The sequence below is a fragment of the Janthinobacterium sp. EB271-G4-3-2 genome, from assembly GCF_020858035.1.
GTDB lineage: Bacteria > Pseudomonadota > Gammaproteobacteria > Burkholderiales > Burkholderiaceae_D > Janthinobacterium > Janthinobacterium aestuarii.
Genome location: NZ_JACYMG010000009.1, coordinates 1 through 57,671 on the forward strand (window position 1 = coordinate 1; position 57,671 = coordinate 57,671).

Annotated in this window: 48 protein-coding genes, 2 tRNA genes and 1 pseudogene (1 of these 51 running past the window's edge); 14 read left to right on the plus strand and 37 right to left on the minus strand. The window is 62.3% G+C overall.

All coding sequences use genetic code 11. From position 1 onward, the window contains the following. A partial coding sequence (locus IGS55_RS18550; protein ID WP_230518730.1) for a carbohydrate porin occupies window positions 1-258 on the plus strand: 258 nt, incomplete at its 5' end. Between the two features lie 109 nt (window positions 259-367). Here IGS55_RS18550 and IGS55_RS18555 read toward each other — a convergent pair. The 11 genes from IGS55_RS18555 to xsc (IGS55_RS18610) all read right to left on the minus strand — a co-directional run bounded on the left by IGS55_RS18555 (window position 368) and on the right by xsc (IGS55_RS18610) (window position 15,166). After that, on the minus strand, window positions 368-2,722 hold the full coding sequence (locus IGS55_RS18555) for a chitinase C-terminal domain-containing protein (protein ID WP_329958172.1): 2,355 nt from the start codon (window positions 2,720-2,722) through the stop codon (window positions 368-370). A gap of 103 nt (window positions 2,723-2,825) precedes the next feature. Continuing rightward, window positions 2,826-4,271: a glycoside hydrolase family 19 protein gene (locus IGS55_RS18565; RefSeq protein ID WP_230519536.1), complete on the minus strand. Its 1,446-nt coding sequence runs from the start codon at window positions 4,269-4,271 to the stop codon at window positions 2,826-2,828. A gap of 300 nt (window positions 4,272-4,571) precedes the next feature. Beyond that, on the minus strand, window positions 4,572-5,186 hold the full coding sequence (sorB, locus tag IGS55_RS18570) for a SorB family sulfite dehydrogenase c-type cytochrome subunit (RefSeq protein ID WP_230519535.1): 615 nt from the start codon (window positions 5,184-5,186) through the stop codon (window positions 4,572-4,574). Between the two features lie 10 nt (window positions 5,187-5,196). Next, on the minus strand, window positions 5,197-6,423 hold the full coding sequence (sorA, locus tag IGS55_RS18575) for a SorA family sulfite dehydrogenase catalytic subunit (protein ID WP_230519534.1): 1,227 nt from the start codon (window positions 6,421-6,423) through the stop codon (window positions 5,197-5,199). After that, window positions 6,416-7,843, minus strand: a complete 1,428-nt coding sequence (locus IGS55_RS18580; RefSeq protein ID WP_139090989.1) for an amino acid permease — start codon at window positions 7,841-7,843, stop codon at window positions 6,416-6,418. The genes sorA and IGS55_RS18580 overlap by 8 nt, the downstream gene beginning before the upstream one ends. Window positions 7,844-8,259: 416 nt before the next feature. After that, window positions 8,260-9,054, minus strand: a complete 795-nt coding sequence (locus tag IGS55_RS18585) for an ABC transporter permease subunit (protein ID WP_051959683.1) — start codon at window positions 9,052-9,054, stop codon at window positions 8,260-8,262. Between the two features lie 79 nt (window positions 9,055-9,133). Next, window positions 9,134-9,949, minus strand: a complete 816-nt coding sequence (locus IGS55_RS18590; RefSeq protein WP_230519537.1) for a taurine ABC transporter ATP-binding protein — start codon at window positions 9,947-9,949, stop codon at window positions 9,134-9,136. Window positions 9,950-10,033: 84 nt separating this feature from the next. Continuing rightward, window positions 10,034-11,083, minus strand: a complete 1,050-nt coding sequence (tauA, locus tag IGS55_RS18595; protein WP_230519533.1) for a taurine ABC transporter substrate-binding protein — start codon at window positions 11,081-11,083, stop codon at window positions 10,034-10,036. A 114-nt stretch (window positions 11,084-11,197) separates the two neighbouring features. Then, complete coding sequence (locus tag IGS55_RS18600; protein ID WP_230519532.1) at window positions 11,198-12,637, minus strand: NAD(P)/FAD-dependent oxidoreductase; 1,440 nt, start codon at window positions 12,635-12,637, stop codon at window positions 11,198-11,200. Window positions 12,638-12,662: 25 nt separating this feature from the next. Further along, window positions 12,663-13,079 carry a nuclear transport factor 2 family protein gene (locus tag IGS55_RS18605; RefSeq protein WP_230519531.1) on the minus strand — a complete coding sequence of 139 codons (417 nt, stop codon included), beginning with the start codon at window positions 13,077-13,079 and terminating at the stop codon, window positions 12,663-12,665. Between the two features lie 281 nt (window positions 13,080-13,360). After that, entirely contained in the window at window positions 13,361-15,166 is a 1,806-nt protein-coding gene (gene xsc / locus IGS55_RS18610; RefSeq protein WP_442908186.1) for a sulfoacetaldehyde acetyltransferase, read from the minus strand. 213 nt (window positions 15,167-15,379) lie between these two features. Between xsc (IGS55_RS18610) and IGS55_RS18615 the strand changes: the two genes are divergently transcribed. Genes IGS55_RS18615 through IGS55_RS18625 form a run of 3 tightly spaced genes read left to right on the plus strand, consistent with a single transcriptional unit; the run spans window position 15,380 to window position 18,957 of the window. After that, window positions 15,380-16,216, plus strand: coding sequence for an IclR family transcriptional regulator (locus IGS55_RS18615; protein WP_374106902.1), 837 nt, complete (start codon window positions 15,380-15,382; stop codon window positions 16,214-16,216). 39 nt (window positions 16,217-16,255) lie between these two features. After that, complete coding sequence (locus IGS55_RS18620; protein WP_230519545.1) at window positions 16,256-17,230, plus strand: AAA family ATPase; 975 nt, start codon at window positions 16,256-16,258, stop codon at window positions 17,228-17,230. Then, the gene (locus IGS55_RS18625) at window positions 17,227-18,957 is read left to right on the plus strand and encodes a cobaltochelatase CobT-related protein (protein ID WP_230519546.1); all 1,731 of its coding nucleotides are present in this window, start codon (window positions 17,227-17,229) and stop codon (window positions 18,955-18,957) included. Before IGS55_RS18620 ends, IGS55_RS18625 begins: the two co-directional genes overlap by 4 nt. A 4-nt stretch (window positions 18,958-18,961) precedes the next feature. On the opposite strand, the gene IGS55_RS18630 is transcribed toward IGS55_RS18625, so the two are convergent. The 10 genes and pseudogenes from IGS55_RS18630 to IGS55_RS18675 form a co-directional block, all read right to left on the minus strand. Beyond that, on the minus strand, window positions 18,962-20,104 hold the full coding sequence (locus IGS55_RS18630) for an AAA family ATPase (protein WP_442908179.1): 1,143 nt from the start codon (window positions 20,102-20,104) through the stop codon (window positions 18,962-18,964). After that, window positions 20,101-20,988, minus strand: a complete 888-nt coding sequence (locus IGS55_RS18635) for an RNA ligase family protein (protein ID WP_230519547.1) — start codon at window positions 20,986-20,988, stop codon at window positions 20,101-20,103. Before IGS55_RS18635 ends, IGS55_RS18630 begins: the two co-directional genes overlap by 4 nt. 292 nt (window positions 20,989-21,280) lie before the next feature. After that, window positions 21,281-22,050: pseudogene (locus IGS55_RS18640) on the minus strand (TSUP family transporter). Beyond that, the gene (gene pta, locus IGS55_RS18645; RefSeq protein WP_230519548.1) at window positions 22,040-23,041 is read right to left on the minus strand and encodes a phosphate acetyltransferase; all 1,002 of its coding nucleotides are present in this window, start codon (window positions 23,039-23,041) and stop codon (window positions 22,040-22,042) included. The pseudogene IGS55_RS18640 and the gene pta overlap by 11 nt, the downstream one beginning before the upstream one ends. A 249-nt stretch (window positions 23,042-23,290) precedes the next feature. After that, entirely contained in the window at window positions 23,291-25,105 is a 1,815-nt protein-coding gene (gene xsc, locus IGS55_RS18650; RefSeq protein ID WP_230537254.1) for a sulfoacetaldehyde acetyltransferase, read from the minus strand. Between the two features lie 226 nt (window positions 25,106-25,331). Next, complete coding sequence (locus IGS55_RS18655) at window positions 25,332-26,342, minus strand: porin (RefSeq protein ID WP_230517728.1); 1,011 nt, start codon at window positions 26,340-26,342, stop codon at window positions 25,332-25,334. Window positions 26,343-26,412: 70 nt separating this feature from the next. After that, complete coding sequence (locus IGS55_RS18660) at window positions 26,413-27,228, minus strand: thiazole synthase (RefSeq protein WP_230517727.1); 816 nt, start codon at window positions 27,226-27,228, stop codon at window positions 26,413-26,415. Then, window positions 27,225-28,529: a D-amino acid dehydrogenase gene (locus tag IGS55_RS18665; RefSeq protein ID WP_230517726.1), complete on the minus strand. Its 1,305-nt coding sequence runs from the start codon at window positions 28,527-28,529 to the stop codon at window positions 27,225-27,227. Before IGS55_RS18665 ends, IGS55_RS18660 begins: the two co-directional genes overlap by 4 nt. Window positions 28,530-28,545: 16 nt before the next feature. Beyond that, on the minus strand, window positions 28,546-29,610 hold the full coding sequence (locus IGS55_RS18670; RefSeq protein ID WP_230517725.1) for a YeiH family protein: 1,065 nt from the start codon (window positions 29,608-29,610) through the stop codon (window positions 28,546-28,548). A 204-nt stretch (window positions 29,611-29,814) separates the two neighbouring features. Then, window positions 29,815-30,684, minus strand: coding sequence for an NAD(P)-dependent oxidoreductase (locus IGS55_RS18675; RefSeq protein ID WP_230517724.1), 870 nt, complete (start codon window positions 30,682-30,684; stop codon window positions 29,815-29,817). A gap of 258 nt (window positions 30,685-30,942) precedes the next feature. Here IGS55_RS18675 and IGS55_RS18680 point away from each other — a divergent pair, with 258 nt between their 5' ends. After that, window positions 30,943-31,596, plus strand: coding sequence for a PEP-CTERM sorting domain-containing protein (locus tag IGS55_RS18680; RefSeq protein WP_230517723.1), 654 nt, complete (start codon window positions 30,943-30,945; stop codon window positions 31,594-31,596). Window positions 31,597-31,644: 48 nt separating this feature from the next. On the opposite strand, the gene hisC is transcribed toward IGS55_RS18680, so the two are convergent. Continuing rightward, a complete protein-coding gene (gene hisC, locus IGS55_RS18685) occupies window positions 31,645-32,703 on the minus strand; it encodes a histidinol-phosphate transaminase (RefSeq protein ID WP_230517722.1) in 1,059 nt (352 codons plus the stop codon). A gap of 195 nt (window positions 32,704-32,898) precedes the next feature. On the opposite strand from hisC, the gene IGS55_RS18690 reads away from it, so the two are divergent. Further along, window positions 32,899-33,075 (plus strand): hypothetical protein, encoded by a 177-nt coding sequence (locus IGS55_RS18690; protein WP_230517721.1) that lies wholly within the window; start codon window positions 32,899-32,901, stop codon window positions 33,073-33,075. A gap of 168 nt (window positions 33,076-33,243) precedes the next feature. Here the strand turns inward: IGS55_RS18690 and IGS55_RS18695 are convergent. From IGS55_RS18695 to IGS55_RS18715, 5 genes are all read right to left on the minus strand, one after another. Then, a tRNA-Ser gene (locus tag IGS55_RS18695) sits at window positions 33,244-33,333 on the minus strand. A gap of 268 nt (window positions 33,334-33,601) precedes the next feature. Beyond that, window positions 33,602-33,691, minus strand: a tRNA-Ser gene (locus IGS55_RS18700). A 77-nt stretch (window positions 33,692-33,768) separates the two neighbouring features. After that, window positions 33,769-35,058, minus strand: coding sequence for a serine--tRNA ligase (gene serS, locus IGS55_RS18705; protein WP_230517720.1), 1,290 nt, complete (start codon window positions 35,056-35,058; stop codon window positions 33,769-33,771). 135 nt (window positions 35,059-35,193) lie between these two features. After that, the gene (locus IGS55_RS18710) at window positions 35,194-35,397 is read right to left on the minus strand and encodes a hypothetical protein (RefSeq protein WP_128139947.1); all 204 of its coding nucleotides are present in this window, start codon (window positions 35,395-35,397) and stop codon (window positions 35,194-35,196) included. A 149-nt stretch (window positions 35,398-35,546) separates the two neighbouring features. Beyond that, on the minus strand, window positions 35,547-36,968 hold the full coding sequence (locus tag IGS55_RS18715) for an aminotransferase-like domain-containing protein (protein WP_230517719.1): 1,422 nt from the start codon (window positions 36,966-36,968) through the stop codon (window positions 35,547-35,549). Between the two features lie 180 nt (window positions 36,969-37,148). On the opposite strand from IGS55_RS18715, the gene IGS55_RS18720 reads away from it, so the two are divergent. Then, window positions 37,149-37,439 carry a DUF2917 domain-containing protein gene (locus tag IGS55_RS18720; RefSeq protein ID WP_230517718.1) on the plus strand — a complete coding sequence of 97 codons (291 nt, stop codon included), beginning with the start codon at window positions 37,149-37,151 and terminating at the stop codon, window positions 37,437-37,439. Then, window positions 37,436-38,173 carry an NAD-dependent epimerase/dehydratase family protein gene (locus tag IGS55_RS18725; protein WP_230517717.1) on the plus strand — a complete coding sequence of 246 codons (738 nt, stop codon included), beginning with the start codon at window positions 37,436-37,438 and terminating at the stop codon, window positions 38,171-38,173. Before IGS55_RS18720 ends, IGS55_RS18725 begins: the two co-directional genes overlap by 4 nt. Window positions 38,174-38,175: 2 nt before the next feature. Here the strand turns inward: IGS55_RS18725 and IGS55_RS18730 are convergent, their stop codons facing one another. The 3 genes from IGS55_RS18730 to IGS55_RS18740 all read right to left on the minus strand — a co-directional run bounded on the left by IGS55_RS18730 (window position 38,176) and on the right by IGS55_RS18740 (window position 42,593). After that, window positions 38,176-39,483, minus strand: coding sequence for a replication-associated recombination protein A (locus IGS55_RS18730; protein WP_230517716.1), 1,308 nt, complete (start codon window positions 39,481-39,483; stop codon window positions 38,176-38,178). A gap of 73 nt (window positions 39,484-39,556) precedes the next feature. Continuing rightward, the gene (gene lolA / locus IGS55_RS18735) at window positions 39,557-40,225 is read right to left on the minus strand and encodes an outer membrane lipoprotein chaperone LolA (protein ID WP_268991955.1); all 669 of its coding nucleotides are present in this window, start codon (window positions 40,223-40,225) and stop codon (window positions 39,557-39,559) included. 7 nt (window positions 40,226-40,232) lie between these two features. Beyond that, entirely contained in the window at window positions 40,233-42,593 is a 2,361-nt protein-coding gene (locus IGS55_RS18740) for a DNA translocase FtsK (protein ID WP_230517715.1), read from the minus strand. A 215-nt stretch (window positions 42,594-42,808) separates the two neighbouring features. On the opposite strand from IGS55_RS18740, the gene trxB reads away from it, so the two are divergent. The 3 genes from trxB to IGS55_RS18755 all read left to right on the plus strand — a co-directional run bounded on the left by trxB (window position 42,809) and on the right by IGS55_RS18755 (window position 45,209). After that, complete coding sequence (trxB, locus tag IGS55_RS18745) at window positions 42,809-43,762, plus strand: thioredoxin-disulfide reductase (protein WP_034758671.1); 954 nt, start codon at window positions 42,809-42,811, stop codon at window positions 43,760-43,762. 7 nt (window positions 43,763-43,769) lie between these two features. After that, complete coding sequence (locus IGS55_RS18750) at window positions 43,770-44,444, plus strand: Smr/MutS family protein (protein WP_230517714.1); 675 nt, start codon at window positions 43,770-43,772, stop codon at window positions 44,442-44,444. 135 nt (window positions 44,445-44,579) lie between these two features. Then, on the plus strand, window positions 44,580-45,209 hold the full coding sequence (locus tag IGS55_RS18755; RefSeq protein WP_034758680.1) for a trimeric intracellular cation channel family protein: 630 nt from the start codon (window positions 44,580-44,582) through the stop codon (window positions 45,207-45,209). A 144-nt stretch (window positions 45,210-45,353) separates the two neighbouring features. Here IGS55_RS18755 and IGS55_RS18760 read toward each other — a convergent pair whose 3' ends face one another. Both IGS55_RS18760 and IGS55_RS18765 read right to left on the minus strand, forming a co-directional pair. Next, a complete protein-coding gene (locus IGS55_RS18760; protein ID WP_034758685.1) occupies window positions 45,354-45,692 on the minus strand; it encodes a P-II family nitrogen regulator in 339 nt (112 codons plus the stop codon). 41 nt (window positions 45,693-45,733) lie between these two features. Further along, window positions 45,734-47,350 carry an NAD+ synthase gene (locus IGS55_RS18765; RefSeq protein WP_230517713.1) on the minus strand — a complete coding sequence of 539 codons (1,617 nt, stop codon included), beginning with the start codon at window positions 47,348-47,350 and terminating at the stop codon, window positions 45,734-45,736. A gap of 91 nt (window positions 47,351-47,441) precedes the next feature. On the opposite strand from IGS55_RS18765, the gene IGS55_RS18770 reads away from it, so the two are divergent. Next, the gene (locus IGS55_RS18770; protein ID WP_230517737.1) at window positions 47,442-48,575 is read left to right on the plus strand and encodes a GNAT family N-acetyltransferase; all 1,134 of its coding nucleotides are present in this window, start codon (window positions 47,442-47,444) and stop codon (window positions 48,573-48,575) included. 52 nt (window positions 48,576-48,627) lie between these two features. Here IGS55_RS18770 and ppa read toward each other — a convergent pair whose 3' ends face one another. Continuing rightward, window positions 48,628-49,170, minus strand: a complete 543-nt coding sequence (ppa, locus tag IGS55_RS18775; protein WP_034758697.1) for an inorganic diphosphatase — start codon at window positions 49,168-49,170, stop codon at window positions 48,628-48,630. Window positions 49,171-49,781: 611 nt separating this feature from the next. Here ppa and IGS55_RS18780 point away from each other — a divergent pair. Next, window positions 49,782-52,208, plus strand: coding sequence for a membrane-bound PQQ-dependent dehydrogenase, glucose/quinate/shikimate family (locus tag IGS55_RS18780; RefSeq protein ID WP_230517712.1), 2,427 nt, complete (start codon window positions 49,782-49,784; stop codon window positions 52,206-52,208). Window positions 52,209-52,296: 88 nt separating this feature from the next. On the opposite strand, the gene IGS55_RS18785 is transcribed toward IGS55_RS18780, so the two are convergent. Genes IGS55_RS18785 through hemC form a run of 4 tightly spaced genes read right to left on the minus strand, consistent with a single transcriptional unit; the run spans window position 52,297 to window position 56,422 of the window. Further along, window positions 52,297-53,493, minus strand: coding sequence for a heme biosynthesis protein HemY (locus IGS55_RS18785; protein WP_268991954.1), 1,197 nt, complete (start codon window positions 53,491-53,493; stop codon window positions 52,297-52,299). A gap of 4 nt (window positions 53,494-53,497) precedes the next feature. Further along, window positions 53,498-54,646: a uroporphyrinogen-III C-methyltransferase gene (locus IGS55_RS18790; RefSeq protein ID WP_230517711.1), complete on the minus strand. Its 1,149-nt coding sequence runs from the start codon at window positions 54,644-54,646 to the stop codon at window positions 53,498-53,500. Further along, entirely contained in the window at window positions 54,643-55,425 is a 783-nt protein-coding gene (locus IGS55_RS18795; protein WP_230517710.1) for a uroporphyrinogen-III synthase, read from the minus strand. The genes IGS55_RS18790 and IGS55_RS18795 overlap by 4 nt, the downstream gene beginning before the upstream one ends. After that, on the minus strand, window positions 55,418-56,422 hold the full coding sequence (gene hemC / locus IGS55_RS18800) for a hydroxymethylbilane synthase (RefSeq protein WP_268991953.1): 1,005 nt from the start codon (window positions 56,420-56,422) through the stop codon (window positions 55,418-55,420). The genes IGS55_RS18795 and hemC overlap by 8 nt, the downstream gene beginning before the upstream one ends. A 243-nt stretch (window positions 56,423-56,665) precedes the next feature. Between hemC and ppc the strand changes: the two genes are divergently transcribed. After that, window positions 56,666-57,671 carry the beginning of a phosphoenolpyruvate carboxylase gene (gene ppc / locus IGS55_RS18805; protein ID WP_230517709.1) on the plus strand. It continues 1,844 nt past the right edge of the window, so only the first 1,006 of its 2,850 coding nucleotides appear in the window; it begins with the start codon at window positions 56,666-56,668; the stop codon falls past the right edge of the window.

Here is a 57,671-nt window from a genome sequence, read left to right on the forward strand (position 1 = left end):
GTGGGCGAACTGGGCACGGACCGCGTGACGCAATCGGGCGGCCAGCCGGCCAAGCGCCTGACCAAGCTGACCATCGCGCCGACGATCTCGGCCGGCCCTGGCCTGTGGTCGCGTCCTGAACTGCGCGCTTTCGTGACCTACGGCAAATGGAACGATGCGGCCACCGCCTCGGTCAATGCGTCGAACAACGGCGGCCCGATCTACAACAACAATACCAGCGGCACGTCGTATGGCTTCCAGGTAGAGACGTGGTTTTAAGCTGAAACAACCCAGAAGCAAAGGCTGGGGTCAGACCCGACGGGTCTGACCCCGAAAAAAGGGCGGAACCTCGGTTCCGCCCTTTTCTGTTTAGCCTGCCGGATTCAACTTACGGCAATGCCACCGGCAGTTCCGGGTACTCCTGCGTCAACGCATACTTGGTGCCGCCCACGGTAACCGTGTAATTGGCCGGCCCCGAGATCGGCAAGCGGTAGTTCAGGGTCAGCGCCACGGAGCCGCCCGGCGCCAGCGATTGCCAGGCGGGAATCGCAAAGCGGGCCCGGTTGTAGTTCTTCGTGAAGCCGCCAATATTGTTCGGCCCCGTGTAGCCGGCATTGATCACCGTCAAGCCGAAGCCGGACTGGTCGCTCATGTCCGATGGCGCCGACACGGGATAGTCGAATTCCACCACGGTGCCGCCCGGCAAGGTCGACGCCGTGTTGTTCTTCACCGTCATCACCGGGTTGATGGGGAAGTTGCTGTCGCCCAGCTTCCAGCCGCCCAAGGTGATGCTGACGTTGGCCGCCGTGCCCGGCATGGCGATTTCGGCGCGCTTGTTGCCATACGCGCCAGCCGTGCGGAAGGCCTGGTACAGCACGTCCGTCAAGGTGGTGCCCATGAAGTACTCGCCCTTGCCGCCATTGCGCGTGGCATCCCAGGCATAGTCGCCCGCCATTTCCCAGATCATCACGCCGCCGATATTGTTGTTGACGATGTACTGGGCCTTGGCCGCGATCGACTGCGTGGTTTCCGTGGAAATGAACACTTTCTTGGTCGCATTCCACAGCCACGGCGCCACCATGGTGCTGCTGTAATGCGGCACATAGGTGCCCACCAGCGCCTTGTCCGTGACTTTATAGGCATCGAGGTAGCTCGGCACGATACCGTTCTGCAAGTTCAGCGCATGCCAGATGGGATTGCCGCCGCCCGGCGTGGGTTTGCCCTGGGAATCGAGATCGAACCACACGTTGTCGATGCCCGTTGCGCCCGTGCCGCACGTCTTGGTGCCGGCGCAGGTGACCGTGGAACTGATCAGCGGCGTCGTGCCCCACAGGCCGTTGGTGCCGCCAGTCACATCCTTCCAGCCCCGCGTGTAGAACGGCACCCCGATATTGATGCGTCCCGCCTGCATGGCGCCCCGGTAGTAGCGGTAAGCCCAGTCCGTGTTCAGATAGCCGATGTTCTGGAACTGATAGGCATTGCCGGCCCGCAGTTCACCATCGTTGCCGTCGTCAAACAGCGCCGCGTTCGGTCCCACGTACTGGTTCCACGCGCCGTGCAAGTCGTAGCTCATCAGGCTGGCGTAATCGAGATATTTCAATCCCGACATATTTTCCTCGCCCCGCAAGACCCAGCCCGAAGCGGAGCCGGCGATGGTCAGCAGATAGTATTTATTGTCCTGCACGGCCGCTTCGTCGAGCTTCTGGCGCAGCACTTTCAGCAGCAGGTTGTAGCTCGTCATCAAGCCGGCCAGGCGCGGCTTCGAGACGGCGAAGTCGTTCGGATTGCCCGCTTCATTGTTGGTGGTCGGATGCTCGTAATCGACGTCGACGCCATCGAAGAAGTTGTACTGGCGCACGAAGGCCACCATGGAATCGGCCAGGGTGTTGATGCCGGCCGTGTTGATGCTGCCGTCCGCGTTCGTCGTGGCCGTGTAGAAGCCGCCGCTGCCGGCCCAGCCACCCACGGAAATCATCAGTTTCACGCCTGGATACTTCTTCTTGTATTGCGACAGCAAGTTGAAGTGGCCCTTGTACGGCAAAGACGGGTCCATGGCCGCGGCCGGCACGTTCGGCCACGTCAGGCCCGTATCGGGATTGGCGGCGCCGCTGCCGATGGCGATTTTCGATGTTGCCGGATCGACGGTGGCGAACGCATAGTTCAAGTGGGTGATCTTGTCCCACGGCAGGTTATTCACCAGATACGTTGGGCTGCCATCGACGCCCGTGCGCCAGCTGGCAAAGTAGCCGACGATGCGCCGGTTCAAGCCATTGCCCAGCACTTCGCGGCCATTCGCGTCGTACACCTTGCAATACGGCACATTCGGCACGGCCGAAATCAGGCCGTCCGGACGGCAAGCCGTGGGCGTCGGCGTTGGCGTTGGCGTTGGCGTTGGCGTTGGCGTCGGTGTCGGTGTCGGTGTCGGCGTCGGTGTCGGCGTCGGTGTCGGGGTTGGTGTCGGCGTTGGTGTCGGCGTTGGCGTCGTATCCATCACGGCCCAGGGGCCCCACTGGTCGGTGGCGCTGGGGACATTGCCCTGCGTCCACCACTTGGCCTTGTAGGTGACACCCTGGTAAAGCACGCACTGGCCGCCCGTGTAGACGGTGGCGGCATCCCAGACGGCGCACGCTTCAACGGCGGCGAGCAAGGTGTTCGGGGTGGCGGTCGTACCGTCCTGGCCCCCGCCTCCGCAAGCGACGAGCACGCCGCTGAGCAGGGCCATCAATAATGCATTCGATTTCATGTTGTATTGGTCTCCGTTATGGTTTTACATCGAGAGCTGTTGCAGGCCCCTCGAGGGGCTCTTGTCAACTGTTATCCCTGGCTGGCTAGTCCGGCCTTTACTGCTACTGCAACTTCACATTCCAGTTGGCTTCCACGCATTTCACGTAGTTCCCCGCCAGCAGGGCGCTGTACGGGGTTTGATAGCTGACCAGCTGGCATTGGTTCTCGCCACCGGCGCTCCAGTTCTTTTCCCAATAGATGTTGTAGGAAGCGGAACTGGCCGGGGTGAAGCGCTGCATGTTGGCGCAAGACAATTGTTCTCCGGAATAATCCCAGCCCATGTCGGCGGCAAACTGCTTGTAGTAATCAATGCGGTTTTGCGCGGCCTGCTTTTCCGTGCCCTGCCCGCATTCGGCGTTGATGATCATGATGGTGGTGGCAAAGTTATTGCCCGCGCCAGCCGTCGTATCGGCCGCGTTCGGCACCCACGTGCCGTCAAGCACGTGCAGCATCGACGGTTTCGGCGGTTGCGGATAGACAAAGAAGAACGTGGCCGACGCCAGGTTCAGCCACGTCGAAGCCACCAGGTCCGGGTTCTTCAGCAGCACGGACTGGTCGCCGTCATGCATGGCTTGCGAGAAGGGACCGTAGTTGTAGTTGTACGACAGCTGCTTGGCGCCGCGGCCGAAATATTTCTTGAAGCTGCCGTCGGCATTCTTGCCGCAGGTCCACACCTTGTTGAAGACGGGGTCGGCGCACTCGACGTTGTAGCCGCAGCCGGCGCCCGTCTCGTCGCAGCCCAGCTCGCGCAAATACTTCAAGCCCTGGCGCCATTGCGGCAGCGGGCTGCTGGCGTTATGGTCGCCCGTTTCCTGCACGAAGTGGGCGAACATGGTGGCAAGGCTGTGGCGGCAGATGGCGTCCGCATTGCGCCCGTCGCTGTAGTCGTCGCACACGGCGGGGAACTTGGCCACGGCTTGCAGGAAGCGCTGATACGTATAGCTGGCGTCGCGCGCGGCAAAATAGTAATCCCACTTCGCCGCCGGCAGCAGGCGCTCGACCCGCTTGACGTTGAGCGGATTGCTGGCCAGGCCCGGCTGCACGGCCTCGACTGCCGTATTGCCCAGGGTGCGGATCGACGCCTTGACCTTGCGGAAGAAATCGTTGTTCGTCAGCGCCGCCTCGTTCGCCTCGGCCTGGGCCTTGGTGGGCACGCCTGGCGTGGGCGTGGGCGTGGGTGTTGGGGTCGGTGTCGGAGTGGGCGTCGGGGTGGGCGTCGGGGTGGGAGTGCTGCTATCGAGGCTCCACGGTCCCCACTGGTCGTTGTTCGGCGCCGTGCCCTGCACCCACCATTTGGCCCGATACACCTTGCCGTCGTAGACGGCGCACTGGCCCGCCGTGTAGACGGCGCTGGCGCTCCAGGCCGCGCAGCTGTCGCTGGCGGCCGTGGCGGCCAGCATGGTCGATGGGGGTTCGGTGGTGGAATTGCCGCCGCAAGCGAGCAGCGCGCTGCCCAGCAGGCCAGCCATCAAAGGCGAGGCCAGCCGGCTAATTTGCCGTGTCTTCACAATGTCTCCTGAACGTTATACGAAAACTATCGAAGTAGCTTTTTTATGTTGTACGTAAAGAAAGCACAGCGAAGCGTCGGCTTTCTGCACAGAGAATGCGACGCCCTAAATTGGTAGTCAAGTGGTTTTATATAACGGTGTTTTTTACAGTACCAGTGCATGTGAGCGCTGCATTGGCAAGCGATGCGGCGGCGAATGGGACAGGTAAAAAAAAGCCCGCTGCGCAATGGCAGCGGGCAATACCGCGCAGGATGGGTGGCGGCAAGTGGTATTAAGGGTTGCCGCGCGTCCGGGCCGAACTTATCGGTTCAGCACGTACTTCGCCAGGGCCGCCGCGTCGGCTGCACTGAGCTGGCTGAACGGCGGCATGGGCACGGGCCCCCATTTGCCGGAACCGCCACTGCGGATGTTGGCCGCCACGGCGGCGGCTCCGTCCTTGCCCTTGTACCTGGCCGCCACTTCCGCAAAGCCGGGGCCGACCACTTTCTGGTCAAGCGCATGGCAAGCCATGCAGCCGTTCGCCGCCAGCAAGGTTTTGACATCCTTGCCGCTGGCGGCCGGGACAGCGACTGCCACGGGTTTGGCGATGGCCGCGCCCGTTGCTGCGGCGCCCCGCTCCACGCCATAGGTTTTCACCAGGTAATCGACCATGGCCGGCACGTCCGCGTCGTCAAACTGGGCGCCAAACGGCTTTTTCATCTTCTTGACGGTCGCTTCCCAGTAGGCGCGCGGCGAAGCGGGCGGCTGGCTCGATGCATACTGGGCCGCGTGGCACGTCATGCAATTGCGCTGCACCAGCTGGTAGCCGGGCAATTCGCTGGCTTTGTAGGTCGCCGTTTCCGGCGGCAAATGGATTTCCAGCGCGCACGCGCCGCCCGCCGCCGACAGTGCCAGCGCGGCAAACAAGATCTTCATATAGTTCTCCTCAGACTGCCTGGATGCGCGTGGTTTCCACCACGTTGCGCATATAACCCATGGGATTCCACAGGGCTTTCATGGGCTGGCTCTGGCCGATGCGGTTGACGGCGCGCACCATCAGCACGTGCTTGCCCTTGCGTGGCGCCTTCATGACCATCGTCCATTCGCGGAACGAAAAGCGTCCCAGGTCCTTGCCCAGCTTCGCCTCCTGCCAGGTCTGGCCGCCGTCCACCGACACGGCCACCTCGCCGATGCCCTGGCCGCCGTCAAAAGCGATGCCGCGCAGAGCCAGGTCGCGCCCCGCTTTCACTTGCGCGCCATCGTGCACGCTGGTAATGAAGGAGCGCACGTTGAGGCGGCTGATCGGCGTCGTCTTGCCCACGGGCGTGCCCGGTTCGATGAAGCCGGTGCCGTTGTCGGGGATGCGGTAGCCCGTGCTCATCCAGAAGCCGTCGAAGGGCTTGTCGAGCACCGTGATGTCGCTCAAGTGTTTGACCCAGTAAGTGCCGTAATAGCCGGGCACGATCAGGCGCAGCGGGTAGCCGTTAAGGAAAGGAATATCCTCGCCATTCATGGCCCAGGCCAGCATCACGTCGCCGGCCATGATGTGCTCGACGGACAAGGCTTTTTGAAAGTCGGGACCGTCGCCCACGGGTGGCGTTTCCAGGCCATTGAAGGCGACCTGCACGGCACTGGCCGCGATACCGGCCTTTTCCAGCACGGTTTTCAGGGGGATGCCCGTCCAGCGGGCATTGCCCATGGCGCCATTGCCCAGCTGCCCGCCATTGGCGCGCGGGGAAAAGAAACCACGGCTGTTGCCCGAACATTGGGTCACGGCCACCACATCGACGGGCTCGGCCAGCTGCTTCAGTTCGGCCAGCGACAGCTCGAGCGGCGTTTTGACAAGGCCGGCGATGCGCAGCCGGTAGCTGCCGCCGTCTATGCTGGCGGGCAAGCCGCTCCAGTGGTAGCGCACGAAGAACGCGTCATTGGGCGTGATCGCACCCTCGCTGAAGACGCTGAACGGCGTTTCCAGCTGGGGCGGGCGGCTGGTCAGCAGGATCAGCGGGCGCTTTTGCGGGAAAGCCACCAGTTCGCGCTCGCCATTTTCAAACGGCAAGGTGACGGAGGCGGACTCCGCCAGGCTCGGCCCCGCCACAGCGGCGGCGCCCAGGGCGGCCGTCGTGCGCAGGAAGCGGCGCCGGCCTGCGGGCAGCAAGGTCGTGTCAGACATGCTTGAGCTCCACTTTGGCTTCGTTGTCGCCGTTGCGGTCGTCGTTGACGAGCTTCTTGATGTAGTACATGACGCTCAGGATGACCACGCTCAACAGGCCGAACCAGAACGACACGCGCTGCTCCGTATCGGACGACACGCTCATGGCGCCGAGGATCACCAGCATGGCGAAGATGGTGAAATACGTCAGGTAGGGGAACAGCCACATGCGCACCTTGATGCGTTCCGGGCATTCGCGCTCGAGGCGGCGGCGCAAACGCAATTGAGATATCGCAATGAGCAGGTAGACGAACAGGATCAGGATGCCGTAGGAATTGACGATGAAGGGGAACACGAGGTCGGCCGACACATACGATACGGCAATGGCGAAATAGGCGAACAAGGTGCTGAACAAAATGGCGCGGATCGGCACGCCGTTCTTGCTCAGCTTGACCAGGCCCGTGGGCGCATCGCCGCGGCGCGTCAGCGCGAAGATCATGCGCGACGAGGCGTACAGACTGGAATTGAGGGCCGACAGCACGGCCGTCAAAATGATGGCGTTCATGATGTGGGCCGCGTACGGGATGTTCATGACGGTCAGGGCGCTGACGAAGGGGGTGGCGATGGCTGGCGAATCCCATGGCACGATGCAGACGACGACAAACATGGAACCGACATAGAACATCAGCACGCGTGTGATGACGGAATTGGTGGCACGGGCGATGGCCTTGGCCGGGTCCGACGTTTCGGCGGCGGCGATGGTGACGATCTCGGCACCCGAATAAAAGGCCGTGGCGGCGACGGCGCCACTGAGCACGGGGCCCCAGCCGTGGGGCATGAAGCCGCCGTTGCTGGTCAAAAAGCCCAGGGTCGGGATGCTGTTGGGCAAGCTACCCGTGATGAACAGGGCACCGACGAACAGGAAGACGATGATGGCGACCACCTTGATCGAGGCGAACCAGAATTCGAATTCGCCGAACGCCTTGACCGAGAACAGGTTGAGGATGGTCATCGAGACGAGCAGCACCAGGCTGATCGACCACGACGGCACGTCGGGCAGCCAGAAGTTGACGAGCTTGGCGCCGGCGATGGCTTCCAGCGCCACGACGACGACCCAGAAATACCAGTACATCCAGCCGCTCATGAAGCCGAGGAATTTCGAGACCTTCGGCTTGTCGTCGAAGGCCAGGCGCGCGTATTCATAAAAGGAGCCGACCACGGGCAAGGACGAAGCCAGTTCTCCCAGCATGCGCATGATCAGGACGACCAGGCCGCCCGTGAGCAGGAAGGATAGGATGGCGGCCGGGCCGGCGGCCTTGGCGATGACGCCGCTGCCGACAAAGAGGCCGGCGCCGATCACGCCGCCAATGGCGATCATGCTCATGTGGCGTTGCTTCAGCGAGTGCTGCAAGCCTGTATTGTTGTGGTTGTCGCTAATCATGTTTGTCTCCTGTTAAAACACCTGACAACGCCTACTGCGCGTCGCGATTTGCGGCCTCCGATGCTCACTGTGCATCCGCACAGCTCCGCTTCTCAGCCACAACTCACTGCCGCTCGCTACGGCGATTGTCATGTGTTGTCAATATCTGAAGCTCGGTGCGCCCTGGCCTGCTGCGGCATGTTTCTGCCGCGCGGCTTTGTTTTATTTAGGCAACACCGTCAAGCAGCATCGATACATCATCAAATCAGTCTGGTTGGCTGCATGCCATAAGTCAATCTGGAAATGCAGCGGCCCGGCGCGGTCGCCAAGGGGCAAGCGCGCTGGAGAGTAAGTACGGGGTATTGCTGAGTTATTGCTGCTTAGAAAATGGGAGCGGCGGCAACACTTGTGGCGTAAGCGCCACTCCCGGGAACGTCTTACACCTTGCCCTTCCATGGCACGAGGGTACGTTCGAGGTAACGCATCATCAAATCAAACAGGAACGCGAAGAAGCCGATCACGATAATGCCCATGATCACCACATCGCTGGCCAGGAACTCGGAAGCGCTGAGTACCATGTAGCCGAGGCCGCGCGTGGCCGCCACCATTTCGCCGGCCACCAGGGTGGTCCAGCCCACGCCGATGCCGATACGCATGCCGGTAAGGATTTCCGGAATCGCGGCCCGCAAAATCACGTGCACGATGACCTGGAAACGGGTAGCGCCCATCGAGTACGCCGCGTGGATTTGCTCCAGCGACACGGAGCTGACGCCGGCGCGGGCCGCGATGGCCATCGGCGCGAAGATGGCCAGGAAGATCAGGTAGACCTTCGAAAATTCGCCGATGCCGAACCAGATGATGACCAGTGGCAAGTAAGCGAGCGGCGGCAGCGGACGGTAGAACTCGATCAAGGGATCGAAGATGCCGCGTGCCACGCGGTTGACGCCCATCATCACGCCGATGGGAATGGCGAACAGGCAGGCCAGGCCAAAGGCGCCGAATACACGCACCAGACTGGCGACGGTGTGTTCCCACAAGGTGGCGCCGCCGAAACCGGTGGTCGCCGCCATGATGAATTTTTCATAGACGGCTTGCGGCGACGGCAGGAACAGCGGTTTGACCATGCCGCTGGCCGTCACGCCGAACCACAACAGCAATACAGCGATGACGGTGACGGTGGCGATGCGGCTGGAATTGCCCTGCCCCGGCGCGCCGAACGCTTCGCCTGGCATGGCGCAGCGGGGAGCGAACAGGCGGCCAAAGAAGCCGGCGCGCTTGGCGTTGGCGGGAGGAAATCCCACGGCGGATGGGCTATGCATGGGACACCTCCAGCTCTTTATTGACAGCGCGCTCGTCGCCATAAATGATGTTGAGCACCGTTTCGCGCATCTTGATGAAGTCCGGGCTCGATTTCACGGCGCGCGCATCACGGCATTCGAGGAAGCGCTTGTTGAAATCGAGTTCATACGTGTGCGTGATGCGGCCCGGACGGGGCGACATGACGATCAGCCGGTTCGCCAGGAACAGCGCCTCGTCGACGCTGTGGGTAATGAAGAAAAACATGGTGCTGGACTTGGCCCAGATATCGAGCAGCAATTCCTGGATGGTTTCGCGCGTCAGCGCATCGAGCGCGGCCATCGGTTCATCCATCAGCAGCATGGCGGGATTGCTGGTCAGGGCGCGGGCGATGCCCACCCGTTGCTGCATGCCGCCCGACAATTGATAAATCATATTGTCCTGAAAGTCCTTCAAGCCGACCAGCGCCAGGTTCTTCGCCGCCTGTTCGCGCCGCACGGCTTTCGCCACGCCTTGCAGCTTCAAGCCGAATTCCACGTTTTCCATCACGTTCAGCCACGGCAGCAAGGCATGTTTCTGGAACACGACGCCACGGTCGGCGCCCGGCCCTTCCACCTTGTTGCTGCCCAACATGATTTCGCCCTTGGATGGGGCGATAAAGCCCGCCATCAGGCTCAGCAAGGTGGTCTTGCCGCAGCCGGAGGCGCCGAGCGCGACGACGAAATCGCCGCTATTGATGGTGAGATTGATATTATTTAAGGCATGTACGCGTTCACCGGCCGTCTTGCCCGGATAAATCACGCTGACATCCTTGACGTAGAGATTTTCCATCATGTGCCCCGCATAGGTGTAGTCACTTCAGTTCAACGCATTCTGTTCAGTCAGCGCGCCCGCAGGCGCGCCATCGCACAACGTTTACTTCAGCAGGCCGGCGGCCTGTGCATACCTGGGTGTCACATACTTGGCGTAATCGGTAGCCAGGGTGTCGATCTTGCCTTCGCCCTTCAAAAATTGCGCCGTGGCCAGCAAGGCTTGCGCCACGCCGCCCTTGGCGCCGCCACCGAGCCAGGCCGGCGACGCCTGCTCCTGCAGCGATGGGTAGGCGTACAGGGCCACGGAAGCGGCCACGTCCTTGGCGGCCGCGCCCGAATGCTTGACGTTGGCCTTCACTTGCGGCGAATCGATGGTCCACGCCTTCGGATTGGCGCGGTAGTCGGCGTCGGCAGCGGCCATCACCTTGACGAACTTGGCCATGAAGTCGGCGTTCGCCTCGCCCCACGCGCGCTCGACGGCCATGCCGTCAAACGTGGCCTTGCCCTTCTTGCTCAGTTCGCCGGACGTGACGAGGACCTTGCCGTTTTGCTTGAGCTTGCTCAAGGCCGGGTCCCACACGAAGGCGGCATCGATGTCGCCCCGCTCCCAGGCGGCGGCGATCTGGTTCGGCTGCATGTTGAGCAGTTTCACTTCCGTCGGCTTGATGCCCCACGTTTCCAGCGCAAACATGGTGTGGAAGTGCGTGGTGGACACGAAAGGCACGGCGATCTTCTTGCCGCGCAAGTCCGTGGGCTTGGTGATGCCGGCGCCATTGCGGGCCACCATCGCTTCCGCTTCATTGATGTCGTCGATGATCCAGAACAGCTGCAAATCGACACCGCGGCTGACGGCCGCCGTCAAGGGGCTGGAACCGATGACGCCGATCTGCACGTCGCCGGACGCCATGCCCGTGGCTACCTTGGCGCCCGAGTCGAACTTGCGCCAGTTGATTTTATAGCCGGTGGTTTTTTCCACTTCGCCGCTGGCGATCGCCACGAGGAAGGGACCGTTGATTTCCTGGTAGGCAATCGTCACTTCCTTGCTTTGCGCGAAGGCGGTACCGCTGGAAGCCAGGGCGGCGCACAGTACCAGGGTGCCGAGGACGGCGCGGCGCATCGTTGAAAAACCTGTTTTGCTCGTATTAGTGTTCATGTCTCACTCCAAGTTATTGTTATGTGTGAACGTTCGGGCAATAACATCCTTGCGGATGGCGCCGCTGGCCGGTCTATGCCAGCTCATGCGACGACTTGAACTGCAGTGCTGCTTTTAGAAAACTTCATCTTTCAGGTGATACCAGCGGTACAGGAAGCGCTGGCCCAGGCGGCGGAACGGGGCGAACGCTTGCGACTCGACCAGTTCCATCATGTTTGGGTACGGCAATTTCGAATTGAAGATCGGCAAGCCCGTGTCGCTGGCCTTGCCCGCGATGCGCTCGGCCATGCGCCGGCCCGCCTGGGCCGAGTACATGACGCCGTTACCGCCGTAACCGAGCGAATAGAAGATCGATTGCTTCGGGTCCGGTTGCACGATGCGCGGCATCATGTCGTGGCTGACGTCGACCCAGCCCCACCATGAATAATCGATGGCGATACCGGTCAGCGCGGGGAACTTGCGGTGCAGATCGTTGATCAAAAACTGTTTGTATTTGTCGTCCGGCGCGTCGGCGCCCGTGATGGCGCTGCGGCTGCCGATCTGCACGCGGTTGTCCGGCATCAGGCGGTAGTAGTGGCGCAGAATGCGCGTATCGGTGATCACCTGGTGGGTGCGGAAGTTGCACGCCTCGATTTCCGCCGGGGTCAACGGACGCGTGACGAGCGAGTTCGACAGAATCGGCAGCAGGCGGTTCTTCACTTGCGGATGCAGATGGGGCGAGGTGTAGCCGCCCGTGGCCACGGCCACGGAACGGGCACGCACCACGCCGCCCGGCGTTTGCAGATAATGCACGCCGTTGCGCGTTTCCCAGCCCATCACGGGGCTGGACGGGTGTACCTTGGCGCCCAGCGCACGGGCCTTGCGCAGGTAGCCGAAGGCCAGCTTACCCGCGTGGATACCGATGCCTTCCGGCTCGTGCAGCGCGCCGGCCGCTTCCTTGTCGTCGACGAATTCGCGCTTGACGGTGTCGGCGTCGAGGATGCGCGCGTCGTACTTGAAGATCTCGCGCATGATCTTGGCTTCTTTTTCCAGCGCGGGCATGGCTTTCGCCTTGTGGGCGATATACAGATGGCCACCCGGCTGCGGCTCGCAGTCGATGTCGGCCGTGATCTTCTTGAACGTTTCCATCGCGTCGCACACTTCCGCGTGCAGTTTCAGGGCCGTGTCCATGCCGTAGCGGGCGATCCACTGCGAGCGTTTCAGGCGGCCCGTCGTGCATTGCGCCTGGCCGCCGTTGCGCGTGCTGCAACCCCAGCTGACCCGGTTCGCTTCCAGCACGGTCGCCTTGATGCCATGTTCCTGGGCCAGGAAGATGGCGCAGGAGAGACCGGTAAAACCCGAGCCGATGATGGCCACGTCGACGTCGATGTCATGCGTGATGGGACCGTCGTCGGCGGGCGGTTCGCCGGCCGTGCCGATCCAGTAGGTGGGCGCGTAGGCATTGCCGTGGCCGGGGCGCTGGGCCACCAGCGGATCGTAGGCGGGATCGTAGGACGTGCGGGCGGCGGTGCTGGTGCCCAATACGTCAGATGGGGTGTCGACAGGTTTGTTCATGATCATTCCTGGTGAACGTACTGGCTCAGGCTTTGGCAGCCGTGACGACGGGTGGGCGATCCTTGCGGAAGGCATTCTTCACGGCGATCTTGCCGTCGCGGAAAGTGAAGATGTCGACCATGCGCGCTTCGATGCGCGTGCCGTCCGCCTTGGTGCCGGCAAACGTCGATTCCGTTACGCCGCGCTCGCCGCTGACGAAATGCACGGGATTGAGCCAGGCGGCGTCGGGGAAAGTTTGCCAGGCCAGTTCGAAGCCGGCGCGCACGGCGTCGCGGCCGATAAAACTCTTGCCCAGCAAGTCAGGGCCGGCCACGGCATGGAATTCGCAATCGTCGGCCATGGCGGCCATCAGGGCCTCGATATCGTGGCGGTTCCAGGCATCGCCGAACGCTTGCAGGAAGTCGGTGGTGACGGCGTCGGTGTGCGGTACAGGGTGGTTCATGGTGGTCTCCGTAAATCGTTTTTGATACGCTACGTTCCGTTTTTTGTCTTTTATTGAATTTAAGCCTTAAGCATGGGCTTGTCAAATCAAATAATTCAATTACCGGGACGCTTCGTCTTCTTTAATGAAATTGTGATGTTTCCGTGACATTTTGTGAGAATTTGGTCACAACGCTTTGTCGGATTACGCCGGGCTTTGCCCGGCTAATCCGACCTACACAGTCGCGTAGGTTGGGTAGGTTGGATTAGCCCAACGGGCGTAATCCAACAACACCCGTTACATCAAACGTAATCTTTATATTTATCCAGATGCCGCACCGGCTTGCTCAGCGCATCGCGGCGGAACGGGTCGCCCAGCTCGCGCGTGCACATGATTTCGATGATGGTCGTCTTGCCTTCATTCATCTGCATGTCGATCGCCTTTTTCAAGGCCGGCCCCACGTCTTCCAGCTTGTCGACCGTGATGCCTTCGGCGCCCATGGCGCGCGCGATCTCGGCGAAACTCTGGTTGTCGAGCTCGCCGGCGACGAAGCGGCGGTTGTAGAAATCGACCTGGTTTTTCTTTTCCGCGCCCCACTGGCGGTTGTGGAACACCACGGCCGTCACGGGGATGTTGTGGCGCACGCAGGTCATCGTTTCCATCAGGCTCATGCCCCAGGCGCCGTCGCCCGCATACGACACGGCCGGACGGTGCGGTGCCGCCACCTTGGCGCCGATGATGGTCGGGAAGGCATAGCCGCAGTTGCCAAAGCTCATCGCCGCAAAGAAGCTGCGCGGCTTTTCAAAGCGCAAGTAACTGTTCGCCACCGAGTTGATGTTGCCGATGTCGGTCGACACCATCACGTCTTCCGGCATGGCTTTTTCCAGCTCGCGCAGCACCTGGCGCGGGTGCAGGTAGCTGCCCGGCTCTTTCTTTTGCTCTTCGATCATGTCCAGGCTGTACGCATCTTTTTCGTGCGTCCAGTTGGTCAGCTCCTCTTCCCAGGCCGCCTTCTCGGCTTGCACGGCGACATAGCGCGCGTCGCGCGTCGCGTCGCAGTCGAGCGTCTTGCCGTCCAGGCGTGCCAGGATGGCTTTGGCGGCCGCCTTGGCGTCGCCGCAGATGCCGACGGAGATTTTCTTGACCAGGCCCAGCATCTTGTTGTCCGCGTCGATCTGGATGATCTTCGCGTTCTTTGGCCAGTAATCCATGCCGTGCTGCGGCAAGGTGCCGAACGGGCCCAGGCGCGAGCCTAAAGCGACGACGACGTCGGCCTGGGCGATCAGTTTCATGGCCGCCTTGGAACCCTGGTAGCCGAGCGGGCCGCACCACAGCGGATGGCTGGCGGGGAAGGAGTCGTTGTGCAGGTAGCTGTTGACGACGGGCGCGCCCAGGCGCTCGGCCAGCGCCTTGCACTCTTCGATCGCTTCGCCCATGACGACGCCGCCGCCGGAGATAATCACGGGGAACTTGGCTTTCGCCAGCAATTCGGCCGCGTCATTGAGGCTTTGTTCGCCGCCGGCGCCGCGGTCCAGGCGGTTCGGCTTTGGAATCTCGGCCTTGATTTCGCCATAAAAATAGTCGCGCGGAATATTCAATTGTGTCGGCCCCATTTCCGACATGGCGCGGTCAAAGCAGCGGCCCGTGAATTCCGCCATGCGGGCCGGATTGGTCACGTGGCCCTGGTACTTCGTGAATTCCTCGAACATCGGCAGCTGGTTCGCTTCCTGGAAGCCGCCCAGGCCCATGCTCATGGTGCCCGTCTCCGGCGTGATGATCACGACGGGCGTATGCGCCCAATAGGCGGCGGCGATGGCGGTCACGCAATTGCTGATGCCGGGACCGTTCTGGCCGATGACGACGCCATGGCGGCCCGAGACGCGGGCATAGCCGTCGGCCATGTGGCCGGCGCCCTGCTCGTGCACGACGGGGATCAGGCGGATGCCGGCGGGGGCGAAGATATCCATCGGGTCCATGAAGGCCGAGCCCATGATGCCGAACATGTCGGTCACGCCATTGGCGGCCAGGGTTTCCACGAACGCTTCGGAAGGCGTCATCTTTTGCGGGCCTACCGGAACGGCAGCGGCGGCGGCTTTTTGGTCGGTCATGTCATTCATGGGTGTCTCCTGGTCTGTTGTAATGAATTGCAGTGTAGTGAACAACTTATTTATCAAAAATCGGTATATTTTGTTCCGAAATTTGATATACAATTCAATTTAAGCGTTCGGGAATCAAAAGTCAAACAGAATTTCGAGGAAACGGTACAATTTGAGTTCGAAAATGAAATAACACTCAGACAGACAACCGAGGCCACCATGGACATGATTTCATCCCCAAAACTTGAGCCGGAAAAACTGGAAGGCGACACGCCCACGATGCGTTTGTTTGCCTTGCTGGAAGTGATTGCCGAAAAAGACCAGTTGCTGTCGCTGCAAGCGCTGGTGGAAGAAACGGGGCTGCCGAAGCCCACCCTGCACCGCATGCTGCAACAGCTGGAAAGCGTGGGCGTGCTGCAGCGCGAAAGCGATGGCCGCCACTACAGCACGGGCGTGCGCCTGCGCCGCCTGGCGTCGAACCTCTTGATTAACAACACTTTCCATGGCGCCCGCCGCATGGTCTTGCGCCAGCTGGTCGAGGAAGTGGGCGAAAGCTGCAACCTGACGGCCTTCAGCGGCAGCGAAGTGGTGTACCTGGACCGGGTGGAAACGGCGGCCCCGCTGCGCTTCTACCTGCATCCCGGTTCGCGGGTGCCGGCCCACTGCTCGTCGAGCGGCAAGCTGTTCCTGGCGCAAATGACGCCCGTGCAGCGGCGCCGCCTGCTGGGCCACATGGAATTGACGCGCTTTACGGACAAGACGGAAACGGACCCCGTCAAGCTCGAACGCGAGCTGGAACTGGTGCGCCGCAACGGCTATGCGCTGGACGACGAGGAATTCCTGCCCGGCCTGCTGTGCGTGGCCGTGCTGGTGCCGAACCCGAACGGCCGCTCGAACCTGGCCGTGGCCATCCAGGCGCCCATCATCCGCTTGACGCACGACAAGGCTTTACATTTCTTGCCAGCATTGCAACGCGCCGCGCAAGCCCTGGCCGCCATCGAATCGGAAACCATGCCGACGACGGGCGGGGACGACGACGCATTGCAAACCGGTCATTCATAACCGCCGTAGCGCCCCGCTGCGGTTTCACAGGAGAACAAGGTGCCAGATTCACGCCAACATCCCCCCGCCGCAGCGGCGCAAACCTTGCAGTCCGTGCGCAGCCTGTTCGATATCGACAGCGACCTGCTCGTGCCAGTCTTCACGGAACGCGACCCGCACGTGCCCGACATCGATCCCGCCTACCGCTTCAACAAGGATGTGACCCTGGCGATTTTGGCCGGCTTCACGCATAACCGCCGCGTGATGGTGCAGGGCTTGCACGGCACGGGAAAGTCCACGCATATCGAGCAGGTGGCGGCGCGCCTGAACTGGCCCTGCGTGCGGGTCAACCTCGACGGCCACATCAGCCGCCTGGACCTGGTCGGCAAGGATGCCATCGTGCTGCGCGAACAGCAGCAGGTGACGGAATTCCAGGAGGGCATCGTGCCCTGGTCGCTGCAACGGCCCGTGGCCCTGATCTTCGACGAGTACGACGCGGGCCGCCCCGACGTGATGTTCGTCATCCAGCGCATCCTCGAGCGCGACGGCAAGTTCACCCTGCTCGACCAGAACCGGGTCATCACGCCGCATCCCCACTTTCGCCTGTTCGCCACCTCGAACACGGTGGGCCTTGGCAACCTGAACGGCATGTACCACGGCACGCAAGTACTGAATCACGCGCAGATCGACCGCTGGAACATCGTCGCCACCTTGAACTATCTGCCGCAGGAGGAAGAAACGCGGATCGTCCTGGCCAGAGTCCCCGCCATGAACGACGAGGCGGGCCGCCAGCTGGCCGCCGCCATGGTGGCCCTGGCCAGCCTCACGCGCCACGGTTATGCGGCCGGCGACCTGACTTGTCTGATGTCGCCGCGCACGGTGATTACCTGGGCCGAAAACTGCCAGATCTTCCGTGACCCGGCCTTGGCCTTCCGCCTGTCCTTCCTCAACAAATGCGACGAGGCCGAGCGGCCCATGGTGGCCGAGTACTATCAGCGCTGCTTCAATGAGGAATTGCTGGCGAGCCAGGCATGAGTACCGAAGTGACCGCGCCTGCAGCCTACACGCGCGAGCAGCAGGAAACGGATGAATTGTGCGCGGGCGCCATCCGCGCCCTCAGCGCTTCTCCCTCGATACGCTACCGGGGCCGGCGCCTGCACGACGGCCACCGACCGCTACCCATCCATGCGGCCCATTTGCAGCCCGATGCGGCGCTGCAGGATTTGCCGTCCTTGCGCGGCGCGGCCGACAGCGTGGCCCTGCGTCTGCTGCACACGGATGCGGCCCTGCACAAGTCACTCTGCCCGCTCGAACCCGTGGCGCGCCTCGTCTTCGAATTGCTGGAACAGTTAAGGGTGGAAACGCTGGCGCCCGAGCAGCACGCTGGCGTCATCGGCAACCTGCGCCACCGTTTTACCGCATGGTCGCACGCGTTCTACGAATCCGGCCTGGCCGAGGGCGCTTCGGGCTTGCTGCTGTACACGGTATTCCAGATGTGCTGGTCGCGCCTGACGGCCCGCCCCGTGCTGGAAAAAACGGAAGATTTTATCGAAGCGACACGCTGGTCCGTTTCTTCCGCCCTGAGCGGCGACCTGGCCGGCTTGCGCCGCCACCGTGCCGACCAGGCCGCCTTTGCGCGCCATGCGCTGGCCATCGCCCACGCCGTCGATGCCATGCTGAAAGACGCACAAACGGCACGCGATGGCGGCGGGGACGATACCGGCGATGCCAAGGCGCAGGCCGCGTTCAAGCTGCTGCTCGATTTCGACAGCGACAACGACCAGCTTCCCGATGCCGCCCCGCTGGGCGAAAGCCGCGCCTTCAGCGACGGCGCTGGCGGCTACAAGGCTTACTCCACGGCCTACGACCGCGAAGACAAGGCGGGCGAACTCGTGCGCCGCGCCCTGCTGCTCGAATACCGCGAACGCATGGATGCGCACATCGCCAGCCTGGGCATCAACACGGCCCGCCTGGCGCGGCGCTTCACGCAATTGCTGGCCGTGCCCGAGCGCGACGGCTGGTCGTTCGGCGAGGAAGAGGGGTATATCGACGGCCGGCGGCTGGCGCAGCTGATCAGCTCACCGTCCGAGCGCAGGCTGTTTCGCAAGGAACAATTGCTGCCGCAAGCCGATTGCCTTGTCACCTTTCTCGTCGATTGCTCCGGCTCCATGAAGACCCACGCGCAATCCGTGGCCGTGCTGCTGGACATTGTGCTGCGCGCGCTGGACCAGGCGGGCATCGCGACGGAGTTGCTGGGCTTTACGACGGGCGCTTGGAACGGCGGACGAGCCAGGCGCGACTGGCTGCGCGCCCGCTCTCCGGCCAATCCGGGCCGCTTGAACGAACTCGTGCACATGGTCTTCAAGGATGGCGACACGAGCTGGCGCCGCGCGCGGCCCGACATCGCGGCCCTGCTGAAGGCGGACCTGTACCGCGAAGGCGTCGATGGCGAAGCCGTGGACTGGGCGTGCACGCGCATGCTGGCGCGCCCGGAACGGCGGCGCATCCTGCTCGTCGTGTCAGATGGTTGCCCGATGGATACGGCCACGAATCTGGCCAACGACGAGTTTTACCTGGCCCAGCATCTGAAACAGGTGGTGGCGCGCCGCGAAGCGCAGGGCGCCGTGGAAATCTGCGGGCTGGGACTGGGCCTGGACCTGGGCGCCTACTACAGCCGCAGCCTGGCCACCACCCTGCCCGCCTCGCTGAACAATGAACTGTTCAGCGAGATCGCGCAGTTGCTCGGTGGACGCAAGCGCTAAGCCTTCAGCTCACTTCATAGCGCACCGTGTGCGCTTCCATCGGCAGTGGAATTTCCCAGTTCCACAGCATCGTTTGCAGCTTCTTGTTGCTGAGCGACGTGTCGCGCTGGCCGTTGCGCCGCAGTAGCTCCTTGCGCGGCTGTTCCAGGTACACGAGCTCCACCTGCGCATGGTATTTGTACAGCAGGTTGAGCGTCTTTTCGCGCATCAGTTTCGACAGGTGCGTGGCGTTCCACACGAACGGTTCGCCCTTGCGCAACAGTTCGCGCGCCCGCTCTTCCGCATAGTCGCCCACCTGCCCCTCGTTCTTGCCGTGCTTCAAACCCAAGGCCGTCCGCGCATCGTCAAACGACACGACAGGCAGGCGCGGATGGTGCCCCTCCACCCACGTATTCTTGCCCGACGCGGGCAAGCCCGACATGACGATCACGCGCGAGCCCGGCTCCTGGAACAGCGGATAGTCGGGATGCGTCTCGGCGCCGCGGAAATATTTGACGCGCGTGTGATCGTCAACGAAAGCGCGCCGCTGGCCATAGCATCCTTCCTCGCGCGCCAGTTCGCGGAACAGCTCGATGGCATCCAAAATGCGCTGCGGATCGGGACAGATACGTCCGCGGATATCGGCCTCGGCCAGCATGGCCAGCAAGCGGATATCGACTTGCCACGACAGTTCGCGCACGGTGAACTCGGGCGTGACGCCGCGCCGCGACGTTTCCAGCGCAAAGAACGGCACCTGGTGCACATTGATCAGGCGGCATATCTCCTCGCGCACGGCAAACGGCACATCGCAATCCCACAGGGCGATGCGCGCATCGAGGGCGCCCTTGCGCGAGTGGCCGGGCTGGCCGATGGCGCCCGTCACCGGGTCGATCACCGTGGTACTGCACTTGGCCACGTCGTGCAGCAAGGCGGCGAGAAACACGATTTCCTGTTCCGCCCGCGTGGCGGCCTGGTAGTCGGGCATGGCCAGCAGGGATTCCACCACCATCATCGTATGCGTCCACACATCGCCTTCCGCGTGGTACACGGGGTTTTGCGGCGTCGTCTTGGCCAGTTCCAGCTGCGGGAAGGCGGCCAGGCAAGCGTTGAAATCGGGCGACTGGCCCGCTGGCGGCACCAGTTGCTGCAGGGTTTTCCAGTTCATCATTGTGTACTCCTTGAGAAAGCTGCCAGTTCGTCGAGCGAACGGCAGGTATGCAAGCCCAGGCTTTCCCACGTGACGAGCGGCTGCGGCGCGTACAGGTCCACGCCGTCGGCCAGCTGGTTCGGGATCAAGGGCCGCGTGCTGTGGTGCGAACCGCTGTCGAGGATGGTCTGCGTAAAGTCATGGCGCACCAGCTTGTAGCGGGCCAGCACTTGCTCGTCGTCCTCCACCTTCAGGTACAGGCCTTCCGCGTGGTCGGACTTGTCCGTCTGCTTCCAGCACAAGTCCAGCGGCAGGCGCTCGCGCGCCACCGCGTGTTCAAAAGCGTCGCGCCACAGACTGGACTTGGCCAGCGAATGGCGCAGCAGCTGCCACAGCTGTTTTGGCGACGTGGGCATCAACCCCGCATACAACACGGGGACGGACAGCACGGGCGAGCCGGCCAGCATGGCGTGGCGGCGCGCCGTCGACAAAAACATCTGGCTGCGGCGGCAATACACGTCGAACTCATTGAAGTAATGGGGCAGCCGGTCGTAAAACACGGAATGCTTGCTGTACGACCATTCGCCAAACAGCACATACTGGTCTTCCAGCAGGTGCAGCAAGGCGTGTTCGTGCGCATGCGCCCACGGTTTCAACAGATTGAACTGGCGTTCGCTGCCGCCGCCCGCCAGGTAATGGCCGCGCGACTGCAGCAGCAGTTCGCCCGCATCGCTGAACGACACGGCGGAGTTGGCGCCATCGATTTTTTCCTCGATGACGACGTACCGGCCGGCCAGCTTTTTCAACGGCATCTGGTCGGAACCGTCATCGCCATCCTGCAGACGCGAGCCTTCCAGGTGCGGCGTGCGCGGGTATTTGAATAAGGGTAAAGATTGTAAAAACATAGCGTCCCACGCCGCGTTCACCGGGGCGTGTCCATACAGGGTCAGGGGTGCTGACGACGTGTTCGGGCGTGGACGATCAAGACCAGGGTCTCGGATACGTGTGCGGGAAGAGCAAGAGCAGTGCCGCAGCAATCGGGGGCGTCAACGCGCCGAACGATGCTGCAAAGAGCATTTCGTCAGCGTTAGCAGATGATGGCGAAGAAGCGAGGCACTTTTGGCTCCAATAAGGAAGAGGTTCGAGAAAGAACGGGGAATATAACGGCAGTTTGACTATTTTGCAAGCGCCGCACGCTTAGCGCAGCAATTGCGGCACGGCCGCCGCCATCAGCGAAATGCCGATCAGGGTCAGCACGGCAAACGCGATGCGGCGCATGCCGCGCTGGGCGATCGGCGGCGGGTAGCGCTTGCCGGCCATCGTGGCCAGCACACCCACGGGCAAGGCCAGCGCACACAGCAGCAGCACTTTCGCGTCGAGCTGGCCCTGGCTGCCCGCCATCAGCGCCCGCCCGCGCTGATGGCGAACAGGAAGATCAGGCTGTAGCGGATGGTTTTCAAGCTCATTTCCTGGCGGTAGAACTGGTACACGAGCGGCGGGCCGGCCAGCGAAAACAGGCCCGAGAACAGGCCGCCGCACACGCCGCTGATGAAAAAACTGCGCTTGTCGGCCGCGCCCGGTCCCGGCGGCGCCTGCAGCAGGATGCTGACGCCGCCATACACGATGGCCGCGCCCAACAACAGATGCAGCAGCGGCGCGTACGCCTGGTCCAGGTAGCCGAGCAGCAAGACGCCGGCCGCCATGGCCGGCAGCAAGCCGATGCTGGCCGCGCGGATGGCGCGCCAGTCCAGGTGGTGCAAGGCGCCGGGCAGGGCCACGAGGCAATTGGCCAGGGACAACAAACTGACGAGGGCCGCCAGCGCGGGCACGGGCGCCAGGCCGAGGCCGCTGGCCACGCCCATGACGATCATGCCCAGGCCAAAGCCCGTGACGGTCTGGAAATACGTGCCCGCCGCCACCACGCCCAGCAGCGCCAGCACGGGCAGGCTGAACAACTCAGCGTCCACCCTGGGCCTGCACGGACGTGACCGCAATCACGTTATACACATCGTCGGCGCTGCAGCCGCGCGACAGATCGTTGGCCGGCTTCTTCAAGCCTTGCAGCAAGGGGCCGATGGCGACGGCGCCGCCCATGCGCTCGGCCAGCTTGTAGCCGATATTGCCCGCGTCCAAGTTCGGGAACACCAGCACGTTCGCGCGGCCGTTGACGACGGAATCCTTGACCTTGCGCTGGGAAATCTCGGCCACGATGGCCGCGTCCAGCTGCACGTCGCCATCGATGGCCAGCAGCGGGCGCTGGGCCTTGACCTTGTCCGTTGCCGCGTGCACCTTGTCGACGGCCGCGTGGTGGGCGCTGCCGCTGGTGGAAAACGACAGCATGGCGACGCGCGGTTCTTCCATCAGCAAGGCTTGCGCGCTGTCGGCGGCGGCCATGGCGATGTCGGCCAATTCCTCGGCTTTCGGATCGACCACCAAAGCGCAGTCGGAAAAGATGAAACCGCCCTTGAGGCTGTGGAAAGGTTCGCACAGCATCATCAGGAAAAAGCTCGACACCAGCTTGAAGGCCGGGTCGACGCCGATGATCTGGATGGCGCTGCGCACCACGTCGGCCGTCGTGTGCACGGCCCCCGCCACGCAGCCGTCGGCGTCGCCCAGGCGCACCATCAGGTTGGCGTAGCACAGCGGATCCTGCACGGCGTTTCTCGCCTGCTCCACCGTCATGCCCTTGGCCTGGCGCAGCACGAATAATTGCTGGGCGTAATGTTCCGACTCGCTGGACTGCGCCGGGTCGACCAGGCGCACGGCGTCCAGGTCCAGCGCGTGTTCCTGCGCCAGGGCCAGGATGGCGGCCGGCTGGCCGACGATGGTGATGTGGGCCAGGCCTTCGGCAGCGGCACGCGCGGCCGCCTGCAGCACGCGCGCATCGCCGCCCTCGCACAAGACGATATGTTTCGGCACGGCGCGGGCTTGCGCGATGATGCGGTGCAGGGCTTTCATGGCGACTCCAATTCGGTAAAAAAAGTGCCGGAACCATGGAAGCATAAAGATGGTTCCGGCACATAAAACCCGGCAAGCCGGGGTCATACAAGGATCGGTCGGGGTGGCGTCGGATGACGCCTGGCCTGGCTACTGTCCGGGTGGTGTCGGATTACGCCGGGCTTTGCCCGGCTAATCCGACCTACACAGTCGCGTAAGTTGGGTAGGTTGGATTAGCCCAACGGGCGTAATCCAACAACACCCGCTACATCAAACGTAATCTTTATATTTATCCAGATGACGAATTGGTTTACTCAGCGCATCGCGGCGGAACGGGTCGCCCAGCTCGCGCGTGCACATGATTTCGATGATGGTCGTCTTGCCTTCATTCATCTGCATGTCGATCGCCTTTTTCAAGGCCGGCCCCACGTCTTCCAGCTTGTCGACCGTGATGCCTTCGGCGCCCATGGCGCGCGCGATCTCGGCGAAACTCTGGTTGTCGAGCTCCCCGGCGACAAAGCGGCGGTTGTAGAAATCGACCTGGTTTTTCTTTTCCGCGCCCCACTGGCGGTTGTGGAACACCACGGCCGTCACGGGAATGTTGTGGCGCACGCAGGTCATCGTTTCCATCAGGCTCATGCCCCAGGCGCCGTCGCCCGCATACGACACGGCCGGACGGTGCGGTGCCGCCACCTTGGCGCCGATGATGGTCGGGAAGGCATAGCCGCAGTTGCCAAAGCTCATCGCCGCAAAGAAGCTGCGCGGCTTTTCAAAGCGCAAGTAACTGTTCGCCACCGAGTTGATGTTGCCGATGTCGGTCGACACCATCACGTCTTCCGGCATGGCTTTTTCCAGCTCGCGCAAGACCTGGCGCGGGTGCAGGTAGCTGCCCGGCTCTTTCTTTTGCTCTTCGATCATGTCCAGGCTGTACGCATCTTTTTCGTGCGTCCAGTTGGTCAGCTCCTCTTCCCAGGCCGCCTTCTCGGCTTGCACGGCGACATAGCGCGCGTCGCGCGTCGCGTCGCAGTCGAGCGTCTTGCCGTCCAGGCGTGCCAGGATGGCTTTGGCGGCCGCCTTGGCGTCGCCGCAGATGCCGACGGAGATTTTCTTGACCAGGCCCAGCATCTTGTTGTCCGCGTCGATCTGGATGATCTTCGCGTTCTTCGGCCAGTAATCCATGCCGTGCTGCGGCAAGGTGCCGAACGGGCCCAGGCGCGAGCCTAAAGCGACGACGACGTCGGCCTGGGCGATCAGTTTCATGGCCGCCTTGGAACCCTGGTAGCCGAGCGGGCCGCACCACAGCGGATGGCTGGCGGGGAAGGAGTCGTTGTGCAGGTAGCTGTTGACGACGGGCGCGCCCAGGCGCTCGGCCAGCGCCTTGCACTCTTCGATCGCTTCGCCCATGACGACGCCGCCGCCGGAGATAATCACGGGGAACTTGGCTTTCGCCAGCAATTCGGCCGCGTCATTGAGGCTTTGTTCGCCGCCGGCGCCACGGTCCAGGCGGTTCGGCTTTGGAATCTCGGCCTTGATTTCGCCATAAAAATAGTCGCGCGGGATATTCAATTGTGTCGGCCCCATTTCCGACATGGCGCGGTCAAAGCAGCGGCCCGTGAATTCCGCCATGCGGGCCGGATTGGTCACGTGGCCCTGGTACTTCGTGAATTCCTCGAACATCGGCAGCTGGTTCGCTTCCTGGAAGCCGCCCAGGCCCATGCTCATGGTGCCCGTCTCCGGCGTGATGATCACGACGGGCGTATGCGCCCAGTAGGCGGCGGCGATGGCGGTCACGCAATTGCTGATGCCGGGGCCGTTCTGGCCGATGACGACGCCGTGGCGGCCCGAGACGCGGGCATAGCCGTCGGCCATGTGGCCGGCGCCCTGCTCGTGCACGACGGGGATCAGGCGGATGCCGGCGGGGGCGAAGATATCCATCGGGTCCATGAAGGCCGAGCCCATGATGCCGAACATGTCGGTCACGCCATTGGCGGCCAGGGTTTCCACGAACGCTTCGGAAGGCGTCATCTTTTGCGGGCCTACCGGAACGGCAGCGGCGGCGGCTTTTTGGTCGGACAAATCGGTCATGGCTCAGTCTCCTTATGGTTTTATGAAAAATCGGTATATTTTGTTCCGATATTTGAAATACGTGTTCAATTTAACGGTTGCGAAATGCGCTGTCAATGAAAATTCATGAAAAATCGGACTGTTTCATTCCTGAATCCGGAATCCATGCATGTGCACCACTGCTGAAACAACAATGGCGGCTTATCCGCAACAGACAAGCCGCCATCGTTTTCCTACGGCGCCGCGCTTAGAACTTCAAACGCATGCCGGCCGTAAAGGCGCTCGAGTTATGCCCAGGCAAGGGCACGCTGCCGCCGCTTGATGCATCGCCGACGACATTGGTGCCAGCGCCATCGTTGTTGATGCGCCCGTACGAGGTGTACAGATTCGTGCGCTTGGACAAGGCATAGGTGTAGCCGATGGCCAACTGGCGCCCGCCGCGGCGCGCATTCGTGCGGTCATCCTTCTTGATATAGGACGCCATCACGCTGCCCGCCGCCCCCACGGGGGCCGACGCGCCCAGCATGTAGCTGCGGAAATCCGTGCCCGCGTCATCCTTGTCCGTTTCATAGGCGGCGTGCAGCTTGGCGGGGCCGAAGTCGTAGGTGCCGCCCAGCAAGGTGACCTTGGCCGTGTTCAGCGGCGTGTCCTTGCGGTTGTCATGCGCCAGGGTCAGCACGAGCGGGCCGTTGGCGTAATCGATGGAAAAGTCGATGGTGCGGCCCAGGGTATTGCTGTCCGGCTTTTCGCCCAGGCCAACCATCACGGCGGCCGACAAGCCGTTCACCTTCGGCGTTTCATACATGATCGAGTTTTTCGTGCGCAGGCTGGCCACGCTCATCAGGTTGATCGAGGCGCCCGTCATGCCCGTCTCGAAGGGGTCGATATTGTCCAGCGCGGTAAACAGCGGGTTGTGCTGCAAGCCCAGGTTCACGGCGCCGAAGCCGCCCGACAGGCCCACGTAGGCCTTGCGCCCGAACAGGGCGCCCTGGCGGTTGGCGCCCGTATCCACGTCGAGACCATTTTCCAGCACGAAATTGGCCTTCAGGTTGTTGCCCAGGTCTTCCGTGCCCTTGAAGCCGATGCGGCTGCCCGACTGCACGCCGGTGGCCAGCTTGGTGACGGAACCGTCAGCGCCGCCGTGTTCGGACGTGAAGCCCGCATCGAGCAAGCCGTACACGGTGACGGACGATTGGGCGCTGGCGTTGCCGGCGAAGAAGGAGGCCAGGATGGCTGCCGCTACGAGTGTGTGTTTCATGTCATCTCCAGGTATTGTGGTTTTTATAAACGCTTGAAACGATAATCAACTGCCTTGCTACAAATCGGGCTCAGGCGATCAGCCCGGCCATCGGGGACGAGGGCGAGGCGCTCATGACGCCTGCTCTCCGGGGCATGCGTCCGGCCAGATAAGCCTCGCGTCCGCCCTGCACTGCCAGTTTCATGGCGCGCGCCATGCGTACCGGTTCGCGCGCCGCCGCGATGGCGGTATTCATCAGGATGCCGTCGCAACCGAGTTCCATGGCGATGGCCGCGTCCGACGCCGTGCCCACGCCGGCATCGACCAGTACGGGGACCTTGGCTTGCTCGATGATCAGCGACAAATTCCACGGATTCAAAATGCCCATGCCCGAGCCGATCAGTGACGCCAGCGGCATGACGGCGATGCAGCCGATGTCTTCCAGCATGCGCGCCTGGATGGGGTCGTCGCTGCAATACACCATCACCTGGAAGCCGTCGCGCACCAGTTCCTGCGCCGCCTTCAATGTTTCCGGCATGTTCGGGAACAGGGTCTTTTCATCGCCGAGCACTTCCAGCTTGCACAACTGGTGGCCGCCCAGCAACTCGCGCGCCAGCTGCAAGGTGTAGACGGCGTCGCGCGCGTTGTAGCAGCCGCCCGTGTTGGGCAGGATCGTGTATTTCGATGGCGGTATGAAATCGAGCAGGTTCGGCTCACCCTTTTCCTGGCCGATGTTGACCCTGCGGATCGTCACGGTGACAATCTCGGCGCCGCTCTCCTCGATGGCCAATCGCGTTTCCTCGAAATCCTTGTATTTACCCGTGCCCACCAGCAGACGCGACTGGTAGGTGGTACCGGCCAGGGTCAGGCCGCCGGTTGGCTGGCGGGGGGTGGCGTCGTCTCTCATCGTGGTGCTCTCCTAAGTTGATGTAACTGCGGTACCTCGCGAAGGGTTTCTCCGCAAAACGCAAAATCCACATCGGGCCGCCGCCCCGACACAAGGTCGGCGATCGCCCTGCCCGCGCCGCAGCCCATGGTCCAGCCCAGCGTGCCGTGGCCCGTGTTGAGGAACAACTGGCGATAGCGCGTCGTACCGATATACGGCACGTTCGACGGTGTCAGGGGGCGCAAGCCGGCCCAGTAGACGGGGTCGCTGTAATCGCAGGCATCAGGAAACAGCGCTTGCACTCTGCGCGTGATGGCGGCGCAGCGCACGGGGTTCAGTTCGCGCGTGTAGCCGTTCAGCTCGCACGTGCCGGCCACGCGCAGGCGTTCGCCCAGGCGCGAAAACACCAGTTTGTGGCCATCGTCCGTCAGCGAGACGGTGGGTGCGGCAGCGGAATCGAGAATCGGATAAGTAGCCGAGTAGCCCTTGCCCGGATACAGCATCAGGCGGATACCCAGCGGCCGCAGCAAGGGCGCGGAAAAGCTGCCCATGGCCACCACGACGGCGTCCGCGTGCTCAAGGCGGTGACGGCCATAGGCATCGATGCATTCCACGCCCGTGATGCGTTCACCGTCCGCAAGCAAGCGCGTCACCGTCGTGCCGTACTGAAAATCCACGCCGGCCGCGGCCGCCCGGGCCGCCAGCGCCGTGGTAAACAAATGCACGTCGCCCGACTCGTCGCTGGCTGTAAAGTCGCCGCCGACGATCTGGCTGCGCGCGTGGCGCAGGGCCGGTTCCAGCCGGATCACTTCATCGGCGCTGACGGTGTTGCGCGGGCAGCCCAGTTCGCGCAGGAGCGCGGCGCCCGACTGCGACTTATCGAACTCCTGCTGGTCCGTATAGAAATGCAATATGCCCCGCTCGAGGTGGTCATATTCGATGCCTGTTTCTCGGCGCAAGGCTTGCAGGCTCTGGCGGCTGTACTCGGCCAGGGCGACGATCTGGCGCATATTGCGCGCCACCCGCGATGGCAGGCATTCGCGCAGGTAATGCAGCGCCCACTGCCATTGCAGCGTATCGAGACGGGGACGGAACAGCAGCGGCGCGTCGTCCTTCCCCAGCCAGGTCAAGACTTTGCGCAAGGTGGCGGGATTGGCCCACGGTTCCGCATGCGAGACGGAAATCTGGCCACCATTGCCGAAGCTCGTTTCCTGCGCGGCGCCCGCCTGACGCTCGAGCACGCGCACGTCGTGGCCCGCCTGGCGCAAATACCAGGCCGATGCCGTGCCGACCACGCCGGCGCCGAGGACAAGGATCTTCATGGCGGGCTCGGCTCGCTTAACGGGTCAGCAGGACGGCGATGGCGACAAAGGCGGCGATCCACACGGTTTCCATCACCAGCATGATCACGGGGCGCCAGCCCAGCGAGGCCAGCGACTGGAACGACGTTTTGACGCCCAGCGCGGCAATGGCGATGACGAGGCAGGCGCGCGAAGCATTGTTGATCCAGCCATTCACTTCCTGCGGAATCAGGCCCAGGCTGTTGGTAATGACGAGCCAGACAAAGCCGATCAGGAAAAAGGGCACGAGCGGTGGCGCATCGACTTCGCTCTTGCCTTCCTTGCGCTTGAACATGATCGACAGGCCCAGCACGACAGGCACGAGGCAAGCCACGCGCGTCAGTTTGACGAAGGTGGCAACATCGCCCGTATGGTTGCTGACCAGGTAGCCGGCGCCCACCACTTGCGCCACGTCATGGATGGTGCCGCCGATGAACACGCCCGCCTCGGTCGGGTCAAAGCCCAGCAGCTTGACCAGCAGCGGGTAGACGATCATGGCCAGGGTCGACAGGGTCGTCACGCCGACCACTGTCAGCAGGGTGAACTTTTCGTTTTCCTTGGTTTGCGGCAGCACGGCCGAGATGGCCAGCGCGGCCGATGCGCCGCAGATGGCGACGGAACCGCCGGACAGAATGCCTTCCGTGATGGGCCGCTTGAGCCACTTGGCCAGCAAATAGCCGAAGCCCAAAGTCGCCACCAGGCCGCCGACGACGATCAAGAGTGGCGTGACGCCCACGGAAGCGATCTGGTTGAAGGTGATGCGCGCGCCCAGCAAAGCCACGCCCGTGCGCAGCAGCACCTTGCTGCAAAACTCGATGCCGGGCTTGCAGGTGGGGTCAACGGCGAGGAAGTGAAAAGCCAGGCCGAAGAACAGCGCATACAGCAGCTGGGGGCCGCCGTAATTGCTGGAAATGAAGGTGGCCGACAGGGCGATCACCAGCGCGATGGCCACGCCGGGCCAGCTGCGCAGCACGGCGCGGGGACGCCAGATGGCAACGGCGGAAGACAGGTAGGGAATGTTCTTGTCGACAACGCGTGTTATCGCTGAGGAGTTGGTTTTCATGCGGGTCCGCTCATAATGTTTTAAAAATTGGGACATTTCATCTCGTTTTTTAATAATACACGATGAGCTCGCGAAGTCCATGCTTTTCCATGAAAATCGAAACTGGATGTTCCGGAAACTGACGTTTTTTACTTTCCAGCGCCGTAAACGACAAGCGGCGCGCCCTTTGCAGGGACGCGCCGCTCGCTAATGACGAGCTAAACTTTACTTTTTGTTCAAACGGGTAATCAGGCTGGACGTATCGTAACGGTTGCCGCCCGCCTGCTGCACTTCGCCATAGAACTGGTCTGTCAAGGTCGTCACGGGCAAGTCGCTGCCGTTGCGCTTGGCTTCGGCGAGGCAGATACCGAGATCCTTGCGCATCAGGTCGACGGCGAAACCGAAGTCGAACTTGCGCTCTATCATGGTCTTGCCCCGGTTTTCCAGCTGCCACGACTGCGCCGCGCCTTTGGAAATCACGTCAACCACCAGGGCCGCGTCCAGGCCCGCGTTTTCAGCGAAGGCGATGCCTTCGCTCAAGGCCTGCACGAGTCCCGCGATGCAGATCTGGTTGACCATTTTTGTGAGCTGGCCGGAACCGGACGCGCCCATATAAGTGACTGCGCGCGAGAACAGGGCGATGACGGGCTCGGCGCGTGCATACGCTTCCGCGTCGCCACCCACCATCACGGTCAGCTTGCCGTTTTCCGCACCAGCCTGGCCGCCGGACACGGGCGCGTCGAGGAAGAACACGCCCTTCTCTTTCGCCGCCGCGTGGATGGTGCGCGCCGCTTCGGCCGAGGCCGTCGTATGGTCGATCAGGATGCTGCCCGGCGCCATGGCGGACAGCAAGCCGCCCTCTTCCAAAATGACCTGGTACAGGTCGTTATCGTTGCCGATGCAGGTGAAGACGAACTCGGCGCCGACAGCGGCGGTGGCCGGCGTGGCGGCGCTGCTGCCCTTGTGCTGCTCGAGCCAAGCGGCCGCGCGGGCCGGGTTGCGGTTGTACACGGTGACGTCATGCCCGCCCGCCGCCAGATGGCCTGCCATGGGGAAACCCATGACGCCCAAACCGATGAATGCCACTTTTGCCATATTGTCCGTCCTGTCGATGTATGAATCCGATTATTGTTGCACAAATGGCCCGCGCCAGCAGCATCGTGCCGCCAGACGCCAACCTTGGTTGGCATGCATTAGCAATTGGCAAACATCAGCGATTTACATATGCAAGATCAAAATTATCATGAATGATTTATGTTGTATTTTTTTCTATTTAATATTACATTGAACTGGCATTATAAATAAGGAAACTTTTGCCACATCCTTTTCCCAACCCTCGTTAAGGAGTCGATCTTGCAAACCTCACTCACCCGCATGAAAATCATCAGCGCCGCCGCCCTGCTGGTCGCCGCCAGCGCCGCCCACGCCGACATCACGGTCTTTACCAGCCAATCCGCCTATTTGGCAGCGGCCGGCAATACCGGTGTCGACACCTTTGATGATTTGCCCATCGATGCGCTCGACAGTCCGCTGTTCCGCAATGCCGGCAGCTACGCCTACACGGCAAGCAGCGTTGGCGCCTCGCCCATCCTGTATGGCGCGGGCACGGGCAGCGACAACTGGCTGAGCACGAACAACCGTAATGACAGCGTGGTGTTCTCCAACTTTTCCAGTGCCGTACGCGGCGTGGGGGGATTCTTCTTCGGCTCGAACGTTGCCGGCGGCTATGCCAACGCTCAGAGCATCACTTTGACAGCGCGCAATGCGCTGGGCGAGCTGCTCACCTACGAACTGGCATTGCCGACGCAGGCATCGTTTGTCGGCTTCCTGTCGACGGGCGCCTTCTCGGACCTGGCCGTCAGCACTGCCGGACAGGTCGGCATCTGGCCAACCATCAATAACCTGTCCGTGTCGGCCGTACCGGAACCAGCCACCTACGGCATGCTGCTGGGCGGCCTGGGCTTGCTGGGCTTCATGGCGCGCCGCCGCCGGGCCAGCCAGCAGTAAGCAAACTGGCGCCTGGTACGGCTGCCGGCAGCCGTACCAGGCCTGCCATCACGACAATATCTCGCGCAAGGCCGCCATCAAGGCCGCGCACTCGCCCACGTTGCCGATGCTGATGCGCAGATACTGGCTGATGCGCGGTGCATTGAAATGGCGCACGATCACGGAACGGGCGCGCAAGCCGGCCGCCAGTTGCGCCGCGTCATGCTGTGGGTGGCGGGCAAAGACAAAGTTGGCCACCGACGGCAGCACCTCGAAACCCAGCGCCTCCAGGTCCGCCGTCAGCTGCTCGCGGCTGGCGATGACGGCCTGGCGCGTCTGCTGGAAGTACGCTTCGTCGTGCAGCGAGGCGACGGCGCCGGCCAGCGCCAGCCGGTCCAGCGGATAGGAATTGAAACTGTTCTTCACACGTTCCAGCGCCTCGATCAGGTCCGGATGCCCGAAGGCACAGCCGACGCGCAAACCGGCCAGCGAACGCGATTTCGAGAACGTCTGCACCACCAGCAAGTTCGGATAACGCCCGACCAGGGCCACGGCGCTCTCGCCGCCGAAATCCACATACGCTTCATCGACCACCACCACGGCATCGGGATGGTCGCGCAACAGGATTTCCACGCCGGCCAGCGGCAAGTCGACGCCTGTCGGCGCGTTGGGATTCGGGAAGATGATGGCGCCGCACGGCCCTTGATAGTCTTCCGGGCGGATGCGCATGGCATCGTCGAGCGCTACCATGCGGTAATCGATACCGTACAGCTTGCAATACACGGGGTAGAAACTGTAGCTGATGTCGGGAAACAGCAGCGGTGCATCGTGCTTAAGCAAGGCCATGAAGGCCAGCGCCAGCACTTCATCGGAACCGTTGCCGACGAATACTTGCGCACTGTTCAAGCCGTGGTAGTCGGCCAGGGTTTGCTTCAGCTCGCTGGCCGTGGGATCGGGGTAAAGGCGCAGGCTGTCTTCAGTTGCTTCACGCAGCGCAGCCAGGACGTGGGGCGATGGACCGTAGGGGTTTTCGTTGGTGTTGAGTTTGACCAGGTCGGGCAGTTTCGGTTGCTCGCCCGGGATGTAGGGGGTCAGCTCGCTGACGATGTTGCTCCAGAATCGGCTCATTGCTTTTATTGGTGGGGTCGGGATGGGAGGGGGTAGATTACCATAGGCTGAGCGGGGTCAAGGTGGGGGGGGCAGCTGTTGAGGCCAGATATGCGACAGCGCAATAGCCGGACCGTGCACGATACCCTCGGGACACGGTTTGACAGCGCTGAAAGAAGCGCGGAGCATGAAGTGGGTAATGAGGAGGATACTGTCATGAGCGGATGGGGCGACACACAGGAGCGGGATACGGCGGATATGAAAATGGAGCATGCCGATTACGCGACCAAAAGCGATGTGGCTGCGGCCAGATTGGCCATGATTTTATGGTGCGTGGGGACGATGATTGCTACGTCAGCTGTAGTGTTTGCGGTGGCGCGGCTGGTGCACTAGCTTGCGTTACGTTAGTGGGGCGCTGAATTTCAAGGCCTGAATGGAGGAAAAAACGCCTTGCGCTGCGCGCTTTGGGCGGTTTTTTCTACCTGCATTGATACGTTGGTGGTTTTTTTGGCGTTGCGGGTATAAAAAAAGCTCCCTTGCGGGAGCTTCTCTTATGTATTCTGGCGGAGAGGGTGGGATTCGAACCCACGGTACGATTTAACGTACGCTTGATTTCGAGTCAAGTACATTCGACCACTCTGCCACCTCTCCGTTTACTGCGGTCTATTCATGCAAACTGGCGTGCCGGTTTGAACGAGGCGCTATTTTAGCATGGGTGTTGTTGGGTTGGGTAGGGGTTTATTGGTGATTTGCAACTGAGAGCTGGTAGCCAAACCAAAACCCAATTGGGCGATTCGGGGAGCCTCGCGCGAGTACGCGCTCGTCTTCGAATCCCACGCGTACGCCCCGCAGGGGGCGTACTCCTTTCCGCCGCCACAAATAAAAAAAGCTCCCTTGCGGGAGCTTTCTCTATTTGTTCTGGCGGAGAGGGTGGGATTCGAACCCACGGTACGATTTAACGTACGCTTGATTTCGAGTCAAGTACATTCGACCACTCTGCCACCTCTCCATTTGCTGCGGTCTTTTCCCGCATTGCTGCGAGAAGGCAAGATTATAGCAGCCCGCAGCGAAAAGAAAAGGACTATTTTAGGCCTTCAGATGCGTCAGACCGCCCATGTACGGGCGCAGCACGGCCGGGATCTCGACGCTGCCGTCCGCTTGCTGGTAGTTTTCCAGCACGGCCACCAGGGTGCGGCCCACTGCCAGGCCGGAGCCGTTCAGGGTGTGCGCCAGTTCCGGCTTCCCGGCGGCGTTGCGGAAACGCGCCTGCATGCGGCGGGCCTGGAAGGCTTCGCAGTTCGACAGGGACGAGATTTCGCGGTAGGTGTTTTGCGCCGGCAGCCATACTTCCAGGTCGAAGGTCTTGGTGGCGCCGAAACCCATGTCGCCCGTGCACAGCGACATCACGCGGTATGGCAGGCCCAGGCGTTGCAGAATCGTTTCCGCATGGCCGACCATTTCGTCCAGCACCTGGTACGAGGTGTCCGGATGCACCACTTGCACCATTTCGACTTTATCGAACTGGTGCTGGCGAATCATGCCGCGCGTGTCGCGGCCATAGCTGCCCGCTTCAGAACGGAAGCATGGCGTATGGGCCGTCATTTTCAATGGCAATTGATCGAGCGCCAGAATTTCATCGCGGGCGATATTCGTCAGCGATACTTCCGAGGTCGGGATCAGGTAGAAGGTCTCGCCCTCGCCTTCCGCACCGCCTTTTTTCACCGAGAACAGATCGGCTTCGAATTTCGGCAGCTGGCCCGTGCCGCGCAAGGAATCGGCGTTGACCATGTACGGCGTATAGCATTCCGTGTAGCCATGTTCGTCCACATGCGTGTTGAGCATGAATTGCGCCAGCGCGCGGTGCAAACGGGCGATACCGCCCTTCATGACGGAGAAGCGCGAACCGGTCAGCTTGGTGGCCACTTCGAAATCGAGGCCCAGCGGGCCGCCCACGTCGACGTGATCCTTGACTTCGAAATCGAAGGCGCGCGGCGTGCCGACCTTGCGCACTTCCACGTTGCCCGACTCGTCCGTGCCCACGGGCGACGATTCGTGCGGCAAATTCGGCACGGCCATGATGAAATCGCTCAGCTTGGCTTGCACCACGGTCAGGGCCGCTTCATCGGCTTTCAGCTCATCGCCCAGGCCGGCCACTTGCGCCATCACGGCCGAGGTGTCTTCCCCCTTGCCTTTCAACATGCCGATTTGCTTGGACAGCGCGTTGCGCTTGCCCTGCAGCTCTTCGGTGCGCGTCTGGATCGCCTTGCGTTCGGCTTCGAGGGCGGTAAAACCTGCCACGTCGAGCTGGAATTTGCGCGTCGCCAGGCGTTCTGCGACGGTGGCGATGTCTTTACGGAGAAGTTGGATATCTATCATGGGTGGATGGCGGTGCCGATGTATCGAAAGCACTCATTGTACCAAGACCCGTTCAGTTCTTTATGAGTTTTGCACATGGCCGGCCATCGTCATGGCGGCATGGCTGGGCACTCGCGCCCGCTTTGCAGCGACCGCTTAGATAAAGGCGGCTTTTTCAGCGGCCGTGAGGCGGCGGGCACTGACGGTAACGACAGGCATCGTGCTGTCGGCAGCCTGGGCGATCACGGTGCTGCTGGCGCTCACTTCCAGAGTGTTCGCGCCGGCGGTGGCGAAGCTGGCGCCGATGGCGATGATGGCGGCGGCGACAAAGGTGATTTCCATGTTTTTCAGTGCGTGCATGATGTGACTCCCGGTTAGTTTGCGTCGTTGACTGCTGCTGGTATGGTGCTACTTTAGCCAACAGCCGCGAACAAGGCCACCGGCTTGCGACCAGCGGCGAAAAACAGGGAGCGAACGGTGAAAAACGGGGATTGAAGCGCGCAGAATAGTTACAAGGCGTCCTTGACGAGACGCCCTAACCGGCTGATGGCCTGCTCAATGCGCGGCGTCCACGGATTGCCGCAATTGAGGCGCAGATAATTGCCGAACTTGCCCGAGGCCGAGAACAGCTGGCCCGGCATGTACGCCACGCCGTCCGCGATGGCTGGGCCATGCAAGGCCAGCGCATCGATTTGCGGCGGCATCTGCACCCACAGCACGAAACCGCCCTGCGGCTCGGACAGCATGCACTCAAGCGGAAAGCTGGCGGCCACGGCGTCGGACATGCGGGCGATGCGCTGCACCAGAGTGCGCCGCATCTTGCGCAATTGCTGGTCGTAGCTGCTGCCTTCCAGAAAATCAGCCAGCACGGCCTGGAAGAAATGGCTGGTGGCGCCGCTCGACACGGTTTTCAGCAAGGCCACTTCCTGCGCGAAGCGGCCGGCCAGCACGTAACCGACGCGCGACGCAGGGGTAATCGCCTTGGAAAACGAGGAGCACAGCAGCACATTGCCGCTCGTATCGTAGGCTTTCACGGGCCACGGCCGCTGCGGGGCAAAGCACAGGTCGCCATATACATCGTCTTCCACGAGCGGAATATTGAATTCCGACAGCAGGCCCGCCAGCCGCTTCTTGTTTTCTTCCGGCATGACGCAACCGAGGGGATTATTCGCGTTCGGCACGAACAGGCAAGCTTGCACGAGGCCGGCGCGCAGGGCCAGCTCGAGCGCGTCGAGCGACGGCCCCGTCTTCGGGTCGGTGGGAATTTCCAGCGCCTTCATGCCCAGGCTTTCGATCATCTGCAGCAGCACGAAATACGTGGCCGACTCGATGGCGATGGTGTCGCCCGGCCTGGCAACGGCGCGCAGGCACAGGCTGATCGCTTCCGTGCAGGAATTCGTCACGACGATCTCGCGCGGGTCCAGCTTGCCCCAGTCCAGCGCGCGGCGCGTCACCTGGCGCAGGAAATTGCTTTCGCTGACGTCGTAACAGCTGACCTTGCTCAATAAAGCGGGCTCGCGCCGCGCCACGGCGCTGATGGTGCGCTGCATGCGCTTGATCGGCAAGATCTCGTCGGGCGGCCAGGCCGTGCCCAGCTGCACGATATCGGGTGCCTCGTTTTCCTTCAGCACGCGCATCAACAGATTATTGATGCCGACAAAGGCCGGCTCTTTCAAATGCTGGGCGTCCGCACTGCACGGGCGGCGCGGGGCGCGGTGGCGCACGAAATAGCCGGACTGGGGCCGCGCATCGACTTGCCCCCGGTCTTCCAGCAGGCGCAAGGCTTGCATCACCGTGCTGACGGAGATGCGCTTTTGCTGCGCCAGGTGGCGGATCGATGGCAGGCGGTCGCCGGGCGCGAACACGCGCGCGTCGATCAAGGCGCCCAGCTCGTTGGCCAGGTGCTCGTACAGATTCAAAGGCGCATTCATGTTCATCCCTTCAGTATGCGGCGGGTGCGCATGGCCGGCACAGATACAGTTGCCGAGTTTTTTGACAAGCACAGTGTACGACGAAGTACTCTGTGCTCATCACAATTTCGTTTTCCTGCATCTGTCATGGTTCACGGCAAGCGCCTAAGCTGTTCCTGTCAGCACAACAGGAGCGACGCCATGCATACCGACCACGAATTACGCAGCGAACGGCCCTTGCGCCTGGAAAAAGCGCGCGCCAGGGTCATCGAATGTCTGTCCGGCACGGCGTGGATCACGGCCTACGCCCAGTTCGAGGATTGCGTGCTGCGCAGCGGCGAACGCTATACGATACCGAACGACGGCCTGGTGCTGGTCGAAGCCGTCGGTAGCGGACACATCCGCGTGCATGGGACCGCCGCCCCGCGCCCTGCCCTGCTGCGCTGGCTGAACCTGGCACGGCCTCACACACTGATCACAAGGAATACATGACACAAGCTCCACTGCGCGTCCTCGTCACGGGCGCCGCCGGCATCATCGGCACCGCTTTCTGGAAGCGCCGGCACGGGGAGTTCTCCCTGCGCCTGGCCGACCTGCACACAGGCAAGCTGGCCGAAGCGCCCTGCCCCGCCATTCAGCTCGATGTCGCCGACTATGCCGCCTGCCTGGCTGCCTGCATGGATATCGACGTGGTGCTGCATCTGGCCGGCGTGCCGCACGCCGGCGCCGATTTCGATGCGCAATTGCTGCAGCCGAACATCATCGGCACGCACAACATCTTCCGCGCGGCACAGGCACAGGGCGTGAAAAGAGTGGTGTTCGCCAGCAGCGCGCAAGCCATCGAGGGTTACCCACTGGACGTGCAAGTACAGGAAAGCATGCCGGCGCGCCCCGCGAACATGTATGGCGCCAGCAAGGCCTTTGGCGAAGGCGTGGCTTCCGCATTTGCGCACCAGCACGGCATGACGGCGATTGCCGTGCGCATCGCCAACGTGGCCCACTTTGCGCCAGGCCAAGAGCACAGCGCGCGCGACATCGCCGCCTTCATCAGCGAACGCGACGTGGTGCAATTGCTGGCACGCTGCGTGACGGCGGACGTGCCGGCCGGCTACCACGTCGTACATGGGGTGTCGGACAACCGCTACAAGCGGCTGTCGATTGCGGCGACGCGCCAGCTGGTGGGATACGCGCCGCAGGACGACGGTTTCAGCCTGCTGGGACTGTAACCTCAGCCCTTGCCGGCTTTCCTGTCCAGCTCGCGCAGCCACGCCAATTTATCGGCGATCTTGCTTTCCAGACCGCGCGGCACGGGCTGGTACCAGCCCGGTTCTGCCATGCCGTCCGGGAAGTAGGTTTCACCAGCCGCATAGGCATCGGGCTCGTCGTGCGCATAGCGGTAGGCGTGGCCGTAGCCGAGTTCCTTCATCAGCTTCGTCGGTGCATTGCGCAGATGCACGGGCACTTCCTTCGACTTGTCTTTCTTCACAAACGCCATGGCCGTATTGAACGCGTTGTAGCCGGCATTGCTTTTCGCGGCGATGGCCAGGTAAATCACGGCCTGGCCCAGCGCCAGCTCGCCTTCGGGCGAACCCAGGCGTTCATACGTTTCCGCCGCGTCATTGACCATGGTCAAGGCACGGGGGTCGGCCAAGCCGATGTCTTCCCAAGCCATGCGCACGATGCGCCGCGACAAATAACGGGGGTCCGCGCCGCCGTCGATCATGCGGCAAAACCAGTACAGGGCCGCGTCCGGGTTCGATCCCCGCACGGATTTATGCAGCGCGGAAATCTGGTCATAGAAATTGTCGCCACCCTTGTCGAAGCGGCGCGAATTGAGGGTCAGCGCGTTGTCGACAAAGGTCGCGTCGATCCTGGTCGTACCGGTCGAGCTGGCGGCCGTCTCGGCCTGTTCCAGCAAATTCAAAAAGCGGCGCGCATCGCCGTCCGCATAACCGATCAGGGTGTCGGCGGCAGCCTCATCAAACGTCAGATGCGTCAGCGCCGTGGACTGCGCCTTGGCCAGCAACTGCTTCATCTCGTCTTCGTTGAGCGATTTCAATACATACACTTGCGCGCGCGACAGCAGCGCCGAGTTCACTTCGAAGCTGGGGTTTTCGGTGGTGGCGCCAATAAACGTCACCAGGCCCGATTCGACAAAGGGCAGCAAGGCGTCCTGCTGCGACTTGTTGAATCTGTGGATCTCGTCGACGAACAATAAAGTGTGCTTGCCGAACTGGTCGAGGCTGTGGCGGGCCTGGTCCATGGCGGCGCGGATATCTTTCACGCCCGCAAACACGGCCGACAGGGCGATGAATTCGCTGTCGAAGGCGTTCGCCATCAGCCGTGCCAGGGTCGTCTTGCCCACGCCGGGCGGCCCCCATAAAATCATCGAATGGGCCTTGCCCGCCTCGAACGCGAGACGCAGCGGCTTGCCCACGCCCAGCAGATGCGTCTGGCCGATGACTTCGTTGAGGGTAGCAGGCCGCAAGGCTTCGGCCAAGGGCTGGCGCGGTGCGGTGGAAAAGAGATCCGCCATAATGAGTTACCTAATAAGAATGCAAAAGCCCCGCATTGCTGCGAGGCCGGCGCATACGCAAGGCGCGACAGTCTTAATTGTTGATGACGTCGGCGCCCTTGGGCATGACAAATTTAAAGTGATCGGCAGATAAGGCCGGATTTTTCTGGAAGTTCTTGAACGCCAGCACCGACGTCTGCCCGAACGAATCACGCAACTCCATCGCTTCCGGCACGCCATTGCGCAGGCCGATGGTGATTTCGTCGAACGTCGTGTCCTTGGCTTTCGGCGTCGCTTTCAGCCATTCCAGGCCATCGCGCGTGCCCGCTTCGGCCAAGGTGAAATTCTTTTCCAGGTCGTTGCTGCCGAACAAAATCGCCGCTGGCGAGGAACCGAGCGCGTCACCCAGTTTCTTGACCGTCACCTGGCTCAAGTCCTTGTCGTAGATGTACAGTTTGTCGCCATCCGCCTGCAGCAGCTGCTCGTATGGCTTCAGATAGGTCCAGATGAACTTGCCTGGGCGGGCAAACTCGAACGTGCCGCTGGCCGGCGTCGACACTTTGGCCTTGCCGCTGGCTCCCGCCTTGGCGTCCGCCTTCTTGACCTGGCGCTGCACGAACTCGCCCTTGGCCGACTTGGTGCCGGCCGCAAAACTCTTGAATTGCTCGAGCGCGCTGGCCGAGGCGCTGGCCGCGAACAGCAGGCCGCAGGCGACGCTGGCCGCGCCGATCATCATTTTTGCTGCGAAATTCGTGTTCTTCATTCTTTTTTTACCCTTGTTCACTACTGGCCGCCGGCACCAGGATTTCCCGGTTGCCATTGGATTGCATGGTTGATACCACCCCGCTCTGCTCCATCTGCTCGAGCAGACGGGCGGCGCGGTTGTAGCCGATGCGCAAATGACGCTGCACCAGCGAAATCGAGGCACGGCGGTTTTTCAGCACCACCGCCACCGCCTGGTCGTACAGGGCGTCGGCCTCGCCGCCGCCCTCGCCCGGCACGCCGCCTTCGGCGCCGTCGCCTTCCAGGGTGCCGCCTTCGAGGATGCCCTCGATGTAATTCGGTTCGCCCTGCAGCTTCAAATGGCTGACAACTCTGTGGACTTCTTCATCGGACACGAACGCGCCGTGCACGCGCATCGGCAAGCCGGTGCCGGGCGGCATGTACAGCATGTCGCCCATGCCCAGCAGGGTTTCCGCGCCCATCTGGTCGAGAATGGTGCGCGAGTCGATCTTCGACGACACCTGGAACGCGATACGCGTCGGGATGTTCGCCTTGATCAAGCCCGTGATCACGTCTACAGATGGGCGCTGCGTGGCAAGAATCAAGTGCAGACCGGCGGCGCGCGCCTTTTGCGCGATACGCGCGATCAATTCCTCGACTTTTTTACCCACCACCATCATCAGGTCGGCCAGCTCGTCGATGATGATGACGATGGTCGGCAGTTTTTCCAGCGGCTCCGGCGAATCCGGCGTCAGGCTGAACGGATTCGGGATATGTTCTTCGCGTTTTTTCGCGTCGGCAATCTTCGCGTTGTAGCCGGCCAGGTTACGCACGCCCATCTTGCTCATCAGCTTGTAGCGGCGTTCCATCTCGTTCACGGCCCAGTTCAGCGCGTGGCCGGCCTGGCGCATGTCGGTCACCACGGGTGCCAGCAAGTGCGGAATGCCTTCATAGACGGACATTTCCAGCATCTTCGGATCGATGAGGATCAGCCGCACGTCGAGCGGGTCCGATTTGTACAGCAGCGACAAAATCGTCGCATTGATGCCCACGGATTTACCGGAACCGGTGGTACCGGCCACCAGCAAGTGGGGCATTTTTGCCAGGTCGGCCACGACGGGCTTGCCGGCGATATCCTTGCCCAGCGCAATCGTCAGGCTCGATACGCCATCGTTGTAGACCTTGGAGCCGAGGATTTCCGTCAGGCGCACGATCTGGCGCTTGGTGTTCGGCAGCTCCAGCGCCATGTAATTTTTGCCGGGAATGGTTTCCACGACCCTGATCGACGTCAGGGACAGCGAACGGGCCAGGTCGCGCGCCAGGCCGACGATCTGGCTGCCCTTGACGCCCGTGGCCGGCTCGATTTCATAGCGCGTCACGACGGGGCCGGGGTAAGCGGCCACTACCTTGGCATCCACGCCAAAGTCCGACAATTTCTTTTCGATCAGGCGGCTCGTGAATTCCAGGGTTTCCACGGAGACCGTTTCCACCACGGGCGGCGCTTCATCGAGCAAGGACAGCGGCGGCAGCTTGCCATCGCCCAGGTTCTCGAACAGATGCGCCTGGCGTTCCTTTTCCACGCGCTCCGATTTCACCACGGTCACCACCTGCGGTTCGATCTTCACGGGCGGCGCGGCCACGTGCTTTTCCACGTGCTTGGCCCGTTCGATGACCACCACTTCGTCGCGGCGCACGGCGGCCACTTCGCCCTGGCGGCGGTCTTCGCGGTCCTGGTAGCGCAGCACGAACCAGTTGACGGCGTCTTCGATGGCGCCGCCGATGCGCTCGGCCACTTGCAGCCACGACACATGGAAGAACAGACTGAAACCCAGGCCGAACAGCAGCAACAGTAATAAAGTAGCGCCGGTGAAACCGAAGGCCACGTGGGCCGAGTGCCCGACCAGCTGGCCCAGCACGCCGCCCGGATCGCGCGGCAGCTGCACGTGCAGGCTTTTCGCCATGCGCAGGAATTCGAGTCCCATGCTGCCGATCAGCATGATGGAGAAGCCGACGATGCGGATCAGCATCTCGACATGGTGTTCGCGTTCCACCTCCTCCTCTTCCAGCAGGAAGCGGCGGCTCAGGCGGCGATAGCCATGCCACACCGTGCGCAGCAGCCACACGCACCACCACCAGGCGGAAAAGCCGAAGATATACAGCAGCAAATCGGAGAAGGTCGCGCCAAGCTTGCCGCCCAGGTTGGCCACCTTGTCGACATTGGTGGCGTGCGACCAGCCGGGGTCGAGCTTGTTGAAGCTGGCCAGGATCAGCACGAAATACAAGGCAAACGCGGCCAGCGCGAACCAGCGCGCCTCGGACAGCAGCCGCACCAGCCGGTTGGGCAGGGGCCGGCGTTCGACCGGTTTTCGGGTGTAGCTATTTTGATTGGCCTGGGCTGGTTTAGTCATTCTGGGAAGCGCTGCAAGGTGAAAAATGTTTCTGAAAGGGAATTTCCCATAATAAGGAAGTATTCTAAGCCATATATGCCCCGGACGGCCCCACGATTCGTCGCTACAGGCGGCTTGGTCTATAATCGTGGATTGCTTGCGCAAGCGCAATACGCCCTTGTTCTTCGCGCGTATGCCCCCAATTCGGATAGACCCCACTCATAGAGAAGCCTCCCATGACCACTACCAAACACGCCCGCGTTTTGATCCTCGGCTCCGGCCCAGCCGGCTACAGCGCCGCCGTCTACGCCGCCCGCGCCAACCTGAACCCGATGCTGGTCACCGGCGTGGAACAAGGCGGCCAGTTGATGACCACCACCGACGTGGAAAACTGGCCCGGCGACCCGATGGGCGTGCAAGGCCCGGACCTGATGCAGCGCTTGCTGCAGCACGCCGAGCGTTTCAATACGGAAATCGTGTTTGACCACATCCACACCACCTTCCTCAATGAAAAACCGATCCGCCTGAAGGGCGACAGCCACGAATACACGTGCGACACCCTGATCATCGCCACGGGCGCGTCCGCGCAATACCTGGGCCTGCCATCGGAAGCGGAATTCATGGGCAAGGGCGTGTCCGCCTGCGCCACCTGCGATGGTTTCTTCTACCGCAACCAGGAAGTGGCCGTCGTCGGCGGCGGCAACACGGCCGTCGAAGAAGCGCTGTACCTGTCGAACATCGCCAATAAAGTTACGCTGATCCACCGCCGCGACAAGTTCCGCGCGGAAGCCATCCTGATCGACCGCCTCAACGCCAAGGTTGCCGAAGGCAAGATTGTGTTGAAATATAACCACACTCTGGACGAAGTGACGGGCAACGAAGGCGGCGTGACGGGTCTGAACATCAAGTCGACCATCGACGGCAAGGTCGAAGCGCTCTCCGTGCATGGCGTCTTCATCGCCATCGGCCACAAGCCGAACACGGGTATCTTCGAAGGCCAGCTGGACATGCACAACGGCTACATCAAGACCAAGACGGGCCTGGAAGGCATGGCCACCGCCACCAGCGCACCGGGCGTGTTTGCCGCCGGCGACGTGCAGGACCATATCTACCGCCAGGCCATCACCAGCGCCGGCACCGGTTGCATGGCAGCACTGGACGCCCAGCGCTACCTGGAAGGCCAGGAGTAAGCGTCGCATGGCGTCGATGAAAGACTTTGCCGACCTGAAAGCGGTCAGCAAGCAGCTCAAGGAGCAGGCCGATGCGCGCGCCCAGGCTGAAGCGGAGCGCGTCAAACAGGTCAAGGTGCAGGCCGTGGAGAGCAATCTCTTCAAGGCCAGCATCGGCGGCGTCAAGCGCCTGCCCGAGTCGGACCGCTACGTGCCCAGCCTGCCCAAGACGGGCGCCATGGCGGCCCAACAGCCGGCGCGCAAGTTGTCTCCGGAAGAGGACGATGCTGCCGTGCTGCGCGAGTCGCTGTCGGACTTGTTCGAAGTCGACCATTACCTGGAAAACGATCCGGCCCTGAACTACGCCCGCCCCGGCGTGGGACCGGACGTGGTGAAAAAGATGCGCAAGGGCCACTGGCCCATCCAGGATGAGCTGGACTTGCACGGCTTGCGCCGCGACGAGGCGCGCGACGGCATCGGCGCGTTCCTGAACCAGGCCACGCGGCGCAAGCTGCGCTGCGTGCGCGTGATCCACGGCAAGGGTTTTGGCTCGAAAGGCCAGGAACCGGTCTTGAAATCGATGGTGCACAGCTGGCTCGTGCAAAAGGATGAAGTCATCGCCTTTTGCCAGGCGCGCCGCTCCGAAGGGGGCGATGGCGCGCTCGTCGTATTGCTTTCTTCCGCCCTGCAGCCCATCCGCTGAGCACCGCAGCAAGAAATTACAATTCAGTAACAAGTTAGCCCACGCGCACGGCCCCGTTTGTCACCATTCGGGGCCGTGTCATGTTAACCTGTGACAATTATTTCCTGCTTAGCGTCTCGTGCACGCGCTCCACCCATGATGCCACCCCAATTGCCGCCTGGCTCGCTGATCAAGATCATTGAGGTCATCGCCATCCTGGTGGGCGCGTTTTCCGGCTTCATCGAAGCGCGCCGCAAGCGCATGGACCTGGTCGGCGTGTTCGTCGTGGCCTTCATCACGGCGTTTGGCGGGGGGACTTTGCGCGACATCCTGCTCGACAAGAGGCCATTGTTCTGGGTGTCGCACCAGGAATACGCGATCCTGATCTTCGTGCTGGCCCTGACGGCCGCGCCCCTGATCCAGCATTTGCGCCAGATCGTCTCGGAACGCCTGATCGTCATCGCCGACGCCATCGGCCTGGGCATGTTCGCCATCGCGGGCGTGGCCGAAGCGACGCGCGCCGGCATGCCGCTGTTCATCGCGTCGATGATGGGCGTGATTACGGGGATTTTTGGCGGCGTGATGCGCGACATCGTCTGCAACGAAGTGCCGATGGTGTTTCGCGACGGCAAACCGTACGCAATCTGCGCGTTCTTCGGCTGCTGGGCTTATTTATTGCAGATGCACTTCGGCGCCGAGCACGACTTCGCGCTGTGGACCAGCGCCAGCGGCATCACGATTCTGCGCCTGATTTGCTGGAAATTCGATATGCGGCTGGGGCGCTGAAGTGCAATCCGGCAGCTTGGGTGGCTCAGCAACGTCGGCTTACGCGCTGGCGCGCTAACCCGACCTACGGCCATATAAGCGATACATCGCGTAGGTCGGATTAGGCTCGAAGAGCCGTAATCCGACAACATTGCTGGCCCAGACTTACACCGCGTCCGGGCCGGTTTCGCCGGTGCGGATACGGATCACCTGCTCCACGTCGCGCACGAAAATCTTGCCATCGCCGATCTTGCCCGTGCGGGCTGCCTTGATGATGGCGTCGACCACCAGTTCCGACACGCTGTCGTCCACCACCACTTCAACTTTGACTTTCGGCAAGAAGTCGACCACGTATTCGGCGCCACGGTACAGCTCGGTATGACCCTTCTGGCGGCCAAAGCCCTTCACTTCCGTCACGGTCAAGCCCGTGACGTTCACGTCGGCCAGCGCTTCGCGCACTTCGTCGAGCTTGAATGGTTTGATGATGGCGGTAATCTGTTTCATGGCTACTCCTTAAAATTGTTGGATTGTGGACAGATGGCTGCTTATTCGTAGAACTTCGACGTGATCGGATAGCGCCAGTCGCGGCCGAAGCCACGATGCGTGACGCGGATGCCCACCGGCGACTGGCGCCGCTTGTATTCATTGATCTTGATCAGGCGCGTGATTTTCGCCACGTCGGCCGGCGGGTAGCCAGCCTCGATAATCTCGGCGATCGGCCGGTTTTCTTCCATGTACAGCTGCATGATGCCGTCGAGTACGTCGTATGGCGGCAAGGAATCCTGGTCCAGCTGGTCGGCGCGCAATTCAGCCGACGGTCCGCGCGTCAGGATGCGCTCGGGTATCACGTCCGACACGCTGTTGCGGTACGCGCACAGCCGGTACACAAGGGTCTTGGCGATATCCTTGATCACGGCAAAGCCGCCCGCCATGTCGCCGTACAGGGTGCAATAACCGACAGCCATCTCGCTCTTGTTGCCCGTCGTCAGCACGATACTGCCATGCTTGTTCGACAGGGCCATCAGCAAGGTGCCGCGGATGCGCGCCTGGATGTTTTCTTCCGTCGCGTCTTCCGCCAGTCCGGCGAACTCGTCAGCCAGGGTGGCGCGGAAGGCATCAAAGGTGTGCTTGATCGGAATTTCATCGTAGCGCACATTAAGGCGTTTTACCATGTCGCGTGAATCGATCCACGAGATATCGGCCGTAAACTGCGATGGCATCATGACGGCGCGCACCTTGTCGGCGCCCAGCGCATCGACGGCAATCGCCAGGGTCAGGGCGGAATCGACACCGCCCGACATGCCGATCAGCACGCCAGGGAAGCCGTTCTTGCCGATATAGTCGCGCACGCCCAGCACCAGCGCCTGGTACACCTGCGCTTCCGTCGTCAGCGGCGTGGCCAGCGGCTGCGGCACGGGCGTGGCGCCGTCGAACTCGACCAGTTGCAAGTCTTCCTCGAAGTGGCGCAGCTGGGCGCAGATCGTGCCGGCCGCATCCATGACAAACGAGTCGCCATCGAAAATCAGTTCATCCTGGCCACCGACCAGGTTCGCGTACACAAGGGCCATGCCTTGCGCGCTGACATTCTTGCGCATGGTGTCATAGCGCAGATGCTGCTTGTTCATGTGGTACGGCGAGCCGTTCGGCACCAGCAGCACTTGCGCGCCGGCCGCGCGGGCGCGCATCGGCGCATGCTCGAACCACGTGTCTTCGCAGATATTGATGCCGAAACGCACGCCTTTCACGCCAAACACGAAAGCCTGGTCCGACGACGTGAAGTAACGCTTTTCATCGAACACGGTCGTGTTCGGCAAATCATGCTTGCGGTAGGTGCCCAGCACTTCGCCGTTCAGCAGCACGGAGGCGGCATTGTGGCGCACGCCCTTCTCGTCTTGCACGGGCAAGCCCACCACCACGTGCAGATCCTTGAACTGGGCCAGGTCGGCAGCCAGTCCCGCAAACGCTTCCTGCGTTTTTGCGTAGAATGCATTGCGCAGCAATAAGTCCTCGGGTGGATAGCCGACCAGCGACAGTTCCGGCGTGAGCACGATATCGGCGCCCGCTTCAAAGGCGCGGCGGGAAAGGTCGAAGATCTTGGCACGGTTGCCGGCCAGATCGCCGACCGTACTATTCATTTGAGCAATTGCGACTTTGACTGTCATGATGATGATGGATATTTTCGTTCTATTAAACAAGACAGGGGCGCGCAGGCCGGTGGCGGCGCCCCGAGAGTGATGAATGCACACTACAACAATGAATTATCGCACGGCTATCGTCACTACCCTGGCTGAAATTGGCGAAGCGGCCTGGTCTGAACTGCTGGCAAGCCAGGCGGACGCCAATCCCTTCCTCTCCTACGCCTTCTTGCACGCGCTGCACGAGTCCGGCTGCGCGAGCGCGGATACGGGCTGGCAGCCGAATTACCTGGTGCTGTGGCAAGGCGAAACCCTGGCCGCCGCCTTGCCCCTGTACCTGAAAATGCATTCGTATGGCGAATACGTGTTCGACTGGGCCTGGGCCGACGCCTATCGGCAACATGGCCTTGAATATTACCCGAAACTGTTGTCCGCCATCCCGTTTACGCCCGTCAGCGGCACCCGCCTGCTGGCCCGCGATGGCCAGGCGCGCGCCGCCCTGCTGGCCTTTCTTCAAGCCCGGCAGCAAGCCAGCGAAGTCTCGTCCTGCCACATCCTGTTCCCGCCGGAAAGCGAAGCGCGCCAACTTGAGGAAGCCGGCTACCTGATGCGTAGTGGCGTGCAGTTTCACTGGCTCAATCCCGGCTACACGGATTTCGAGCAATTCCTCGCCACCCTCGAGCACAAGAAGCGCAAGAATATCCGCGCCGAGCGGCGCAAGGTGCGGGAAGCGGGCGTCACCATGCGCCAGGTGCGCGGAGCGGACGCCACGGACGCGGACTGGCAGCTGTTCCACCGTTGCTACAGCAATACCTATGCGGAACACCGCTCCTCCCCCTACCTGTCGCTGGAGTTCTTCCAGCGCATCGGTACCAGCATGCCGCAGAACATTCTATTGGTGATCGCCGAGCGCGAAGGCCGGGCCATTGCCGCCTCGCTGGTGATCCACACGGCTGACACCCTGTATGGCCGTTACTGGGGCGCGCTCGAGCACGTACCCTGTCTGCATTTCGAGACGGCGTATTACCAGCCGCTGGAATTTTGCATCGCGCAAGGCATCGCCACCTTCGAAGGGGGCGCCCAGGGCGAGCACAAGATGGCGCGCGGCTTCCTGCCGCAAAAGACGTGGTCCGCCCACTGGCTGGCGCACCCGGCCTTTGCCGACGCCGTGCAACGCTTCCTCGAGCGCGAACGGGGCGGCATCGACGCCTATCTCGACGAGTTGAACGAGCACAGTCCGTTTCGCGCATAAAAAAACGCTCCCGGCCATCGCTGGCGGGGAGCGTTTTTCTTACTCGGTGTTCTTAGGCTTTGGCGGCGTCGGCCTTGAACGCTGCAACGCCGTTCAGGATTTCTTCCTTGGCCACTTCAGGACCATACCAGCCGTCGATCTTGACCCATTTGCCTTTTTCCAGATCTTTGTAGTGCTCGAAGAAATGCTGGATCTGGCGCAGACGCAGTTCGTTCAGGTCTTCCGGCTTTTGCCAGTGGCTGTAGATCGACAGGACCTTGTCGACTGGCACGGCCAGCACTTTCGCGTCTTCGCCCGACTCGTCGGTCATTTTCAGCACGCCGATAGGACGGCAACGCACGACCACGCCCGGGATCAGCGGGAACGGGGTAATGACCAGCACGTCAACCGGGTCGCCGTCCGGCGACAGGGTGTTCGGCACATAGCCATAGTTGCACGGGTAATGCATGGCGGTACCCATGAAGCGATCGACGAAGATCGCGCCGCTTTCCTTGTCGACTTCGTACTTGATCGGATCGGCATTCATCGGGATTTCGATGACGACGTTGAAATCGTTCGGCAGGTCGCGGCCGGAAGAGACGTTATTCAAACTCATGGGATTCCTCATTAGCGGGTGGTGTTTTAACCGCGCAATTATAGCGAAGTACAGGCCGCTTGTGCGTCGCAGCAGCGGCCCGCCGGCGTTTTGCGCGTCCTGCCAGCAACAGTGGCGCGCCCGGTTCACTGAACCCCGCAGCCTGCCACCGGGAGAATAAACAGGCTGCCGAAAATAATAAGTAGAAACACTTAAGCATTACTACGGTCAGCCCAGAGTTAATACCATCAATATCGGCCTATTTTCATTTCAATATCACCATGCGGCAAACATGGTTATTATATTTTATATTGCATTTTATGCAGCCACTTATAACAACAGCGTCAATCTTATTCTCCCCGCAATGTGGGCGCATCACGACGTCACCGCTTCAACACACTCCCCCAGCCCGGGAATTCCCTCTTCCAGCATAATATTTGCGCTTATTTGAAGCATTATTTATTCAAATGGCGGCCCTGCCAAAAAAATGGCGCGACCAGAAGACATTCATCAATTCTGATAAACTGTCACATTCTGGTGTTTCCAAAACTTCGCATACTCTGCAAACAAAGCCTTCGCTAGATTCAATATGGCGCATCACGCGCCACCGATAAATCCTTGCAAAAAGGAATATGATGATTCCCTCTTTCCGGCCCGGGCCTTTATTAAAGGTCACCGGCGTTATTTTCATTCTGTTTGGCCTCGCCCTGCTGGGCGGCGGCATCTGGCTGGCCTCTCTGGGCGGCTCCTGGTACTACCTGCTGGCCGGTATCGGCATGCTCGTTGCCGGCGCGCTGGTGTTCCAGGGCAAGCGCAGCGCGCAACCCTTCATGGCCTTCCTGCTGATCGCCACTCTCATCTGGTCCATCATTGAAGTGAAATTCGACTGGTGGCAATTGCTGCCGCGCCTCGACATCTGGTTTGCCGCCGCCATCTGGCTGCTGCTGCCCTTCGTCAACCGCCGCCTGGCGCCAGCCGCCGCGGCGAAACAGGGACAAGCGGGCAAGACGGCGCTCTCCGCCGCCGTGGCCCTGACCGTCATCGCCGGCGTCATCGCCCTGTTCCAGGACTACCATGACCTGCATGGCGACGTGCCAGCCGAAAACATGGCCGCCACCGCCACCGGCGACCTGGCGCCCGGCGTCGAGCACAATGACTGGTCCGCGTATGGCCGCTCCGGCTATGGCGACCGCTATGCCCCGGCCGCGCAGATTACGCCGGCGAATATTTCCGGCCTGAAAGAAGCCTGGACCTATCATACGGGCGACTTCAAGGGACCGAACGACCCGGGCGAGATCGCCAACGAAGTCACGCCGCTGAAGGTCAATGACATGCTGTACCTGTGCACGCCGCACAATATCGTCATCGCCCTGAACCCGGACACGGGCAAGGAAATCTGGCGCCACGATCCGAAGATCAACCGCGACGCGGCCAGCTACCAGCACATGATCTGCCGTGGCGTGGCGTACTGGGACGTGAACGCGGGCCGCGCGAAGAACAATCCCGCCCCCGAAGCTGCCGGCATGGAATGCCCGCGCCGCATCCTGGCGCCGACCATGGACGGCACCATGATCGCCGTCAACGCCGATACGGGCGAGTCGTGCAAGAGCTTTGGCAACAACGGCGTCGTCAACCTGTATAAAAACATGGCGATGATCAAGCGCGGTTTCCTGATGCCGACCTCGCCGCCGGCCGTGTCGCAGAAAATGGCCGTGATCGCCGCCAGCGTGACGGACAACCATTCGACGGAAGAGCCATCGGGCGTCATCCGCGGCTACGATCCCGTCACCGGCAAGCTGATGTGGAACTGGGACCCGGCCACGCCGGAAGATACGCAGCCATTCCCTGAAGGCAAGAACTACACCAACAACTCGCCCAACTCGTGGGGCGTGGCCAGCATCGATGAAAAGCTGGGCATGGTCTACATTCCGATGGGCAATGAAACCCCCGACACCTGGGGCGGCAACCGCAACAAGAATGGCGAGAAATTCAACAGCGCCATCGTCGCGCTCGACCTGGCGACCGGTAAAGTGCGCTGGGTCTACCAAACCGTGCACCACGATATCTGGGACATGGATATCGGCGGCCAGCCGAGCCTGGTCGACATCGACACGCCGAAAGGCAAAGTGCCGTCCGTCGTGGCCACGACGAAACGGGGCGACATCTACGTGATCGACCGCCGCGACGGCAGCCTGGTCGTGCCGGCGCCGGAAAAACCCGTGCCGACGAGCAATCCTGCCGCTGGCGACACCCTGTCGCCCACGCAGCCGTTCTCGGCCCTGACCTTCCTGCCAGAGCGCAATATCAGCGAAGCGGACATGTGGGGCACGACGCCGTTCGACCAGCTCGCCTGCCGCATCATTTTCAAGGAACGCCGCTATGAAGGCCCGTTCACGCCGCAAACGGCCGGCAAGGGCGCCGTCATCTCGCCGGGCCCATTGGGTATTTTCGAATGGGGTGGCGCGGCCATCGACCCCGTGCGCCAGTTGTTGATCGTCAACCCCGACTACATGGGCTTCCTGGAGAAACTCGTACCGCGCGCGGAAACGACGGCCAAGGGCGGCACGGGTGGAGAAATGGGCTTGCAGCCACAGACGGGCGTACCGTTCGCCGTGGAAATCAAGGCCTTTTTGTCGCCGCTGGGCTTCCCATGCCAGGCACCGCCGTGGGGCTATGTGGCCGCCGTCGACCTGCGCACCATGAAAAAAGTGTGGATGCACAAGAACGGCACCACGCGCGACAGCGGTCCCGTGCCGATCCCGTTGCCACTGGGCGTGCCCAGCCTGGGCGGCATGGTCACCACGGGTGGCGGCGTGACCTTCCTCAGCAGCACGCTCGACTACTATATCCGCGGCTACGACGTCAGCAACGGCAAAGTCATCTGGAAAGCCCGCTTGCCGGCCGGCGGCCAGGCTACGCCGATGAGCTATGTGTCGAACAAGTCGGGACGCCAGTTCGTCGTCGTCATGGCCGGCGGCCACGGTTCGCTGGGCACGAAGATGAGCGACACCCTGGTCGCATACGCCTTGCCGGAAGGCGCTGCGGTAGCGAAGAAGTAAAGCGCGAAGAAGTAAGTTAGCAATCTAGCAGCGCAAAAAAAGCCGTTCAGTCTGCACTGAACGGCTTTTTTACGTCTGAAGAAACAGCTTACAGGATGGTCGCCAAGGCGCACTGCCGGTAATGGGCGGCGGCCTGTTCCGTCTGCCGCAAGGCGTCGTGCATCTGCGCCAGCTTCAGGTGGGCGTCGCGCACCATTTGCGGCTCGTTCGCGTCCGACAAAGCCTGCTCCAGGTGACGCTGGGCCTTGCCCCACAGTTTTTGCTTGAGGCACAAGGTGCCCAGGGTCAGCGCCAGTTCCGCATCGAGCGGACGCTGTTTCATCCATTGCTCGCAATGCTCGATCTGCAGCAGCAGGGCCGGCGTGCCGCTCGGCGCCGCCGCTTCGCGGTAGGCGCGCACGACGCGCTCGTCCCAGTCCGCGGCCAGCGACTCTTCGCACACGAGGCGCGCTTCATCGTGCAGGCCGCGCGCATTCAGGGCCGTGGCGGCGCGGCAGGCGATGTACGGCTTGACCCGGTCGCTGCCGGGCACGGTGGACCATACGCGCATCAGCGATTCCGCATCATGCGACGGGTCGGACAGCAAATGATCATAGGCCAGCTCGCGCAGGCGCGACGACAGGGCCGGATGCAGGGCGCGGTGCTTGTCGAGCGAACGCACGAGGCGCAGCACTTCCGGCCAGTTCTTCGCCTGCTGCTCGGCTTTCAACGACCATTGCAGCGCGTGGATGTGGCGCGTGCCGCTGGCATTGAGTTCGCGCACGGCGGCCAGGGCCGCTTCCGGCTGGTGGTCGTCGACCAGCAATTCCGTCACCGTCATCAACCGGGCCGTCTTCAGGCTGGCATCGCCTTCGACGCGGGACAGCCAGCTGTCGCGGCGCTCGGACTGGCGCATGCGGTGCGCGGCGCGCGCGCCGATCAGCGCGGCCAGGCCGGCGTTTTCTTCCAGCTCGGCGGCGCGCAAGGCGGCCTTCTCGGCATGGCCGAAACGGCCTTCGAACAGGGCTTTCAAGGCTTCGCGCAAGCCCTTGTTGCCATCGCGCTCACGCTTGCGCTGGCGGTAGGCCGCCACTTGCGCCGGCATGCGCACGGTGGCGCGCACGGCGCGCACCAGCAGGTACAGCAGCACGAACAGCACGACCTGCAGCAGCAGGAAGAAGTTCAGCGACAAATCGATGCGGTATGGCGGATAGAACAGCACCACGTTGCCAGGGTTGAAACGGGCCGTCACGGCGATACCGATCGCCGCGGCCATCAGGGCGAGTAACCAGAGAAATAGACGCATGGGCTCAGGACTTCGCTTTGTAGTTGCGCACAGCCGTCAGGCTGTCGGACAAGGTTGGCATTTCGATGGCCAGGTTGCTGCCCTGCACCTGGCGCAGCAGCGCTTGCGCCGTCTGCGTGCTCTTGGCGCGGGTGTCGAAATACTTGGCCAGCGCATCCTGCGCAGCGATCAAGTCGTTACGGAAAGCCGTTTCATTGCGCGACAACAAGGCCATGCGGGCATTGAGCAGGCGCAGCTTGACGTTTTCGCGCAAGAAATACGATTGCGTCGGCGACAGCATCAGCGCTTCCGGCGTATCGACGCGGCGGATGCGGATCAACTGGCGCACGTCGGCCCACATGTCGCCGCTCCAGGTATTGAAGCCGTCGCGCACTTTTTGCAGCAGCGGTTCCGGCGCCGGTGGACCCACCAGCTTGCCGCTGGCATCGCGCACGGGCTTGGCCTTGCCCGGTTTTTCCGGCGCGGCCGGCAAGGCCGGCGTTTCGTCGGACAGCATCGGCAAGGAGTCGATCTGGGCGATCACGGCGTCGAGGCGCAGGGCCACACCGGTCGAATCGACGCTAGGGAGGGCCTTGAGTTTTTCCATGTCGCGCCCGATGGCGCGGCGGATGGTGATGAATTGCGGCTTGTCCGAGCGCGACAGGCTGCGGTCCGCGTTTTGCAGGGCGATCAGCGCGCCGGGCACGTTGCCGGCCAGTTGCAGCTGCTGGCTGGCCGTCGACAGCACTTGCTCGATTTCCGTCAGCGCCCACTCGTCGCGGTTCTTCGACAAGTCGTTATACAGTTGTTCCAGGGCCAGCTGCTGGCTTTGCGTTTCGCTCTGGCGGTTTTCCAGCGCGCCCACCTTGATTTCCAGCTCTTTCGTGCCTTCTTGCACGTTGCGCGCCAGCACGCCCGTTTCGGCATTGCTGACATCGCCCTTTTGCAGGCGCTTGGCCACTTCTTCGCGCAGGTTGCGGATCTGCTTGCTGGTCGACCAGCTTTGCGCAGCCAGCAGCACGGCCAGCACGATGACGGCGATGCTCATGGGCTTTTGCAGCTGCTCCAGCAAGGTCGGCGCGCGGCCGGCAGGTTGGTCGGCCGCCTGCGGCGCCGTCTTCACGGCGCCGCCAGGCGTTGCATTCGGTTCGGAGAGTGTAGGCATTTCGTTCATGGTCGTGATTGTAACGCGGCGAGCACTCCTGCGTCGCCTGATCCTGTCAGGGTGACACGGGCAAAACCCAGGGCCGCCGCCGTTTGTGCAATGCGGGCGTGCGGCACGATCAGATGCTGCTGTTGCATTTTCACAACAGCCGTCTTTTCAGCATCCATTTCGCCCAGCAGCGCCAGCAAACCGCGCAGCGCTTCCGAGCTGGTGATGATCCAGTCATTATTATGCTGCAACAGGTTTTCCAGGGTCGCCCGCAAGGCCGGCGTCAGCGTCGGCACCTTGCGGCGGTAGGCCGTGACGAACTCGACTTCTGCGCCGGCCGCGCGCAAGCCGTCGGCCAGGTAATCGCGTCCGCCATCGCCGCGCACGATCAGCACGCGCTTGCCGCGCAGGGCCGGCAAATCCAGCGCCAGCAGCAGATGTTCGGAATCGCTGCGCGCCGTGTCCAGCGGGCTGGTGATGGCCGCGTTGGCCTCCGTGACGCCATGCGCGGCCAAGGCCATGCGGCTGCCCTCGCCCACCACGGCCAGCGGCACGCCTGGCGGCCAGGCGGGCAAGTGCGCAAAGACGCAATCGATGGCGTTCGGCGAGACGAAGGCCACCAGGTCATATTCGGCCAGGCGCGCCAGCACGGCCTGCAGCTGCGCGCATTCGTCCTTGCCGTCAAGCGCATGGATTTCCAGCAACGGCAGCAGTTGCACGGGCAAGCCCAGCGCCGCGATGTGGGCGGCCAGCGGCCCCGCTTGCGCTGCGGGCCGCGTGATCACCACGGTGTCAGGCATGCGGCGCCAGGCCTTCATGGTTGTCGGGTGTGACGGCGCACGAGGCGAGGATGCCGGCGGCGTCTTGCCCGCGCAGCAGTTCGGCCACTTGCTCGCCCAGCAGTTCGGGCGCACCCACCGGACCACTGACGTCGGCGCTGGCCATGCGCGCGCCGTCCGGCGTGGCGACCATGGCGCGCAAGCGCATCTGTTCGCCCTCGACGGTGGCGAACGCGGCCAGCGGGATCTGGCAGCTGCCGCCGAAAATCTTCGACACCTTGCGCTCGGCCGTGACGGCTTGCGCCGTGGCCATGTGGTTCAGCGGCGCCAGCAGGCGCACGAGGTCGGCACCGTCCGCGCGCCCGCTGCGGATTTCGATCGCCATGGCGCCCTGGCCTGCCGCCGGCAAGCTGTCTTCCGGCGCCAGCACGGCGCGGATGCGCGACGCCAGGCCCAGGCGTTTCAAGCCGGCGGCGGCCAGGATGATGGCGGCATAGTCGCCACGGTCGAGCTTGCCCAAACGCGTATCGAGGTTGCCGCGCAGGGGCAGTATCGTCAGGTGCGGATAGCGCGCGGCGATCAGCGACTGGCGGCGCAGGCTGCTGGTGCCGACGACGGCGCCATGCGGCAGCTCGGCCAGGCTGGCGTAATCGTTCGACACGAACGCGTCGCGCGGGTCTTCGCGCTCGAGGATGGCGGCCAGGGCAAAGCCTTCAGGCAACTCCATCGGCACGTCTTTCAGCGAATGCACGGCCAGGTCGGCGCGGCCTTCTTCCATCGCCACTTCCAGCTCCTTGACGAACAGGCCCTTGCCGCCTACCTTGGACAGGGCGCGGTCCAGAATCTGGTCGCCACGTGTGGTCATGCCGAGAATTTCAACGCTACACTGCGGATACAGGGCGGCCAGGCGCGCGCGTACGTGTTCAGCTTGCCACATGGCAAGACGACTCTCGCGCGTGGCGATCACCAGGCGGGCAGGAATATTCAATTCGTTCGGGGTCAATTCGGATGCTTTCAAAACAAGTTCTTTCGCTGTGGCTGTCGTTGTCATTATCGTTGCCATTTCGCCCGTCCGATATCAATTTGTATCGGAATGGCGCCCGGCGTCGCTATAATCGTTATCCCTTGGTCTAGAAGGCCAAGTCAGGCTAGCGTCCATGTTGAAGACCACAAATTTTATCATGCGCCCCCTCCCCTCTGCGGCCAAACGCCCGGTGCGATCCACATTCCCTTGCTTTTACACTTACTTTGGTTCTTTATTATGCTCAATGACGCAGTAGCACCAGAAATAGTTCCAGCGGCCGGCTCCGACAAGGACGCGCCGCTGAAAGAAGACATCCGCCTGCTGGGCCGCCTGCTGGGCGACGTGCTGCGCGAACAGGAAGGCGACGCCGTCTTCAATGTGGTGGAAACCATACGCCAGACTTCCGTGCGCTTCCGCCGCGAAGCGGACGCGGACGCCGCCCTGGAACTGGACGCCATGCTCAAGGAACTGAGCCGCGAACAGACGATTTCCGTCGTGCGCGCCTTTTCCTATTTCTCGCACCTGGCCAACATTGCCGAAGACCAGCACCACATCCGCCGCCGCCGCGCCCACCTGCTGGCCGGCTCCCCGGCGCAAAAGGGCAGCGTCAGCTTCGCGCTGAAAAAACTGCGCATGGCCGGCGTGCCGCGCAAGACCGTCGACACCTTCTTCCAGGACGCCCTGATCGCGCCCGTGCTGACGGCCCACCCGACGGAAGTGCAGCGCAAGAGCATCCTCGACGCCGAGCACGACATCGCCAGCCTGCTGGCCGAGCGCGACTTGCCGCAGACGCCGAAAGAACGGCAAGCCAATATGCAGCTGCTGCGCTCGCGCGTGGCCACCCTGTGGCAGACGCGCATGCTGCGCTACTCGAAGCTGACGGTGGCCGACGAGATCGAAAACGCCCTGTCCTACTACCGCATCACCTTCCTGCGCGAACTGCCGGGCCTGTATGACGATATCGAGGACGACATCGCCGCCGAGTACCCGAACGGCGATGGCACGATAGTACCGATCAACGCCGCCTACGTGCAGATGGGCAGCTGGATCGGCGGCGACCGCGACGGCAACCCGAACGTCAACGCGGGCACCATGCAGCATGCGCTGGCGCGCCACGCCACCACCATCCTCGATTTCTACCTCGACGAAGTGCATGCGCTGGGCGCGGAATTGTCCGTCTCGACCCTGATGGTGGGCGTGAGCGCCGAACTGCAGGCACTGGCCGACCAGTCGCCGGATGCTT

Excerpts from the sequence above, each read along its gene's own strand:
- IGS55_RS18590 (WP_230519537.1), bottom strand. The coding sequence starts at position 9,949 with ATGGAAAATCTCTACGTCAAGGATGTCAGCGTGATTTATCCGGGCAAG.
- IGS55_RS18740 (WP_230517715.1), bottom strand. The coding sequence starts at position 42,593 with ATGACTAAACCAGCCCAGGCCAATCAAAATAGCTACACCCGAAAACCG.
- IGS55_RS18710 (WP_128139947.1), bottom strand. The coding sequence starts at position 35,397 with ATGCACGCACTGAAAAACATGGAAATCACCTTTGTCGCCGCCGCCATC.
- IGS55_RS18605 (WP_230519531.1), bottom strand. The coding sequence starts at position 13,079 with ATGAACCACCCTGTACCGCACACCGACGCCGTCACCACCGACTTCCTG.
- IGS55_RS18615 (WP_374106902.1), top strand. The coding sequence starts at position 15,380 with ATGATTTCATCCCCAAAACTTGAGCCGGAAAAACTGGAAGGCGACACG.
- IGS55_RS18665 (WP_230517726.1), bottom strand. The coding sequence starts at position 28,529 with ATGAAGATCCTTGTCCTCGGCGCCGGCGTGGTCGGCACGGCATCGGCC.
- xsc (WP_230537254.1), bottom strand. The coding sequence starts at position 25,105 with ATGACCGATTTGTCCGACCAAAAAGCCGCCGCCGCTGCCGTTCCGGTA.
- IGS55_RS18785 (WP_268991954.1), bottom strand. The coding sequence starts at position 53,493 with ATGCGTCTATTTCTCTGGTTACTCGCCCTGATGGCCGCGGCGATCGGT.
- IGS55_RS18770 (WP_230517737.1), top strand. The coding sequence starts at position 47,442 with ATGAATTATCGCACGGCTATCGTCACTACCCTGGCTGAAATTGGCGAA.
- IGS55_RS18730 (WP_230517716.1), bottom strand. The coding sequence starts at position 39,483 with ATGGCGGATCTCTTTTCCACCGCACCGCGCCAGCCCTTGGCCGAAGCC.
- xsc (WP_442908186.1), bottom strand. The coding sequence starts at position 15,166 with ATGACCGACCAAAAAGCCGCCGCCGCTGCCGTTCCGGTAGGCCCGCAA.
- IGS55_RS18600 (WP_230519532.1), bottom strand. The coding sequence starts at position 12,637 with ATGAACAAACCTGTCGACACCCCATCTGACGTATTGGGCACCAGCACC.
- IGS55_RS18715 (WP_230517719.1), bottom strand. The coding sequence starts at position 36,968 with ATGAATGCGCCTTTGAATCTGTACGAGCACCTGGCCAACGAGCTGGGC.
- IGS55_RS18670 (WP_230517725.1), bottom strand. The coding sequence starts at position 29,610 with ATGAAAACCAACTCCTCAGCGATAACACGCGTTGTCGACAAGAACATT.
- IGS55_RS18690 (WP_230517721.1), top strand. The coding sequence starts at position 32,899 with ATGAGCGGATGGGGCGACACACAGGAGCGGGATACGGCGGATATGAAA.
- IGS55_RS18635 (WP_230519547.1), bottom strand. The coding sequence starts at position 20,988 with ATGTTTTTACAATCTTTACCCTTATTCAAATACCCGCGCACGCCGCAC.
- IGS55_RS18790 (WP_230517711.1), bottom strand. The coding sequence starts at position 54,646 with ATGAACGAAATGCCTACACTCTCCGAACCGAATGCAACGCCTGGCGGC.
- IGS55_RS18765 (WP_230517713.1), bottom strand. The coding sequence starts at position 47,350 with ATGACAGTCAAAGTCGCAATTGCTCAAATGAATAGTACGGTCGGCGAT.
- IGS55_RS18555 (WP_329958172.1), bottom strand. The coding sequence starts at position 2,722 with ATGAAATCGAATGCATTATTGATGGCCCTGCTCAGCGGCGTGCTCGTC.
- IGS55_RS18725 (WP_230517717.1), top strand. The coding sequence starts at position 37,436 with ATGACACAAGCTCCACTGCGCGTCCTCGTCACGGGCGCCGCCGGCATC.
- pta (WP_230519548.1), bottom strand. The coding sequence starts at position 23,041 with ATGAAAGCCCTGCACCGCATCATCGCGCAAGCCCGCGCCGTGCCGAAA.
- IGS55_RS18580 (WP_139090989.1), bottom strand. The coding sequence starts at position 7,843 with ATGATTAGCGACAACCACAACAATACAGGCTTGCAGCACTCGCTGAAG.
- IGS55_RS18795 (WP_230517710.1), bottom strand. The coding sequence starts at position 55,425 with ATGCCTGACACCGTGGTGATCACGCGGCCCGCAGCGCAAGCGGGGCCG.
- IGS55_RS18625 (WP_230519546.1), top strand. The coding sequence starts at position 17,227 with ATGAGTACCGAAGTGACCGCGCCTGCAGCCTACACGCGCGAGCAGCAG.
- tauA (WP_230519533.1), bottom strand. The coding sequence starts at position 11,083 with ATGAACACTAATACGAGCAAAACAGGTTTTTCAACGATGCGCCGCGCC.
- IGS55_RS18675 (WP_230517724.1), bottom strand. The coding sequence starts at position 30,684 with ATGGCAAAAGTGGCATTCATCGGTTTGGGCGTCATGGGTTTCCCCATG.
- trxB (WP_034758671.1), top strand. The coding sequence starts at position 42,809 with ATGACCACTACCAAACACGCCCGCGTTTTGATCCTCGGCTCCGGCCCA.
- ppa (WP_034758697.1), bottom strand. The coding sequence starts at position 49,170 with ATGAGTTTGAATAACGTCTCTTCCGGCCGCGACCTGCCGAACGATTTC.
- IGS55_RS18750 (WP_230517714.1), top strand. The coding sequence starts at position 43,770 with ATGGCGTCGATGAAAGACTTTGCCGACCTGAAAGCGGTCAGCAAGCAG.
- serS (WP_230517720.1), bottom strand. The coding sequence starts at position 35,058 with ATGATAGATATCCAACTTCTCCGTAAAGACATCGCCACCGTCGCAGAA.
- IGS55_RS18655 (WP_230517728.1), bottom strand. The coding sequence starts at position 26,342 with ATGAAACACACACTCGTAGCGGCAGCCATCCTGGCCTCCTTCTTCGCC.
- IGS55_RS18585 (WP_051959683.1), bottom strand. The coding sequence starts at position 9,054 with ATGCCAGGCGAAGCGTTCGGCGCGCCGGGGCAGGGCAATTCCAGCCGC.
- lolA (WP_268991955.1), bottom strand. The coding sequence starts at position 40,225 with ATGAAGAACACGAATTTCGCAGCAAAAATGATGATCGGCGCGGCCAGC.
- IGS55_RS18760 (WP_034758685.1), bottom strand. The coding sequence starts at position 45,692 with ATGAAACAGATTACCGCCATCATCAAACCATTCAAGCTCGACGAAGTG.
- IGS55_RS18755 (WP_034758680.1), top strand. The coding sequence starts at position 44,580 with ATGATGCCACCCCAATTGCCGCCTGGCTCGCTGATCAAGATCATTGAG.
- hisC (WP_230517722.1), bottom strand. The coding sequence starts at position 32,703 with ATGAGCCGATTCTGGAGCAACATCGTCAGCGAGCTGACCCCCTACATC.
- sorB (WP_230519535.1), bottom strand. The coding sequence starts at position 5,186 with ATGAAGATCTTGTTTGCCGCGCTGGCACTGTCGGCGGCGGGCGGCGCG.
- IGS55_RS18780 (WP_230517712.1), top strand. The coding sequence starts at position 49,782 with ATGATGATTCCCTCTTTCCGGCCCGGGCCTTTATTAAAGGTCACCGGC.
- IGS55_RS18720 (WP_230517718.1), top strand. The coding sequence starts at position 37,149 with ATGCATACCGACCACGAATTACGCAGCGAACGGCCCTTGCGCCTGGAA.
- IGS55_RS18660 (WP_230517727.1), bottom strand. The coding sequence starts at position 27,228 with ATGAGAGACGACGCCACCCCCCGCCAGCCAACCGGCGGCCTGACCCTG.
- sorA (WP_230519534.1), bottom strand. The coding sequence starts at position 6,423 with ATGTCTGACACGACCTTGCTGCCCGCAGGCCGGCGCCGCTTCCTGCGC.
- IGS55_RS18630 (WP_442908179.1), bottom strand. The coding sequence starts at position 20,104 with ATGATGAACTGGAAAACCCTGCAGCAACTGGTGCCGCCAGCGGGCCAG.